General features: G+C 67.8%; 64 protein-coding genes (1 of these 64 cut by a window edge). 44 read left to right on the top strand and 20 right to left on the bottom strand.

What is annotated here, in order from left to right; genetic code table 11:
- Positions 1-880: the 3' portion of an ATP-dependent Clp protease ATP-binding subunit ClpA gene (gene clpA / locus FFS08_RS07310; protein ID WP_137861386.1), read on the top strand. 1,445 nt of this gene lie to the left of the window's left edge; the window shows 880 of its 2,325 coding nt (coding positions 1,446-2,325); its start codon lies off the left edge, out of view; it ends in the stop codon at positions 878-880.
- 132 nt (positions 881-1,012) lie between these two features.
- Here clpA and FFS08_RS07305 read toward each other — a convergent pair whose 3' ends face one another.
- Positions 1,013-1,318 (bottom strand): UrcA family protein, encoded by a 306-nt coding sequence (locus tag FFS08_RS07305; RefSeq protein WP_137861385.1) that lies wholly within the window; start codon positions 1,316-1,318, stop codon positions 1,013-1,015.
- Between the two features lie 276 nt (positions 1,319-1,594).
- Here FFS08_RS07305 and FFS08_RS07300 point away from each other — a divergent pair, with 276 nt between their 5' ends.
- From FFS08_RS07300 to FFS08_RS07280, 5 genes are all read left to right on the top strand, one after another.
- Positions 1,595-2,794: a hypothetical protein gene (locus tag FFS08_RS07300; protein ID WP_249340970.1), complete on the top strand. Its 1,200-nt coding sequence runs from the start codon at positions 1,595-1,597 to the stop codon at positions 2,792-2,794.
- Positions 2,795-2,894: 100 nt separating this feature from the next.
- Positions 2,895-4,580 (top strand): GGDEF domain-containing protein, encoded by a 1,686-nt coding sequence (locus tag FFS08_RS07295; RefSeq protein ID WP_137861384.1) that lies wholly within the window; start codon positions 2,895-2,897, stop codon positions 4,578-4,580.
- A 42-nt stretch (positions 4,581-4,622) separates the two neighbouring features.
- Positions 4,623-4,829 (top strand): hypothetical protein, encoded by a 207-nt coding sequence (locus tag FFS08_RS07290; RefSeq protein ID WP_137861383.1) that lies wholly within the window; start codon positions 4,623-4,625, stop codon positions 4,827-4,829.
- Positions 4,830-4,860: 31 nt separating this feature from the next.
- Positions 4,861-6,549: a long-chain-fatty-acid--CoA ligase gene (locus FFS08_RS07285; protein WP_137861382.1), complete on the top strand. Its 1,689-nt coding sequence runs from the start codon at positions 4,861-4,863 to the stop codon at positions 6,547-6,549.
- A complete protein-coding gene (locus FFS08_RS07280; protein WP_137861381.1) occupies positions 6,546-6,920 on the top strand; it encodes a plastocyanin/azurin family copper-binding protein in 375 nt (124 codons plus the stop codon). Before FFS08_RS07285 ends, FFS08_RS07280 begins: the two co-directional genes overlap by 4 nt.
- A 4-nt stretch (positions 6,921-6,924) precedes the next feature.
- On the opposite strand, the gene FFS08_RS07275 is transcribed toward FFS08_RS07280, so the two are convergent.
- Positions 6,925-8,307, bottom strand: coding sequence for an NAD-dependent succinate-semialdehyde dehydrogenase (locus FFS08_RS07275; RefSeq protein ID WP_137861380.1), 1,383 nt, complete (start codon positions 8,305-8,307; stop codon positions 6,925-6,927).
- 113 nt (positions 8,308-8,420) lie between these two features.
- On the opposite strand from FFS08_RS07275, the gene FFS08_RS07270 reads away from it, so the two are divergent.
- From FFS08_RS07270 to FFS08_RS07220, 11 genes are all read left to right on the top strand, one after another.
- A complete protein-coding gene (locus FFS08_RS07270; protein ID WP_137861379.1) occupies positions 8,421-8,666 on the top strand; it encodes an exodeoxyribonuclease VII small subunit in 246 nt (81 codons plus the stop codon).
- An 8-nt stretch (positions 8,667-8,674) separates the two neighbouring features.
- On the top strand, positions 8,675-9,574 hold the full coding sequence (locus tag FFS08_RS07265; RefSeq protein WP_137861378.1) for a polyprenyl synthetase family protein: 900 nt from the start codon (positions 8,675-8,677) through the stop codon (positions 9,572-9,574).
- 37 nt (positions 9,575-9,611) lie between these two features.
- Positions 9,612-10,121: a pantetheine-phosphate adenylyltransferase gene (gene coaD / locus FFS08_RS07260; protein WP_137861377.1), complete on the top strand. Its 510-nt coding sequence runs from the start codon at positions 9,612-9,614 to the stop codon at positions 10,119-10,121.
- A 57-nt stretch (positions 10,122-10,178) separates the two neighbouring features.
- Positions 10,179-10,919: a peptidylprolyl isomerase gene (locus tag FFS08_RS07255; RefSeq protein WP_137861376.1), complete on the top strand. Its 741-nt coding sequence runs from the start codon at positions 10,179-10,181 to the stop codon at positions 10,917-10,919.
- A gap of 27 nt (positions 10,920-10,946) precedes the next feature.
- Positions 10,947-12,002: a tRNA preQ1(34) S-adenosylmethionine ribosyltransferase-isomerase QueA gene (gene queA, locus FFS08_RS07250; RefSeq protein WP_137861375.1), complete on the top strand. Its 1,056-nt coding sequence runs from the start codon at positions 10,947-10,949 to the stop codon at positions 12,000-12,002.
- Positions 12,003-12,120: 118 nt separating this feature from the next.
- Complete coding sequence (locus FFS08_RS07245) at positions 12,121-12,648, top strand: EF-hand domain-containing protein (RefSeq protein WP_137861374.1); 528 nt, start codon at positions 12,121-12,123, stop codon at positions 12,646-12,648.
- Positions 12,649-12,690: 42 nt separating this feature from the next.
- On the top strand, positions 12,691-13,623 hold the full coding sequence (locus FFS08_RS07240) for a cation diffusion facilitator family transporter (RefSeq protein ID WP_137861373.1): 933 nt from the start codon (positions 12,691-12,693) through the stop codon (positions 13,621-13,623).
- Positions 13,616-14,263: an HAD hydrolase-like protein gene (locus FFS08_RS07235; RefSeq protein WP_137861372.1), complete on the top strand. Its 648-nt coding sequence runs from the start codon at positions 13,616-13,618 to the stop codon at positions 14,261-14,263. The genes FFS08_RS07240 and FFS08_RS07235 overlap by 8 nt, the downstream gene beginning before the upstream one ends.
- Before the next feature lie 37 nt (positions 14,264-14,300).
- Positions 14,301-14,717, top strand: coding sequence for a hypothetical protein (locus FFS08_RS07230; protein WP_137861371.1), 417 nt, complete (start codon positions 14,301-14,303; stop codon positions 14,715-14,717).
- Positions 14,718-14,764: 47 nt separating this feature from the next.
- Positions 14,765-15,835 carry a calcium:cation antiporter gene (locus FFS08_RS07225; protein WP_137861370.1) on the top strand — a complete coding sequence of 357 codons (1,071 nt, stop codon included), beginning with the start codon at positions 14,765-14,767 and terminating at the stop codon, positions 15,833-15,835.
- A 74-nt stretch (positions 15,836-15,909) separates the two neighbouring features.
- The gene (locus tag FFS08_RS07220; protein WP_137861369.1) at positions 15,910-16,842 is read left to right on the top strand and encodes a bifunctional helix-turn-helix transcriptional regulator/GNAT family N-acetyltransferase; all 933 of its coding nucleotides are present in this window, start codon (positions 15,910-15,912) and stop codon (positions 16,840-16,842) included.
- Here the strand turns inward: FFS08_RS07220 and FFS08_RS07215 are convergent.
- Entirely contained in the window at positions 16,811-17,131 is a 321-nt protein-coding gene (locus FFS08_RS07215) for a cupin domain-containing protein (RefSeq protein WP_212741967.1), read from the bottom strand. The two genes, FFS08_RS07220 and FFS08_RS07215, sit on opposite strands and share 32 nt — an antisense overlap.
- A gap of 45 nt (positions 17,132-17,176) precedes the next feature.
- Between FFS08_RS07215 and tgt the strand changes: the two genes are divergently transcribed.
- From tgt to FFS08_RS07200, 3 genes are all read left to right on the top strand, one after another.
- Complete coding sequence (gene tgt, locus FFS08_RS07210; protein ID WP_137861368.1) at positions 17,177-18,307, top strand: tRNA guanosine(34) transglycosylase Tgt; 1,131 nt, start codon at positions 17,177-17,179, stop codon at positions 18,305-18,307.
- A 28-nt stretch (positions 18,308-18,335) separates the two neighbouring features.
- The gene (locus FFS08_RS07205; RefSeq protein WP_137861367.1) at positions 18,336-18,662 is read left to right on the top strand and encodes a hypothetical protein; all 327 of its coding nucleotides are present in this window, start codon (positions 18,336-18,338) and stop codon (positions 18,660-18,662) included.
- A 343-nt stretch (positions 18,663-19,005) separates the two neighbouring features.
- A complete protein-coding gene (locus FFS08_RS07200; protein ID WP_249341324.1) occupies positions 19,006-20,049 on the top strand; it encodes a cell wall hydrolase in 1,044 nt (347 codons plus the stop codon).
- Positions 20,050-20,148: 99 nt separating this feature from the next.
- Here the strand turns inward: FFS08_RS07200 and FFS08_RS07195 are convergent, their stop codons facing one another.
- Positions 20,149-20,505 carry a hypothetical protein gene (locus FFS08_RS07195; protein ID WP_137862473.1) on the bottom strand — a complete coding sequence of 119 codons (357 nt, stop codon included), beginning with the start codon at positions 20,503-20,505 and terminating at the stop codon, positions 20,149-20,151.
- A 237-nt stretch (positions 20,506-20,742) separates the two neighbouring features.
- Here FFS08_RS07195 and FFS08_RS07190 point away from each other — a divergent pair, with 237 nt between their 5' ends.
- The 4 genes from FFS08_RS07190 (at position 20,743) to FFS08_RS07175 (ending at position 23,524) form a co-directional block, all read left to right on the top strand.
- The gene (locus FFS08_RS07190; RefSeq protein WP_137862472.1) at positions 20,743-21,024 is read left to right on the top strand and encodes a TM2 domain-containing protein; all 282 of its coding nucleotides are present in this window, start codon (positions 20,743-20,745) and stop codon (positions 21,022-21,024) included.
- A gap of 366 nt (positions 21,025-21,390) precedes the next feature.
- A complete protein-coding gene (locus FFS08_RS07185; protein ID WP_171012507.1) occupies positions 21,391-22,608 on the top strand; it encodes an acyltransferase family protein in 1,218 nt (405 codons plus the stop codon).
- Entirely contained in the window at positions 22,605-23,228 is a 624-nt protein-coding gene (locus FFS08_RS07180) for a hypothetical protein (RefSeq protein ID WP_137862470.1), read from the top strand. Before FFS08_RS07185 ends, FFS08_RS07180 begins: the two co-directional genes overlap by 4 nt.
- 2 nt (positions 23,229-23,230) lie before the next feature.
- Positions 23,231-23,524, top strand: coding sequence for a winged helix-turn-helix domain-containing protein (locus tag FFS08_RS07175; RefSeq protein ID WP_137862469.1), 294 nt, complete (start codon positions 23,231-23,233; stop codon positions 23,522-23,524).
- On the opposite strand, the gene recN is transcribed toward FFS08_RS07175, so the two are convergent.
- Entirely contained in the window at positions 23,521-25,182 is a 1,662-nt protein-coding gene (gene recN / locus FFS08_RS07170; protein ID WP_137862468.1) for a DNA repair protein RecN, read from the bottom strand. The genes FFS08_RS07175 and recN overlap by 4 nt on opposite strands.
- Before the next feature lie 48 nt (positions 25,183-25,230).
- The gene (locus FFS08_RS07165) at positions 25,231-26,052 is read right to left on the bottom strand and encodes an outer membrane protein assembly factor BamD (RefSeq protein ID WP_137862467.1); all 822 of its coding nucleotides are present in this window, start codon (positions 26,050-26,052) and stop codon (positions 25,231-25,233) included.
- A 119-nt stretch (positions 26,053-26,171) separates the two neighbouring features.
- Between FFS08_RS07165 and FFS08_RS07160 the strand changes: the two genes are divergently transcribed.
- Positions 26,172-26,996 (top strand): class I mannose-6-phosphate isomerase, encoded by an 825-nt coding sequence (locus FFS08_RS07160; protein ID WP_137862466.1) that lies wholly within the window; start codon positions 26,172-26,174, stop codon positions 26,994-26,996.
- 95 nt (positions 26,997-27,091) lie between these two features.
- Positions 27,092-27,613, top strand: coding sequence for a glycine zipper 2TM domain-containing protein (locus FFS08_RS07155; protein WP_171012506.1), 522 nt, complete (start codon positions 27,092-27,094; stop codon positions 27,611-27,613).
- Positions 27,614-27,685: 72 nt separating this feature from the next.
- Here FFS08_RS07155 and FFS08_RS07150 read toward each other — a convergent pair whose 3' ends face one another.
- Positions 27,686-27,907 carry a hypothetical protein gene (locus tag FFS08_RS07150; protein WP_137862465.1) on the bottom strand — a complete coding sequence of 74 codons (222 nt, stop codon included), beginning with the start codon at positions 27,905-27,907 and terminating at the stop codon, positions 27,686-27,688.
- A 45-nt stretch (positions 27,908-27,952) separates the two neighbouring features.
- Positions 27,953-28,546 carry an SOUL family heme-binding protein gene (locus tag FFS08_RS07145; RefSeq protein WP_137862464.1) on the bottom strand — a complete coding sequence of 198 codons (594 nt, stop codon included), beginning with the start codon at positions 28,544-28,546 and terminating at the stop codon, positions 27,953-27,955.
- 148 nt (positions 28,547-28,694) lie between these two features.
- Between FFS08_RS07145 and FFS08_RS07140 the strand changes: the two genes are divergently transcribed.
- From FFS08_RS07140 to FFS08_RS07105, 8 genes are all read left to right on the top strand, one after another.
- A complete protein-coding gene (locus tag FFS08_RS07140; RefSeq protein WP_137862463.1) occupies positions 28,695-29,429 on the top strand; it encodes a hypothetical protein in 735 nt (244 codons plus the stop codon).
- A 76-nt stretch (positions 29,430-29,505) separates the two neighbouring features.
- A complete protein-coding gene (gene crcB, locus FFS08_RS07135; RefSeq protein ID WP_137862462.1) occupies positions 29,506-29,883 on the top strand; it encodes a fluoride efflux transporter CrcB in 378 nt (125 codons plus the stop codon).
- Complete coding sequence (locus FFS08_RS07130) at positions 29,880-31,136, top strand: RluA family pseudouridine synthase (RefSeq protein ID WP_137862461.1); 1,257 nt, start codon at positions 29,880-29,882, stop codon at positions 31,134-31,136. Before crcB ends, FFS08_RS07130 begins: the two co-directional genes overlap by 4 nt.
- Positions 31,136-31,738 (top strand): FMN-binding negative transcriptional regulator, encoded by a 603-nt coding sequence (locus FFS08_RS07125; protein ID WP_137862460.1) that lies wholly within the window; start codon positions 31,136-31,138, stop codon positions 31,736-31,738. Before FFS08_RS07130 ends, FFS08_RS07125 begins: the two co-directional genes overlap by 1 nt.
- A complete protein-coding gene (locus tag FFS08_RS07120) occupies positions 31,735-32,394 on the top strand; it encodes an HAD-IA family hydrolase (protein WP_137862459.1) in 660 nt (219 codons plus the stop codon). The genes FFS08_RS07125 and FFS08_RS07120 overlap by 4 nt, the downstream gene beginning before the upstream one ends.
- Positions 32,391-32,624 (top strand): hypothetical protein, encoded by a 234-nt coding sequence (locus tag FFS08_RS07115; RefSeq protein WP_137862458.1) that lies wholly within the window; start codon positions 32,391-32,393, stop codon positions 32,622-32,624. The genes FFS08_RS07120 and FFS08_RS07115 overlap by 4 nt, the downstream gene beginning before the upstream one ends.
- Complete coding sequence (locus tag FFS08_RS07110) at positions 32,621-33,298, top strand: ATP12 family chaperone protein (RefSeq protein WP_137862457.1); 678 nt, start codon at positions 32,621-32,623, stop codon at positions 33,296-33,298. Before FFS08_RS07115 ends, FFS08_RS07110 begins: the two co-directional genes overlap by 4 nt.
- A 91-nt stretch (positions 33,299-33,389) precedes the next feature.
- On the top strand, positions 33,390-34,706 hold the full coding sequence (locus FFS08_RS07105) for a glycosyl hydrolase family 28-related protein (RefSeq protein ID WP_171012505.1): 1,317 nt from the start codon (positions 33,390-33,392) through the stop codon (positions 34,704-34,706).
- A gap of 98 nt (positions 34,707-34,804) precedes the next feature.
- On the opposite strand, the gene FFS08_RS07100 is transcribed toward FFS08_RS07105, so the two are convergent.
- The 4 genes from FFS08_RS07100 to fumC all read right to left on the bottom strand — a co-directional run bounded on the left by FFS08_RS07100 (position 34,805) and on the right by fumC (position 38,010).
- The gene (locus FFS08_RS07100; RefSeq protein ID WP_137862455.1) at positions 34,805-35,365 is read right to left on the bottom strand and encodes a hypothetical protein; all 561 of its coding nucleotides are present in this window, start codon (positions 35,363-35,365) and stop codon (positions 34,805-34,807) included.
- A gap of 22 nt (positions 35,366-35,387) precedes the next feature.
- Positions 35,388-36,038 (bottom strand): guanylate kinase, encoded by a 651-nt coding sequence (gene gmk / locus FFS08_RS07095; protein ID WP_137862454.1) that lies wholly within the window; start codon positions 36,036-36,038, stop codon positions 35,388-35,390.
- A 50-nt stretch (positions 36,039-36,088) separates the two neighbouring features.
- A complete protein-coding gene (locus FFS08_RS07090; RefSeq protein WP_137862453.1) occupies positions 36,089-36,283 on the bottom strand; it encodes a hypothetical protein in 195 nt (64 codons plus the stop codon).
- Between the two features lie 338 nt (positions 36,284-36,621).
- Positions 36,622-38,010: a class II fumarate hydratase gene (gene fumC, locus FFS08_RS07085; RefSeq protein WP_137862452.1), complete on the bottom strand. Its 1,389-nt coding sequence runs from the start codon at positions 38,008-38,010 to the stop codon at positions 36,622-36,624.
- A 122-nt stretch (positions 38,011-38,132) separates the two neighbouring features.
- Between fumC and FFS08_RS07080 the strand changes: the two genes are divergently transcribed.
- Entirely contained in the window at positions 38,133-38,789 is a 657-nt protein-coding gene (locus FFS08_RS07080) for a PilZ domain-containing protein (protein WP_137862451.1), read from the top strand.
- 40 nt (positions 38,790-38,829) lie between these two features.
- Here the strand turns inward: FFS08_RS07080 and FFS08_RS07075 are convergent, their stop codons facing one another.
- Complete coding sequence (locus FFS08_RS07075) at positions 38,830-39,318, bottom strand: SspB family protein (protein WP_086128528.1); 489 nt, start codon at positions 39,316-39,318, stop codon at positions 38,830-38,832.
- A 71-nt stretch (positions 39,319-39,389) separates the two neighbouring features.
- Between FFS08_RS07075 and hisB the strand changes: the two genes are divergently transcribed.
- From hisB to FFS08_RS07040, 7 genes are all read left to right on the top strand, one after another.
- Positions 39,390-39,977, top strand: a complete 588-nt coding sequence (hisB, locus tag FFS08_RS07070; protein ID WP_137862450.1) for an imidazoleglycerol-phosphate dehydratase HisB — start codon at positions 39,390-39,392, stop codon at positions 39,975-39,977.
- Positions 39,978-39,987: 10 nt separating this feature from the next.
- Entirely contained in the window at positions 39,988-40,590 is a 603-nt protein-coding gene (hisH, locus tag FFS08_RS07065) for an imidazole glycerol phosphate synthase subunit HisH (RefSeq protein ID WP_137862449.1), read from the top strand.
- Positions 40,578-41,312 (top strand): 1-(5-phosphoribosyl)-5-[(5-phosphoribosylamino)methylideneamino]imidazole-4-carboxamide isomerase, encoded by a 735-nt coding sequence (gene hisA, locus FFS08_RS07060; protein WP_249341064.1) that lies wholly within the window; start codon positions 40,578-40,580, stop codon positions 41,310-41,312. Before hisH ends, hisA begins: the two co-directional genes overlap by 13 nt.
- A gap of 184 nt (positions 41,313-41,496) precedes the next feature.
- Positions 41,497-42,267, top strand: coding sequence for an imidazole glycerol phosphate synthase subunit HisF (gene hisF / locus FFS08_RS07055; RefSeq protein WP_137862448.1), 771 nt, complete (start codon positions 41,497-41,499; stop codon positions 42,265-42,267).
- A 195-nt stretch (positions 42,268-42,462) separates the two neighbouring features.
- A complete protein-coding gene (locus tag FFS08_RS07050) occupies positions 42,463-42,747 on the top strand; it encodes a PEP-CTERM sorting domain-containing protein (protein WP_078103271.1) in 285 nt (94 codons plus the stop codon).
- 36 nt (positions 42,748-42,783) lie between these two features.
- A complete protein-coding gene (locus tag FFS08_RS07045; RefSeq protein ID WP_249341063.1) occupies positions 42,784-42,990 on the top strand; it encodes a hypothetical protein in 207 nt (68 codons plus the stop codon).
- A 45-nt stretch (positions 42,991-43,035) separates the two neighbouring features.
- A complete protein-coding gene (locus FFS08_RS07040; RefSeq protein ID WP_137862447.1) occupies positions 43,036-43,353 on the top strand; it encodes a phosphoribosyl-ATP diphosphatase in 318 nt (105 codons plus the stop codon).
- Between the two features lie 347 nt (positions 43,354-43,700).
- On the opposite strand, the gene msrB is transcribed toward FFS08_RS07040, so the two are convergent.
- The 4 genes from msrB to FFS08_RS07020 all read right to left on the bottom strand — a co-directional run bounded on the left by msrB (position 43,701) and on the right by FFS08_RS07020 (position 47,915).
- Positions 43,701-44,186, bottom strand: a complete 486-nt coding sequence (gene msrB, locus FFS08_RS07035) for a peptide-methionine (R)-S-oxide reductase MsrB (RefSeq protein ID WP_137862446.1) — start codon at positions 44,184-44,186, stop codon at positions 43,701-43,703.
- Between the two features lie 79 nt (positions 44,187-44,265).
- A complete protein-coding gene (locus FFS08_RS07030) occupies positions 44,266-45,507 on the bottom strand; it encodes a cytochrome P450 (RefSeq protein WP_137862445.1) in 1,242 nt (413 codons plus the stop codon).
- Between the two features lie 252 nt (positions 45,508-45,759).
- Complete coding sequence (locus FFS08_RS07025) at positions 45,760-46,992, bottom strand: ABC transporter permease (RefSeq protein WP_137862444.1); 1,233 nt, start codon at positions 46,990-46,992, stop codon at positions 45,760-45,762.
- Positions 46,989-47,915, bottom strand: coding sequence for an ABC transporter ATP-binding protein (locus FFS08_RS07020; RefSeq protein ID WP_137862443.1), 927 nt, complete (start codon positions 47,913-47,915; stop codon positions 46,989-46,991). Before FFS08_RS07020 ends, FFS08_RS07025 begins: the two co-directional genes overlap by 4 nt.
- 77 nt (positions 47,916-47,992) lie before the next feature.
- Between FFS08_RS07020 and queG the strand changes: the two genes are divergently transcribed.
- Positions 47,993-49,039, top strand: a complete 1,047-nt coding sequence (queG, locus tag FFS08_RS07015) for a tRNA epoxyqueuosine(34) reductase QueG (RefSeq protein ID WP_171012504.1) — start codon at positions 47,993-47,995, stop codon at positions 49,037-49,039.
- Between the two features lie 264 nt (positions 49,040-49,303).
- On the opposite strand, the gene FFS08_RS07010 is transcribed toward queG, so the two are convergent.
- Both FFS08_RS07010 and FFS08_RS07005 read right to left on the bottom strand, forming a co-directional pair.
- Positions 49,304-49,681 carry a hypothetical protein gene (locus FFS08_RS07010; protein ID WP_137862442.1) on the bottom strand — a complete coding sequence of 126 codons (378 nt, stop codon included), beginning with the start codon at positions 49,679-49,681 and terminating at the stop codon, positions 49,304-49,306.
- Complete coding sequence (locus FFS08_RS07005; protein WP_137862441.1) at positions 49,678-50,370, bottom strand: EI24 domain-containing protein; 693 nt, start codon at positions 50,368-50,370, stop codon at positions 49,678-49,680. Before FFS08_RS07005 ends, FFS08_RS07010 begins: the two co-directional genes overlap by 4 nt.
- A 57-nt stretch (positions 50,371-50,427) precedes the next feature.
- Between FFS08_RS07005 and FFS08_RS07000 the strand changes: the two genes are divergently transcribed.
- Positions 50,428-51,426: an adenosine kinase gene (locus tag FFS08_RS07000; protein ID WP_137862440.1), complete on the top strand. Its 999-nt coding sequence runs from the start codon at positions 50,428-50,430 to the stop codon at positions 51,424-51,426.
- Positions 51,427-51,513: 87 nt separating this feature from the next.
- Here the strand turns inward: FFS08_RS07000 and FFS08_RS06995 are convergent, their stop codons facing one another.
- Positions 51,514-53,055 (bottom strand): amino acid permease, encoded by a 1,542-nt coding sequence (locus tag FFS08_RS06995; protein ID WP_137862439.1) that lies wholly within the window; start codon positions 53,053-53,055, stop codon positions 51,514-51,516.
- Positions 53,056-53,647 lie beyond the last annotated feature (592 nt).

Here is a 53,647-nt window from a genome sequence, read left to right as displayed (position 1 = left end):
CGCGATCAAGCTGAGCCGCGCGGGCCTGCGCGATCCGGACAAGCCGATCGGCAACTATCTCTTCTCGGGCCCGACCGGCGTCGGCAAGACCGAAGTGGCGAAGCAGCTCGCCGAACTGCTCGGCATTCCGCTCCAGCGGTTCGACATGTCGGAATATATGGAGCGCCACTCGGTGAGCCGCCTGATCGGCGCGCCTCCGGGCTATGTGGGCTATGACCAGGGCGGCCTGCTCACCGACGCGGTCGACCAGCAGCCGCACTCGGTGCTCCTGCTCGACGAGATCGAGAAAGCGCATCCGGACCTGTTCAACATCCTCCTCCAGGTGATGGACAACGGCAAGCTGACCGACCACCACGGCAAGACGGTCGACTTCCGCAACGTGATCCTGATCATGACCACCAATGCCGGCGCATCGGACATGACCAGGGAGTCGATCGGCTTCGGCGAGATCAGTCGCGACGACGTGCAGGAAGAGGCGGTGAAGAAGCTCTTCACGCCGGAATTCCGCAATCGCCTGGATGCGATCGTGCCGTTCGATTACCTGCCCACCGCGGTGGTCAGCCGGGTGGTGGACAAGTTCATCCTCCAGCTCGAGCTGCAGCTGGCGGATCGCGGCGTCCACATCCAGCTCGACGAACCGGCCAAGGCATGGCTCACCGAGAAAGGCTATGACAAGCTGTACGGCGCCCGCCCGATGAGCCGTCTGATCCAGGAGAAGATCAAGCAGCCGCTGGCCGAGGAGTTGCTGTTCGGCAAGCTCGTCCATGGCGGCGAGGTGAACGTGAAGCTGAAGGACGGCGTGCTGAACTTCCAGATCACGCCGGCCGCGCCCAAGCCGAAGAAGGGCAAGAGGGCCGAAGCCGCCAAGGCGTCCAAATAGGCGCTTGGGCCCTTGAAGGACGATGCGGGCCGGGAGGCAACTCCCGGCCCGCTTTCTTTGCCAGGCCCTGCGGCGGACCCATTCTGGTGTCGCGGGCCTGTGTTCGCGCCCGATGACGCGGGCGCCGAAGGATCAGCGATTGCGGCTCGCGACTTCGGCGCCGCGATTGGCGAGCGCGATGGCGCGGTCGACCTGCGGGCGCGCGGCCTCGACCGCGATCTTGTGGCAGGCGCGGACGGCACGGCTGGGCAGTATCGAGCCGGGAACGCGATCGTCGCCACAGGCACGGGCGGCGGCGTGGTTCACGCGACGATGCAGCGCCGCCCGGCCGGTGGCAGTGGCGAGCTCGCCGGACCGGTATGAAACCTTCACGCTGTTCTGGGCAAACGCCGGCACGGCCGGAACCGCGAGCGCGGCGGCGATGAGAAGGATCTTCATGATATGCTCCTGCGCGAGATGGTGCTTCTACCCGCTCCTCGCAGCCGATCTATCGCCGGCCCGGGCGCGCCCTAGTTGCGCGATGCGTCAGCCGCATGATCGGACGATTACGTCGCGCAGTCTTTGATGTGACGATTGCGATGGGCCAGGCGCTTCGCCTTCGCCGATGGCACATGCGTTATACATAGACAACACACTCGTCGCGTCTTCGTGTCGACGCCGCGGGGAGCGCTTGCGTTTCGGGTCGCGGCCATGGGCTTTCCAGGGAGAATCCGAATGCAATCGATGAAATGGAGAATTGTGGGCGCCGGCACGGCGCTGACGGGTACGCTCGCCGCCGGCCTGGTTGCTGCGCAGACGGGCAACGATACCGCGCCCGAAGCGCGCTACGTGATGGATGTCGGCACCACCGCCGGCATGATGGGCCAGGGCGACAACCGCGAGATGACGCTGCGGCTCGGTTCGCGCCTGCCCGCCGCCGGCGGGGCGCCCAGGGCCGATCATTTCCTGCCGGAGGGCATGCGGATGGGCGCATCGGTGCCGCTCGTCTCGCCCGAACCCGCCAGGCCGGGCACGCGCGACGACGAAGACAAATATGCCTATGACAAGTTCGCGCGGCCCAAGGGGCGGCTGCTGATCTATTGGGGCTGCGGCGCGCATGCCGGGCCGGGCCAGCCGATGGTGATCGACTTCGCCAAGCTCGGCAAGGGCCAGACCCCGCCCGAACTGTTCAGCGCGCGCATCCCGGCCGAAGCGGTGCCGCGGCCGGGAACCAGCCGCACCTATGGCGACTGGCCGAACGGCAAGACCAACGCGAAGGTACGGAGCAACTCCTCGCTGATCGGCCAGCACCGGATCGCCGGCAACTACAGCCCCGAGATCGGCTTCGCGCTGACCCAGGACTTCATGGCTGCGCCACGCGTGAAGTCCGGCCAGGCCCCCGACGGATCGGTACCGCTCACCTGGGCGGCGGTGCCCGCCGCTACGGGCTATTATGCCTGGGCGATGGGCTCGGCCGGCGCGAGCACGGACGACATGGTCTGGTGGGCGTCTTCTGCCACCCGCCAGTTCGGCGGCGACCTGTGGGGCTGGCTCTCGCCGGCCACGGTGAGCCGGCTGGTCGGGCAGAAAGTGGTGATGCCGCCGAGCCAGGCGAGCTGCACCATTCCCGCCGAGGTGAAGAAGGCCACGGGCGAGGTGCTGATGGGCTTCCTCTACGCCTATGGCCCGGAAGCGAATTTCGCCTTCCCCGAAAGACCCGGCGACCCGAAGCGCGCCTGGCGCCCGAAATGGACCGCCAAGGTCCGCTACCGCGCGCTCGGCAATTTCATGGCCGGCATGCCAGACATGGGCGAGGCGATGCGCGGCCAGATGCCCGAACGCGGGGAAGGACGGCCCGAGCAGAAACCCAAGCCCTGCAAGCCCAAGATCAGCGGGCTGCTGAAGCGCGCCGCGGGCCTCGGCGACGGTTGCTGAGCCCCTGGCGGGCGATAAGTGGCTGAACGGCCTCATAAAGACGACCCGGTACGGATGTATCTTTACGGGTTGTTTGTCATGTCGGGCGTAGATGTGCGCCATGCTGGCGTTGCGTTTCCTGCGGCTGTCCGTCCTTGTCGGCGCGTTGATCGCGCTGCTGGGCATGGTTGCGCCCGCGCGGGCGCAGGCCAATGCGGGGCGCGGGCTCGACATCTGCGTGCTGCGCGACACCGGCGGGATGAACCCGGCCGAGCTGATCCGTCACCCCGAACGCTTCGATTGCAGGACACCGCAATACCGGCTCGGTCCGGGCGATTTCTGGGTGATCTCGCGGGACATCGACCAGCGCTCGCGCGCGCACAATCCGCTCTCGGTACGCTTCGCCAGCCTGTGGCAGCAGGGCCTGGCGCTGCACACGCTCTATTCCGATGGCCGGATGGCGACGCAGCGCACGGACGCCCGCGGCATCACGCGCTGGATCCAGCTCGGCGCGATCGCCGAGATTCCGCTCGAGCAGCGGGAGGCGGAGGTCGTCCGCCTGCTCTGGCACATCGAGGGATCGGCGAACATGCGCGGCGTCGTGCTGGGGCCGCGGCTGGTGACCGGCACGGAGAGCCAGCAGGCGAACATTTCGCTCACTGCGCTCTATGCCGGCTTTGGCGGGCTCTGCCTGGCGCTGCTCGTCTATAATCTCGCATTATGGGGCGCGCTGCGTCACCGGTTCCAGCTCTTCTACTGCGTGATGGCACTGGGGCTGCTCGGCTATGTCTTCTCCTCGTCGGGCGCGCTGGCCTGGGCCTTTCCCGACATCGCCAACAATGATCGACTGCGGCTCAACTATCTCCTGCTCGGCTTCACCGGGGCGAGCGCTCTGGTCTTCGCCCGCAGCTTCTTCGAGGAGCAGGTGTTCGCCGGCTGGCTCGGCCGCTTCGTCTATGTGGTGGCCGGGGCGCTGCTCGGCGTGGGGCTGCTCGTCTTCTGCTTCGCCCCGCTCAACGTCCAGCTCGTCGATGCAGCCTTCAGCACCGTGTTCCTGATGCTGGGTGCGGCGGTGGCGCCCACGCTGTGGCGCGCCTGGCGCGTGCGCTCCAACTATCTGTGGCTGTTCGCGATCGGCTGGGGCGCGCCCATCCTCACTTCGCTGATGCGGACGCTCGCCAATTTCCACGTCCTCCGCTGGAGCTTCTGGCTCGACAATTCGACCTTGCTCTCCATGGCGCTGGAGGCGCTGATGTCGAGCCTGGCCATCGCCTATCGCATCAAGCTGCTGCGCGACGAGCGCGACGACGCGATCGCCAGCGAAGTGATGGCGCGCCGCCTGGCCGACACCGATCCGCTCACCGGCCTGCTCAACCGCCGCGCCTTCCTCGCCCAGGCGATCGGCCGGCCGGGCGAGCAGCAGCTGCTCATCGCCGACATCGATCACTTCAAGCGCGTCAACGAGACGCTGGGGCATGACGGCGGCGACGAGGTGCTGCGCCTGCTCGCCCGCACGCTCCGCCACAGCGCGCCCCTCGGCGCCCTGGTCGCGCGTCTGGGCGGGGAGGAGTTCGCGATCCTGGCCCCCGCCGATGCAGGCGTGGAACCCGAACAGTTGCTCGCCAGGCTGCGAACCACACGCATGCCCTTCGACCTCAAGGTCACCGCCAGCATCGGCGCCTGCACCGGGCCACTGACCAGCGACATCGACTGGAAGACGCTCTATCGCGGCGCCGACATCGCACTGTTCGAGGCCAAGTCCGCCGGGCGCGACCGTGCCCGCTCGGCGCATCGCGAGGCGGCCTGATCCGCTTGCCGGGCCGCGCCGCGGGGCGTATGGCCCTTTACCATGTCGGGACGAGCCAGAAGGATAGCCTTCGGGGCGCTAGCTGCGCTTGCGCTGCTTGCCTTTGCATCGCCCCACCGGCGCGCCGACATCGCCATCCAGATGCAGCGCGTCGACGATCTCTCGCCGCAGCGTCTCGAAGCCGTGCTGGACATCGGCATCTTCGCCGTCTCGGTGCTCATCACCTGGAGCAAGCGGCTTACGACTTGACCCCCGGAGAGGCTTGCTTACACCTGTGTCAATGACCGACCCCGAACAGATCTGGCGCACCAGCTATCGTCACCCGGGCGCATGGGACACCCACTTCCCGCCCCAATCCATGGTCGATCTGTTCGAGGGCAGCGCCCGCGCGCATCCCGACGCGCCGCTGCTCGATTTCATGGGGCGGCGCTACAGCTATGGCGAGACGCTGGACGGCGCCAACCGCGTCGCCTGCGGCCTGCAGGCGCTGGGCTATGGCCCGGGCGATCGGATCGGGCTCTTCCTGCCCAACGTGCCGCATTATGTCGCGGCCTATTACGGCATTCTCAAGCTCGGCGCGACGGTGGTCAATTTCTCGCCGCTCTACACGGTCGAGGAACTGAGCCACCAGGTCGAGGATTCGGGCACCAAGGTGCTCTTCACCATCTCGGCCTCGGCGCTGCTGCCCACTGCGCTCAAGGTGCTCGAGCAGAGCGCGCTCGAGCGGCTGGTGGTCGGATCGGTGGCCGGGGCGCTGCCCGCAGCCAAATCCTTCTTCTATCGCCTGTTCAAGCGCGCGGAAGTGACCGAGCGGCCGCAGGACGAGCGCGTCCTCGCCTTTTCCCGGCTGATCGCGAACGACGGCATCTGCACCGTACCCAGGATCGATCCCGAAAAGGATCTGGCGCTGATCCAATATACCGGCGGCACCACCGGCACCCCCAAGGGCGCGATGCTGACCCACCAGAATCTGTCGGCCAATGCCCGCCAGGTCGCGCGGCTCGATCCCGAGATGGGCGTGGCCAAGGACACGGTGCTTGCCGTCCTCCCGTTCTTCCACGTCTTCGCCAATACCTGCGTGCTCAACCGCACCGTGGTGACCGGCGGCGAGATCGTGATGCTGCCGCGCTTCAACGCCAAGCAGGCGCTGGCCGAGCTGCGCCGCACCCAGCCGCGCGCACTGCCCGGCGTGCCGACCATGTACCAGGCGCTGCTCGACGCACCGGGCATGAAGCCCGAAGACTTCAAGTCGCTGCGCTTCTGCATCTCGGGCGGCGCCCCCCTGCCCGCCCAGCTCAAGGAGGAATGGGAGCGCGTGACCGGCGCGCGGGTGATCGAGGGCTATGGTCTGTCCGAAAGCTCCGGCGTGGTCTCGACCAATCCCTATCAGGGTCTCAACAAGCCCGGCACGATCGGCCAGCCGATCCAGGGCACCCGCGTCCGCCTGGTCGACAAGGAAGACCCGAGCCGCCCGCCGCCGGCGGGCGAACCCGGCGAGATCGTCGTCTCCGGCCCGCAGATCATGAAGGGCTATTGGAACCGCCCCGATGCCGATGCCGAGGTCTTCGTTGACGGGCATTGGCTGCGCACCGGCGATGTCGGCGTGATCGACGAAGACGGCTATGTCCGCATCGTCGACCGGCTGAAGGACATGATCGCGGTCGGCGGCTTCAAGGTGTTCCCGAGCCAGATCGAGGCGGTGCTCTATCAGCATCCGGCCGTGAAGGAAGCGTTGGTGATCGGCCTGCCCGACGCCTATCACGGCGAGATGCCGCATGCCTATGCGACGCTCAACGAGGACGCCCCGCCGGTGGACGGCGCCGCGCTCGCCCAGTGGCTCAACGCCCGCATCGGCAAGCACGAGCGCGTCGCAGAAGTGGTGGTGCGCGCCAGCCTGCCCAAGACGATGATCGGCAAGCTCAGCCGCAAGGACCTGATCAACGAGATCATGGCGGAGCGCCAGGGATGAGGACGCTGCTGCCCGTGCTGGCGCTCGCGCTCACGGCCGCAGCTCCTCCCTCAGCACCCGAGCAGCGGATCGACGTCGCCCTCTCCAACTTCAAGTTCACGCCGTCGACGATCCTGCTGGTCCATGGGCAAAGCTATGTGCTGCACCTGACCAGCAGCGGCGGGCACAGCTTCGCGGCGAAGGACTTCTTCGCGGCGGCGGCGATGCCCGCGGCGGACCGGGCGAAGATCCGGGACGGCAAGGTGGAGCTCGATAGCGACACGACCGTCGACCTCCACTTCACCGCGCCCGGGGCCGGCACTTATCCGATCAAGTGCACCCACCTGCTCCATGCGAGCTTCGGGATGACGGGGAAGTTCGTAGTGAACTAAGGGTTCAATCGCCGGCCTTCGCGTCCTTCCCGAACATCACCGCCTTCAGGTTCATGAACTCGTGCATGCCCCACGGCCCGAGCTCGCGGCCATGGCCCGAGAGCTTCACTCCGCCGAACGGCGCCTCGGGCGTGGATGCGAGCAGCGAGTTCACTGCGGTCATGCCCGACTGGATGTCGCGGGCGAAGCGCTCGATCTCGGCATCGTCCGCGGTCCACACCGAAGAGCCGAGGCCATAGGGCACGTCGTTGGCCAGCGCGATCGCCGCATCGATGTCGCCGACCTTGTAGACCGCCGCGACAGGCCCGAATATCTCTTCCTTGGCAACCTCGCTCTCGGGATCGAGATCGGTGAGCACGCCCGGCGTCATCCAGGCGCCTTCGCGCTCGATCTTCTCCGCGCCGAGACGCAGCGTCGCGCCCGCCGCCTTCGCGCGCTCCACCTGATCGAGCACCGTGTCGCGCTGAGCAATGCTGGAGAGCGGCCCCATGCCCGTGCCCTGCTCCATCGGATCGCCGATCTTCACTGCCTTCATGCCCGCCTCGAACCGGTCGAGGAACGCGTCGTACACATCGGCATGGACGATCATCCGCTTGGCGCAGATGCAGCTCTGCCCGGCATTCTGGATGCGCGCGGTCACCGCCGTTCTGGCCGCGAGATCGAGATCGGCCGAAGGCATCACGATCAGCGGATCCGATCCGCCCAGCTCGAGCACCACTTTCTTGAGCGCCCGTCCGGCGGCCTGCGCCACCTGCGCGCCCGCGCCTTCGCTGCCGGTGAGCGTCACCGCCCCTACCCGCCGGTCGGCGATGATCGCCGAGACCTTGTCGGACTTTACGGCCAGGTTCTGGAACAGCCCGTCCGGCGCGCCCGCCGCGCTCGCCATCTGCTGGATCAGCACCGCGCAGCCCTGCACGTTCGACGCGTGCTTCAGCAGCCCGACATTGCCCGCCATGATCGTCGGCGCGAGGAAGCGGACGACCTGCCAATAAGGGAAGTTCCACGGCATCACCGCCAGCACCGGCCCCATCGGCAGCCAGCGCGCGACGGCATGGCCGCTCGCCGTCTGCACCGTGACCGGCTCCAGATAGGCGGCGCCGTTCTTCGCATAATGGCGGAAGCCGCTGATGCATTTCTCCACTTCGGCCACCGCGCTGGCGAGCGTCTTGCCCATCTCCCGCGTCGCGGTCTCGGCGAGATGCTGCTTGTTCGCTTCCCACGCATCGGCGATCGCCAGGAGCAGGGCGGCACGCTTCTCCAGCGGCGAATCGCGCCAGGAGCGGAACGCCGCCTCGGCGCGGGCGAGCGCCGTCTCGACCCCGTCCGCATCGAGCTCTTGCCAAGTATCGATCGTCTCTCCGGTGGCGGGATTGATGCTGGTCAACATGCGCGTCTCCTAGGGCTGGGCCGGGATAACGCGGAGCTAGGTAGCAAGGTGCCCGGTTGCAATCGCGCCATGGCAGGTTGCCTTCGCACCCCGGCCCGGCGCATAGCGGATGCATGGCAGAAGAAGCGGACGTCGCTGCGCTCTCGTTCGAGGAAGCGCTGAAGGAACTGGAGCGCATCGTCGCGCGACTGGAGAGCGGCGAGGCGCAGCTCCAGGAGGCGATCGACCTGTACGAGCGCGGCGATCGGCTGCGCCGGCAATGCGCCGCGCGGCTCGATGCCGCCCAGGCGCGCATCGAGGCGATCCGCACCGACGCCGAGGGTCGCGCCGCCGGCACCACACCCTTCGCCGCCGGCTGAACCCGGCGATGGCGCACGCTTCTCTCGCGCTGCAGGCGGCGCTCAGGCAGGTCTCGGCGGAGATGGACCGCCAGTTCGACCTGTTGCTGGCAATCCCGTCCGATCCGCGCGAGGGGCTGTACCGGGCGATGCGCCATGCTGCGATCGGCGGCGGCAAGCGGCTGCGGCCGCTGCTGGTCTCCGCCACCGCGCAGCTTTTCGGCGTCGACCGCACCTGCATCGCCCGCACCGCGCTCGCGCTCGAATGCATTCATGTCTATTCGCTGATCCATGACGATCTGCCGGCGATGGACGACGACGACATGCGCCGCGGCAAGCCGACCGTGCACAAGGCGTTCGATGAGGCGACCGCGGTGCTGGCCGGCGACTGCCTGCACGCGCTCGCCTTCGAAGTGATCGCCGACGAGCGCACGCACGCGGATCCCTTCGTCCGCATCGAGCTTTCGGGCACGCTCGCCCTCGCCGCGGGACCTGCCGGCATGGCGGGTGGGCAGATGATGGACCTGGAGGCCGAGAAGGCGAGCTTCGACCTGGCCACCGTAACGCGCCTGCAGGCGATGAAGACCGGCGCGCTGATTGGCTGCGCGGTGGAGAGCGGCGCGATCCTGGGCCGAGTGCCGCACGAGGGCCGCACCGGCCTGCGCGGCTATGCCCGCGACGTCGGCCTCGCCTTCCAGATCGCCGACGACATCCTCGATGCCGAAGGCGACGAAGCGCTGGTCGGCAAGAAACTGCACAAGGACGGCGCGGCGGGCAAGGAGACGTTTCTCTCGCTGCTCGGCATGGACCGCGCGCGGGAACAGGCACGGATGCTCGTCGACCAGGCGATCGCCCATCTGAAACCCTATGGCCCCGAGGCCGATCTGCTGCGCGACATCGCGCGCTACACGCTGGAACGCGACCGGTGACTTATTCTTGCCGTCATCGCGACGGAGGAAAGGACCTATGACTACTCGCACCGGCGTCTATCCCGGCACCTTCGATCCGATCACGCTCGGCCATATGGACATCATCCGGCGCGGCGCGAAGCTGGTCGACCGGCTGGTGATCGGCGTGACCACCAATCCCTCCAAGAATCCCATGTTCACCGTCGAAGAGCGGATGGAGATGGTGAAGCGCGAGGTGGAGGGGATTGCGGGCGAGATCCATGTCGTCAGCTTCGATTCGCTGCTGATGGACTTTGCCGAGCGCGAAGGCGCCAGCATGATCGTGCGCGGCCTGCGCGCCGTCGCCGACTTCGAATATGAGTATCAGATGGCCGGCATGAACCAGCAGCTGAACGACCGGATCGAGACGGTCTTCCTGATGGCCGATGTCTCGCTCCAGCCGATCGCCAGCCGGCTGGTCAAGGAAATCGCGCTCTATGGCGGCGATATCCGCAAGTTCGTCTCGCCCGCGGTCGATGCCGAGATGACCGCGCGCGTCGCCGCGATCGGCCGCAAAGGGAGTGGTTGAGGCCGCGCGATTGGTCTAGACCGTCGATCGAGGGTGTATATCCGAGTGGGGAATTTGATGCGTTTGTTTGCCGCACTGGCCGCTTCGGCCTTGATGATGTTTGCCACGCCCGCGTTCGCCCAGGGCGGCGGCAAGGCCGCCAAGCCGGCCGCCGAGCCGCTCAAGGGCGTGAGCGCAGAAGATGTGAACAGCGTCCATCCGGCGGTGGTCCCCGCCGATCCGGCCGAGACCTGGGTTCTCGACCTGTCGACCGGCGGCCGCGTGCTGATCCGGCTGCGCCCCGACGCCGCGCCCAAGATGGTCGAGCGGATCAAGACGCTCACGCGCCGCCATTTCTATGACGGGCTGACTTTCCACCGCGTGGTCGACGATCCTTATTACATGGCGCAGGGCGGCGATCCCAAAGGCGATGGGACGGGCGATTCCGACCTGCCCAACGTGCCGGCCGAGTTCAACAACCTGCCGCATGTGCGCGGCACCGTCGCCGCCGCCCGCCGCGGCGCGCCCGAGCACGCCACGCCCGCGCAGAAGACCGATGCCGAGAACAGCGCGAACAGCCAGTTCTACATCATGATGGCGCCCAAGCTCGCCTTCGATCACGACTATACCGTGTTCGGCCGCGTCGTCGCCGGCATGGAGTGGGTCGACAAGATCGAGCGCGGCGAACCGCCGGCCAATCCGACCAAGATCGTCCACGCCTATATCCAGTCCGACAATCCGCCGCCCTATGCCAACCTGCCGGCCGATGCTCCCAAGGCATTGCCGCCGGGCGAGGTGAAGGCGACGCTGCCGAAATAACGAGCGCCGGTCCCGGCAAGTGCAGACGTGAACGTAGACCTTTTCGATTTCGAGCTTCCGAACGACCGGATCGCGCTGCGCCCCGCGGCACCGCGCGATTCGGCGCGCCTGCTGGTACTGGACGGCGCCGGGACCCGCGATCTCCGCATGACCGATCTGCCGGGCCAGCTGCGCGCCGGCGATTGCCTGGTGTTCAACGATACCCGCGTGATCCCCGCCCAGCTCGAGGGCATGCGGGGGGGCCGGGAGGACGACGTGCCGAGCGCGTCGGGGGCGAAGATCGGGGCCACGCTCCACAAGCGCGAAGGGCCGCGCCGCTGGCGCGCCTTCATCCGCAACGCCAAGCGGCTGCGCGATGGCGACACGATCGATTTCGGCCAGGGCGTCGCCGCAACCGCCGGCGACCGCGCCGCGGACGGCAGCTTCGCGCTCGACTTTGCCGGCGACGAGCCGGTCGAGCTGCTGCTGGCCCGCTGCGGCCGCATGCCGCTGCCACCGTACATCGCTTCCAAGCGCCCTACCGACGCCCGCGATGCCGACGACTATCAGACAATGTTCGCCAGCGAGCCCGGCGCGGTAGCGGCCCCGACGGCGGCGCTGCACTTCACACCGGGATTGCTGGCGGCGCTCGATGCGGCCGGCGTGGGCCATAGCATGCTGACGCTCCATGTCGGCGCCGGCACCTTCCTGCCGGTCAAGGCCGAGGATACGGCGGACCACCGGATGCACGCCGAATGGGGCCGCATCGACCAGGCCACCGCCGACCGCCTGAACGCGGTCCGCGCCGGCGGCGGTCGGGTGATCGCAGTGGGCACCACGAGCCTGCGCCTGATCGAGAGCGCCGCCGGCGACGACCGCGTGATCCGCCCCTTCGAGGGAGACACTGCGATCTTCATCACCCCGGGCTATCGCTTCCGGGGCGTGGACGGCCTGGTGACCAACTTCCACCTGCCGCGCTCGACGCTGTTCATGCTGGTGTCAGCGCTGATGGGGCTCGACCGGATGCAGGGCGCCTATGCCCATGCGATCGCGGAGAAGTATCGCTTCTATTCCTATGGGGACGCCAGCCTGTTGCTGCCTTGAACGGCACGGCCGTCGCGGGTGCCGGCCAGGGCGATGGCACAATGCCCCACCTTCGCCATAGATTGCAGCTTGGGTGCCGGCGCGGCACTGTTCCTCGTCGCGAATCGGAAGGATCCTCATGCGCCTGTTGCTCGTCCTCGCGGCCCTGATCGCGACTCCCGCCTTCGCGCAGGAACGGGTGCGCATTCCCTCGCCCGAGGGGAATGGCGGCGCCCCCATCGGCACGAGCACACCCCAGCAGCCGGCCTTCACCGTGATCGTCGAGCCGGTGGCGATGATGATCGCCGCGTTCGACGCAGACGGCGACGGCAAGGTGACTCGCGCCGAATTCGATGCAGGGCTCAAGCACAGCTTCGACGCAGTCGACACACGGCACCAGGGCTGGCTGGGCTATATCGCCTATTCGGACTGGCAAGAGCGCTGGATGGGCGATCGCAACACCGTGCCCAGCCCCTTCGAAGTGGATCGCGACGGCGACAACAAGGTGACCTTCGCCGAACTCGCGGAGCGCTTCGATCTGCTGTTCAAGCGCTTCGATGCGGACAAGAACGGCGTGCTCGAACGCAAGGAGCTCGTCACCATCCGCCCGCAGGCCACGCCGGGCCCCGACATGGGCCGAGGCAAGAAGCGCCGCGGCCGGAATTGATGTCCTAGCATCACATGCCGCGACCCGGCTAAGAGCGGAACGATGGCCGCGCATCACGACCATAACCACAGCCACCACGGCCATAGTCACGCGCCCGCGGACTTCGGGCGCGCCTTCGCCATCGGCACCGCACTCAACCTCGGCTTCGTCCTCATCGAAGGCGCGGCCGGCTTCCTCACCCATTCGATGGCCCTGCTGGCGGACGCCGGGCACAATCTTTCCGACGTCCTCGGGCTGCTGATCGCCTGGGGCGGCGCCGAGCTCGCCAAGCGGCCGGCTTCGCCGCGCTTCACCTATGGCCTGCGCGGCTCCTCGATTCTCGCCGCGCTCGCGAACGCAGTGCTGCTGTTCGTGGCGGTGGGCGCGATCCTGCTCGAGGCGATCCAGCGCCTTTCGGAGCCGCGCGACATCCCCGGCCTGACTGTGATGCTCGTCGCGGGCGCCGGCATCGTCGTCAACCTGTCCACCGCCCTGCTCTTCGCCCGCGGGCGCAAGGGCGACGTCAACATCCGGGGCGCCTATCTCCACATGGCCGCCGACGCGGCGGTCTCGGCGGGAGTCGTCGTCGGGGCCGCGCTGATGCTGTTCACCGGCGCGGAATGGATCGATCCGGTGGTCAGCCTGCTGATCGTCGTCGTGATCCTGTGGAGCACCTGGGGCCTGTTCACCGAATCGCTGACCATGGCGCTGCAGGCGGTGCCCAAGGGGATCGATTCGGCGGCGGTGGAGGCGGCGCTGGCGGACCTGCCCGGCGTCCGCCGCGTCCACGACCTCCACATCTGGCCGATGAGCACGACCGAGGCGGCCCTGACCGCGCATCTGGTGATGCCGGAGGGCCATCCGGGCGATGCATTCCTGATCGCGCTGCAACATCGGCTGGCGCACGACTTCAGGATCGATCATACGACCGTCCAGATCGAATTGGGGGACGGGGCGGAATGTCGGATGCATGGGAATGGACACGCGCATGACTGACGCGTCGCCCATCCGCCTGGTGATCTTCGATTTCGACGGCACGCTCTCCGACAGCGGCGACTGGTTCCTTTCCGTCGTCGACGAGCTGGCGCGCAGATTCCGCTTCCGCACCGTCCAGCCGGACGAAGTGGACATGCTGCGCAACAAGAGCTCGCGCGACGTGATCGAGTTCCTGGGCATCTCCAGGTGGAAGCTGCCGCTGATCGCACGCCATGTGCGCCGGCTGGTCGGCCGCAACGCGCACCAGATCGAGCTGTTTCCGGGCACGCCCGACCTGCTCGAGCAGATCGCCGCCAACGGCGTGAAGATCGCGCTGGTCACCTCCAACGCCGAGGCCAATGTCCGCAAGATCCTGGGCCCCGAACATGCCGCGCGAATCGACTTCTTCGCCTGCGGCTCCTCGCTGTTCGGCAAGGCGCCCAAATTCCGCCGGGTGCTCAAGAAGATGGGCGTGAAGCCGCATGAGGTGCTGGCGGTGGGCGACGAGACCCGCGACATCGATGCCGCGCGCGAAGTGGGCATGCGCGCCGGATCGGTGCTGTGGGGCTATGCCGCGGAAGAATTGCTGATCGCGATGCGGCCCGACGTGCTGTTCCGCACGCCGCAGGACATCATCGAGCACGTCGCCGCCCATCGCTGACGGGCGGCACCAGGTCGAGGCAAGGGAGGGGGAGAGCATGCGACCGCAATCGATCGTCCTTTTCGAGCGAATCACCTTCGCCGCCTTTTTCGCGGGCCTGCTCAACGGCGCGCTCAACTGGGGCGCGTTGCTCGATCGCACGGCGAACATAAGCGCGCACCCCGCGATTCTGCTCGTCCTGTCATTGGCCCTGGGCTTCTTGGTGACCGCCTCCCTTACGCTGTGGGTTTCGCGGCGGCGGAGCAAGGTGGCGATGTGGATCGGCATCGCCTTGTTCGCGTTCGGCCTGCCCCTCACGGTCATGCCCTTCCTCAACGGCACGGCGATCGGCTCGCCGGTGGTCCCGGCGCTGGCGGCCCTGGCCCAGATCTACGCCTATTGCTTGCTGTTCACGCCCAGCGCGGCTCGCTGGATGGGCCATGAGCCGGAAATCTCTCCCGAAATCTTCCGCTGATCCCCGTCGTCGTTGAACTCGCGGCTTCCGTCTGTAGAGTGACGGGCATGGAACGACTGCGTTGGACCTGGATCTGGCTTCCGCCCTTCGCGGGCGCAGCCAGCGTGCTTCTCGGCAACATGGTCGCCATCCCGCCGTTGCTGCTCGGCCTGGTGCTGATCATCACTGTGCTGGCCGCGGTCCATCATGCCGAGCTGATCGCGCACAAGGTGGGCGAGCCCTTCGGCACCTTCCTGCTCGCGCTCGCAGTCACGGTGATCGAAGTGGGCCTGATCCTCACGCTGATGCTGCAGGGCAAGTCGGGTGCAGAGACGCTGGCGCGCGACACGGTGTTCTCGGCGGTGATGATCATCCTGAACGGGCTGGTCGGCGCGTTCATACTGCTCGGCGCGCTGCGCCACCGCGAGCAGAGCTTCCAGCAGGTCGGCGTCAGCGCTTCGCTGGCGACGCTGTGCACGCTGACCGTGCTGACGCTCGTGCTGCCCAATTTCGCCGCGTCGGCCGGCCCCTTCTATGCGCCGTCGCAGCTCGCCTTCGTCGCGATCGTCTCGCTGCTGCTCTACCTCACCTTCGTCGCCGTGCAGACCGTGCGCCACCGCGACTATTTCCTGCCGCCCGACGAGGCCGCCGCGGACCTCGAGGCGCATGCCCCGCCGCCGAGCGGGCGCCAGACATTGCTGTCGGGCGTGCTGCTCGTCGCCTGCCTCGTCGAAGTGGTGCTGGTCGCCAAGGCGCTGGCCCCCGCGATCGAGGACGGCGTCGCCGCCGCCGGCGCCCCGCACGCAGTGGTGGGCGTGGTGATCGCGGCACTGGTGCTGCTGCCGGAGAGCGTGGCGGCGGTGCGCGCCGCGATGGCCAACCGGCTGCAGACCAGCCTCAACCTCGCGCTCGGCTCGGCGCTGGCGACCATCGGCCTCACCATCCCGGCGGTGGCCGTGCTGTCGCTGGCCCAGGGCCTGCCGCTGGCACTGGGGCTCGATGCGCGCGGCATCGTCCTGCTCTCGCTCACGCTGCTGGTGACCACTCAGTCGCTCGCCACCGCGCGGACGACGGTGCTGCAGGGCGTGGTGCACCTCGTCATCTTCGGCGTGTTCGTGTTCACCACTCTGGTCCCCTAAGCTCGCAAAAGTAGCGCGTTTCGCGCATGCGATAATAGTTGACTCAATCAACTATAAAGGCGCATCTCCAGTGCATGGAACAGCCGATCGAACAATTCCGCGCCTTCAACCGCGCCCATACCCGCTTCGCCGCCGTGCTCTCGCCGCGCTACATGGACAGCGACATGGGCGTCGCCGAAGCGCGCCTGCTCTATGAGATCGCCGGGCGCCAGCCGGTGCTCGCCACTGCGCTACAGGAAGTGCTGGGGCTCGACGCCGGCTATGTCAGCCGCGCGATCAAGCGGTTCGAGGATCGCGGCTGGATCGCGCGCGAGCGGGGCGAGCAGGATGGCCGCCAGCGGCCGATCGTGCTGCTTCCCGCCGGGCGCGCCGCCTTCGACGCGCTCGACGACGCGACACGCGCCCATAGCGGCCGCCAGCTCGAATCGCTGGGCCCCGGCGGCGGCGCCCTGCTCGGCCATCACCTCGCCGCCGCGCGCGCGCTGATCGAAGGCGGCACTGGCAGCTGGACGATCCGCACGCTCCGCACCGGCGACATGGGCGCGATCGCGAGCCGCCAGGCGATCTTCTATGCCGAGCATTATGGCTGGGAACGGCCGATGGAGCTGCTGCTGGGCGACGTCACCACCGGCTTCCTGCGCGATTTCCAACCGGGCCGCGAGCAATGCTGGGTCGCCGAGCGCGGCGGCGAGATGCTCGGATCGGTGATGCTCGCCGATGGCGGCAACGGCGTCGCCAAGCTGCGCCTGCTCTATGTCGAGGGCCATGCGCGCGGGCTGGGCATCGGCGATGCGCTGGTCCGCCGCTGCGTCGCGTTCGCGCGCGAGGCGGGCTATGCACGGCTCGATCTGTGGACGCACACCATCCTGGCGAGCGCGCGGCGCATCTATGCCGCACAGGGCTTCGAACTCGTCGACAGCGCGGCGCACACGCTGTTCGGCGAGCCGGTGATGGGCGAGACCTGGTCGCTCGATCTCAGCCGAGATGCATCGCCAGCCACACCGTAGCGCGGTCGGGCGCGGTCCAGGTCACCCAATGGCGCCGGCCCTTCCCGATCAGCACATGATCGCCCGGCGCGAGCGCGACCGCCGCCCCGTCCTCAATGCGCAGCCCCGCCGCGCCTTCGAGCAGCAGCACCCATTCGTCCCAGTCCTGCACCATCGGCGCATCCTCGGGCGTCGACTGGCCGGCGGAGACGATGCGCTCGATGCGGACGCCCGGACGGCGCAGCAGCTCGGTGAAGACTTCGGCCGCGCCCGCATCGGGCAGGTCGGCCAGCAGGTTGGTCATGGTCATGCCCTCCCGTTGCGCTCCCCCGGCAAAGGGGGCAAGGGCACATCCATGCCCCGTTTCGAGTTCACCATCCACGCCACCGACGGCAAGGCGCGCCTTGGCACCATCGCGATGCAGCGCGGCGAGATCCGCACGCCCGCCTTCATGCCGGTCGGCACCGCCGCCACCGTCAAGGCGATGAAGCCCGCCGATGTCCGCGCCGCGGGTGCCGACATCATCCTCGGCAACACCTATCACCTGATGTTGCGCCCCGGCGCCGAGCGCGTCGCTCGCCTTGGTGGGCTGCACAAGTTCATGGGCTGGGACCAGCCGATCCTGACCGATTCGGGCGGCTATCAGGTGATGAGCCTGGCCGACCTGACCACGCGCAGCGAGGACGGCGTCGCCTTCAAGTCGCACCTCGACGGCTCGCGCCACATGCTCAGCCCCGAGCGCTCGATCGAGATCCAGCGACTGCTCGGCAGCTCGATCACCATGGCGTTCGACGAACTCGTCCCCACCACGTCCACCCGCGAGGTGCAGGCCGCGGCGATGGAGCGATCGATGCGCTGGGCGAAGCGCAGCCGCGACGCCTTCTTCGCCGCCGAGGAGCATGCGGCACACAACGCGATCTTCGGCATCCAGCAGGGCGCGCTCGACGAGGGGCTGCGCAAGGCGAGCGCCGACGCGCTGCTCGACGTGGGGTTCGACGGCTATGCGGTGGGCGGCCTGGCAGTGGGCGAAGGCCAGGAAGCCATGTTCGGCGTGCTCGATTTCGCGCCGGGCCAGCTCGATCCCGCCAAGCCGCGCTACCTGATGGGCGTCGGCAAGCCCGACGACATCGTCGGCGCCGTCGAGCGCGGGATCGACATGTTCGATTGCGTGCTGCCCACCCGCTCCGGCCGCACCGGCCAGGCCTTCACCCGCACCGGCCCGATCAACATCCGCAACGCCAAGTTCGCCGAGGATCAGGGCCCGCTCGATCCCGCCTGCCCCTGCCCCGTCTGTGCCGGCTGGAGCCGCGCCTATCTCCACCATCTCGTCCGTGCAGGCGAGATCCTGGGCGCGATGCTGATGACCGAACACAACATCTGGTTCTACCAGGTGCTGATGCAGGACCTGCGCGCCGCGATCGGCGAGGGCCGGCTGACCGAATTCGCGAACGGCTTCCGCGCTTCCTATCATGGCGGGCGGGACTAGGATCGCGGCAGCGAAAGAGGGGGATCCAATGTTACTTGCACTTCGCCTGCTCTCGCTGCTCGTCGGCGGCTTCACGGCGTGGCGCGTGCTCGACGGGCAGATGACCAGCACCTTGTTCAAGGTGCCCGACCTTGCCGTGGGCGCGGTAATGGTACTCGCCGCGCTGATCCCGAACCGGGGCGCGGCGCCGGCGCTGGTCGCCGCCAATGCCTATGCGTTCGGCGTCTTCTCGGTCGCGCTCGCGGGCTATCTGGTGCCGAGCAAGCCGGTCGAACCACTGCTGATCGCCGGGATGGCAGTCAATCTGGTGGTGATCCTGCTGCTCCTGCCCCGCATGACGGGCGGCGGGCACTAGGTTGGGAACCCAAACAAGTACCTGATTTTCCGTCGCCGTCCCCGCGCAGGCGGGGATCCAGGGCCAGGCGCGGAGCCGGGGTGGCGGGGTCCTGTCCTCTCCGGACAGCGTTCGCGCGGTGGTGCCGATATCCCGCATTACCCTGGATCCCCGCCTGCGCGGGGATGACGATTGAGGGAAGGGGATGACGATTGAAGGAATATGAGGCCCCAACCTAGAGTAAAAATTACCTTCACCATCAAGTGTTTCGTCCTGGGACGCGGAGAAATCCGGGCGCGCGGGAGGCGCTGAAATCGGCTATTGCCGCGCACGGGCAAACGGCCCTGGCGGGATAGGCGCAACTTTGTTCTGGCAGCGTTTCTCAAAGATGCAGGCACGCGGGATCGCTGCGGCGATCGTCGCGTCGCTGATCGGCGCGGGCTTCTCCGCCCAGGCACTGGCGCCGGCAAGCAAGCCCAAGGCCGAGCCCAGACCGACCGTGACCGGCTATGAGGCCGAAGACCATTTCCCCGGCGCCGCGCTCTATTATGCCGTCGACGAGGATGCCGCGGTCGGCGCAGGCACGACGGGCACGACCAAGCTTCCCGACATGCCGATCCCGGCGGATGCCATGGATGCGCCCGTGGACGGATCGATCCAGCCGGCGCTGCCCTTCCACCTCACCGGCAGCGGCATGGACAAGGCGCGCGCGCTCCAGTGCCTGACCACGGCGATCTATTACGAAGCCGCCAACGAACCGACCGACGGGCAGCGCGCCGTCGCACAGGTGATCCTCAACCGCGTGCGCCATCCGGCCTTCCCCGCCACCGTGTGCGGCGTGGTGTTCCAGGGATCGGAGCGCCGCGGCTGCCAGTTCAGCTTCGCCTGTGACGGCGCGATGGACCGCGCGCCTTCCCGCTCGGCCTGGGACCGCGCCAGCCGCGTCGCGGCGGCCGCGCTCGCCGGCCAGGTGTTCGCACCGGTGGGGATGGCGACGCATTATCACACCTATGCCGTCACGCCCGCATGGAACCGCGGCCTGGTGATGACCGGCGTGTTCGGCGCCCATTTCTTCCATCGCTGGAAGGGCTGGTGGGGCACCGCCGCCGCCTTCCGCCAGGCCTATCGCGGCGGCGAGCCGCTGCCCGAGCCGCATGTGCGGACCGACCTGGCGGCGTTGCTCGCGCCGGTGGTGCCGATGCCGGTGCCTGTGCCGATGCCCATGATGCCCGGCAAGACCACCATGCCAGTCGCGACGCCGCGCGAGACCATCCAGCCGGCCTATGCCCAGAGCGGCACGCCGATCGGCGGCTATGCGCCCCGGCCCCAGCCCGCCGCCACGCCGGCGGACAATGGCGAATCGCAGATTCTCGACAAGTGGAAGGACAGCGGCAAGCCGCTGCGCTGAGCCGGCACGGCAACGGGCCCCGCCTTTCGGCGGAGCCCGTCCTGGTCAGGTCCCCCTGGGGGATCGGGGAAGGGGAGCCTGCTTGGAGTCTGCGTGCGCTTACCAGCGGTGCTGGCGATCATGCTTCTGGACGCGGATACGCGCCGAAAGCGCGTCGAAGCGGCGATCCAGGTCACGGCGCTCGGCGAGCGTCAGGCCCGGGCGCGAGCGGCGATACTGAGCTTCGAGCCGGACCAGGCTGTTGAACTCGGCGCGGAGACGGGCCGCCTCGCTACGGGTGAGTTGGCCCGAGCGCACGCCCTGGTTGATGCGGGCGTCGAGATTCGCCTGACGGCCATTGATCGACTGCCATGCCTGATAGGCGGGCGCCGGATATGACGCGGCCATCGCGGCAGTCATCGGAACGGCCGAAGCGGCGATGCCGAGGCCGGCAAGCATCAGGGTGAACTTCTTCATTTTACGCTCCTCTTTTGAAACCGGGCCGCCCCTGCGGCCTGAAACCGGGTATGCGCAGCGCCTGTCGCATGCTTGTCCCGATCCCTGCGTCTTTGTGTCGCAAGCTGTCGCGCGGCCCGCGGTTCCGTTCATCTTCGGGAGGGCGAGGCGCCGGTGCGACGACCCGAGCGCTGGCCGAATCGATTGACGCATGTCGCGGCGCCTCTAGATTCCCGGCCGGAAACCAAGAGGAAGCAGATGGCGCTCTCGATTGCCGAACTGACGCTCGTCGAGCAGCGCGTGACCAACGACGCGCCGAGCGTAGTCGTCGCCTATCTGCTGTGGCTGTTCCTCTGGTTCGTCAGTGCCCATCGCTTCTATCTGGGCAAGCCGGTTTCGGCGATACTGCAGATCCTGTCTTATTTCGTGCTGATCGGCTTCATCTGGGCGCTGATCGACGCGCTGCTGATCCCCGGCATGATCCGCACCCGACAGGACGATATTCGCCGCGACATGATGCGCGAACTCGCGCGCGCCTGAACCGCCGCCCGGACAGGCGGGCTCGGGGACTGGCGTCATTGAACGAGCCGCGGCCCCAGGTTGCGCGCCCAGGCAAATATCCGATTCCCCTTGTCACCCCGGCTTCGAGCCGGGGCCTGGCCGCTTCTTGCCAGGGGACGGCCAGCGGGACCCCGGCTCAAGGCCGGGGTGACGAAGGAAGAATGAGCCCTGGGCCCGGAGCCGACGCCCTTCGTGAACATGGGGGCACCTCGTCGGAGCGGCCCCATGTTCCCGGCGCACGGCCAGCGTCACGGCCCGCCCGGTCCAACAAGTTTGTTTTACAAACCTGTTGATGTATATCGCGATTCGCCGGCCTGGACGGACGGTGTGAGGAAAGGGCAAGTCATGGGTGCTGAAACTTCCACCGGGCGGCTGCACGCGCTCGATGCGGTACGCGCGGGGGCATTGCTGCTCGGCGTCGCCTTCCACGCGGCGCTACCCTATCTGCCGGGGCCACAGCTCTGGATGGTCCGCGACGCGCCGAACGAAGGGATCGGCATCTTCTTCTACGTCTCGCACCTGTTCCGCATGACGCTGTTCTTCGTGATCGCCGGCTTCTTCGGACGGATGCTGCTCCAGCGCCGCGGCACGCGCGGTTTCGTCGCGAACCGGACCAAGCGGATCATGTTGCCGCTGTTCGTCTTCTGGCCGATCGTGATCAGCGGGATCGTCGCCTGCATGATCTGGGGCGCGGCGGCGATGAACGGCGGCACGCTGCCCGCCAAGGCGCCGCCGCCACCCGCGATCACGCCGGACACCTTCCCGCTCACGCATCTGTGGTTCCTCTATCTGCTGATCCTCTTCTATGCAGCGGCACTGGCGCTGCACGGTCTGGCCATGCTGGTCGACCGGGACGAGCGGCTGCGGACGCGCATCGTCGATCCGGCAATGCGCCTGGTCACGGCCACGCCTGCATCGGCACCGCTGCTCGCCGCGCCGCTGGGGATCGCGCTGATCTGGGCGCCGAACTGGATGGGCTGGTTCGGCATCCCGACGCCCGACACCGGCCTCTTCCCCAATGCGGCCGCGCTCACCGGCTTCGGCACCGCCTTTGCCTTTGGCTGGTTGCTCGAGCGGCAGCGTCCGTTGCTCATGGCAGTCGCGCGCTGGTGGCCGGCGCATCTCGTGGTGGCGGTGGCGCTCACCATCGCCTGTCTCGCCCAGATCGGCACCACTCCGGTAGTGACGCCGATGGCCGCGGACGACGCGAGGAACGCCTATGCCCTTTGCTATGCGCTCGCCGTCTGGAGCTGGACGCTGGGCCTGATCGGCGCGGCACTGACCTTCCTCTCGGGCGAACGCCCGGCGATCCGCTACGTCGCCGACGCTTCCTACTGGATCTACCTGATCCACCTGCCCGTGGTGATGGCGCTGCAAGTCGCGATATTCGGCCTCGGCGTGCCGGCGCTGGTGAAATGGGGGATCGTCACTGGCGGCGCTTTCCTTATTCTCTTCGCCAGCTATCACCTGCTGGTGCGCCACAGCTGGATCGGCAAATGGCTCAACGGCCGCAAGCTGGCATGGGGCGCGGCGAAACCGGGGATGGAGATGCAGACGGCATGAGCGGGGAACTCGATACCGCACGCGACGACATCGTCTTCCTGAAAGCGCTGGTATCCGAGGGGGGACAGGCTCAGTCCTCCCTCGGGTTCCTGCTGTTCTGGGCAGGGCTGCTTTATGGCGTGCAGGCGCTGTTCTATTGGGGGCAGGAAGCGGGCTGGTTCGCCTGGCCGCAAAATCTGTTCGGGCTGCTGCTCACCCTGGCGCCGACGCTGATCTTCCTCGTGCTGATCGGCTATGTCGTATGGCATGACCGCCGACAGTCGCAGCACGGCGTGGCGACGCGCGCGCTCAACGCGGCATTCGGCGGGGCGGGCATCGCCTCGCTCACCACGGCGACGATCTTCGGTTATCTCGCGATCAGCCGGGGCGAGATCTTCCTGTGGATGTTCCATCCAATCACCATATTCGTGGTGCAGGGCACCGTCTGGTACATCGCCTTTGCGATCCGCCGCCGGATCTGGCTGGGGATCGTCTCCGCGGGCTGGCACCTGAGCGCCGTCGCCATGGCGGTGCTGCTGAACAAGGGGCTGGTCGCGCCGCTGCTGCTCCTGCTCGGCTTCGGGCTGCTGCTGCTCATGGCGCTGCCCGGCTGGGTGCTCTGGCGGTCCGCGCGCGGCTGAGCATGTCCGGCTTCGACATCGGCAAGATCGACGACGTGATCCACGGTCGCATGCGGCTGGGGATCATGGCCTGTCTCGTCGACGCCGAAGTCGCCGATTTCAACGAGCTGAAGGCGCTGCTGCAGGCGACCCAGGGCAATCTCTCGGTCCATCTGCGCAAGCTCGAAGAGGCCGGCTATATCCTGATCGAGAAGAGCTTCATGGGCCGCAAGCCGCTCACTCGCGCCCGGATCACGCCCAAGGGGCGCAAGGCCTTCGCCGCCTATCTCGAAGCCCTGGGCAAGCTGATCGGCTAGGCCGCGATCAGCCGCTCGGCCTGGGCCCGCGCCTCGTCGGTGATCTCCGCGCCGGAGAGCATGCGGGCGATCTCCTCGCGCCGCTCGGCCGCGTCGAGCGGCGTGACGCCGGTGCGCGTCACCGTGCCATCATGGCTCTTGGCGATGAGCAGGTGGCGGGCGCTGCGCGCCGCCACTTGCGGGCTGTGCGTCACCACCAGCACCTGCGCCGTGCCCGCCAGCCGGGCGAGCCGCTCGCCAATGGCGCTGGCCACCGCACCACCAACGCCGCGATCGATCTCGTCGAAGATCAGCGTCCGCGCCCCGCCTTCCTCCGCCAGCGCCACCTTCATCGCCAGGATGAAGCGCGAGAGTTCGCCGCCCGAGGCGATCTTGACCAGGGGAGCGAAAGGCGCGCCGGGGTTGGTCGACACTTCGAACTCCACCCGGTCCATGCCCAAGCTCGACCAACCCGTCTCCGCCTGCGGCTCCACCACCGTGCGAAAGCGCGCGGCGTCGAGCTTGAGCGGCTTCAATTCGGTCGCCACCGCCGCGTCGAGCCGGGCCGCCGCCATGGTGCGGTTGGCGGAAAGCGTCCTTGCGGCGTCGGCATAGGCACGATGCGTATCGGCCATGGCCGCTTCCAGCTTCGCGATCCCCGCCCCGCCGCTCTCAACTCGCTCCAGCCGGCCGGCCAGGTCCTCGAGCAGCGCCGGCAGATCATCGGGCTGGACCCGATGCTTGCGCGCGAGCCCGCGCAGTTCGAACAGCCGCGCCTCGTCCGCTTCCAGCGCGGCGGGATCAAAGGCCAGCGCCTCGGCGGCAGCGTCCACCCGGTCCTGCGCCTCGGCGGCCTCGGTGATCGCGCGATCGATCGCGGCCAGCGCCTCGGCAAGCGCTTCATGGTCCCCGGCGATCCGCTCCAGCACCCGTGCGGCCTGGCGGAGCTGGCTCAGCCCCCCTTCCGAGCCGTCGAGCAGTTCGGCGATGCCCTGCAATTCGCCCGCGATCTTCTCGCCGCGCTGCATCCCCGCGCGACGCTCGGCAAGCGTCTCCTCCTCACCCAGCTCGGGTGCGAGCGCCTTCAGCTCGGCGACGGCATGCTCCAGCCATTCGCGATCGCGCTCCGCCACGTCCTGCTCGGCCCGGGCCACCGCCAGCGCCGCCTCGGCGTCGCGCCAGGCCTTGTGTGCAATCGCCACCGGACCGGCATCGCAACGCCCGAAGGCGTCGAGCAGCGCCCGGTGCCCGCGGGAATTGAGCATGCCGCGATCGTCATGCTGGCCATGGATCTCGACCAGATGCGGCGCCAGCTCGCGCAGCAGGCCGGCCGAGGCCGGCTGATCGTTGAGAAAGGCGCGGCTGCCGCCATCGGCCTTGACGATGCGCCGGACGATCAGCGGCTCGCCCGGTTCCAGTTCCAGCCCGTTCTGGTGGAAGAGGTTGGCGACCTCGCCGTCCCGCGCCGGCACGTCGAAGGTCGCCGTCACCACGGCCTGCACCGCACCCTGGCGCACCAGCCCGGTCTCGCCGCGCGCGCCCAGCGCCAGCCCGAGCGCGTCGAGCAGGATCGACTTGCCGGCCCCGGTCTCGCCGGTGAGCACGCCGAGCCCGGCGCCGAACTCCAAGTCCAGCGCCTCGATCAGGACAACGTCGCGAATGGCCAGCGCAGTCAGCATGCGCCTCACCCTATCGCAGGAACTTAACAGGAACGAAAGCCCCGAGCATCAGCTCGCGGGCTTGACCACCGCCGCCGCCTCGGCCTGCTTCAGCTTGCCCTGGTTCTGCTGCATCAGCTTGTAGGCGTGATTGTACCAGTCAGTGCCCGGATAATTGGCGCCGAGCACGGCCGCGGCCTTTTCCGCCTCTTCGGGCACGCCGAGTGCGAGATAGGCTTCGGTCAGCCGCATCAGCGCCTCGGGCACGTGCGTGGTCGTCTGATACTGGTCGACCACGGTGCGGAAGCGCAGCGTCGCCGAAAGCCACTGGCCGCGCGTCTCGTAGAAGCGGCCGATCTCCATCTCCTTGCCCGCGAGGTGATCGCGGACGAGGTCGATCTTCAGGCGCGCATCGGCGGCGTATTTGGTGTTCGGATAGCGGCGCGTCAGCTCGCCCAGCGAATCGAGCGCCTGCTGCGTGATCTTCTGGTCGCGCGTCACGTCCTGGATCTGCTCGTAATAGGACAGGCCGATCAGATAATAGGCATAGGGCGCGTCGCGGTTGCCCGGATGGACGGCGAGGAAGCGCTGCGCCGACGAAATGGATTCGGTGTAGTCGCGGTTCAGATAATAGCTGAACGCACCCATCAGCTGCGCGCGGCGGGCCCAGACCGAATAGGGATGCTGGCGCTCGACTTCGTCGAACAGCGCGGCGGCCAGCTTGTACTGGTGCGCGTCGAGCTTCTGCTTGGCCGTCGAATAGAGCGTGCCGACATCGCGCGCGACATAGGGAAGATCCTTGCCGCCACCCTTCTTGGCGCAACCGGCCATCGAGAGCGCGAGAACCGGGAGAAGAGCGAGCGCGAGCGCGCGAGTGGTGGGAGTACGCATGGATGGGGGTCTTAGCCCGGTCCAGTGGCGTCAAACAATCCTTTTCGCGGCGGGATTGCGGCGGACCCGCGACAGGTGCCGCGCGTTGCGCTAGCGAGCCCTGATTCGGGAGGAAATTCGTGACTGCCACCTTGCTCGCCACCCACCGCGTCGACAAACCCTGGGGCCGCCACCGCCTGTGGCCGGGCTTCGCCGATCCGGCGGCGGACGCGGAGCCGGTGGGCGAGATCTGGTTCCAGACGCCGGGCGACAGCTCGCCCGACCTGCTGATCAAATATCTCTTCACCAGCGAGAAGCTGTCGGTCCAGGTCCATCCGGACGACGAGCAGGCGCATGCCGCCGGGCTGCCGCGCGGCAAGGACGAATGCTGGGTGATCCTGGATGCCGAACCCGATTCGACGATCGCGCTGGGCACCACGCAGCCCGTCGACCGCGAGACCCTGCGCGCCGCCGCGCTCGACGGCTCGATCGAGGAGCTGCTCGACTGGAAGCCGGTCAAGGCGGGCGATTTCTTCTATTCAGGCTCGGGCACGATCCATGCGATCGGCGCGGGGATCACGCTGGTCGAAGTGCAGCAGAACAGCGAAACCACCTATCGCCTCTACGATTATGGGCGCCCCCGCGAGCTCCATCTCGACCAGGGCATCGCCGTCTCCGATCCCGTCCCCTACACGCCGCATCCGATGCCGGGGCGCGTCGCGGACGGCCGCGAGATACTGGTCGAGGGGCCGAAATTCGTGCTCGAGCGCTGGGAAGGCGGCCCGCGCACGCTGAACCTGCCCGACGGCACCACCGGCTGGCTGATCCCGTTGCGGGGCGAAGGCGTGGTTGACGGCGTGGCTTTCCGCGCCGGCGAATGCGTGACGCTCCAGGGCAGCGCCAACCTCCATGCCGAGGCAGGCAGCGACCTGCTCTTCGCCTATCCGGGCGAGACACGTCTCTGAAGCATGGCCATGCGATGAACGGGGGGTAGTTTCCCGTTCACGCAACTCGCCTCCCTACGGTACGTTGGACGGCAGGAACCATAAGGAGAACTCCCATGCGTATCCTTCTTGCCGTTGCGATCGCCGGCGCCGGCGTTGCCGCCGCGCCCGCCACCGCAGCCCCCATCGCCAATGCGCCGCTCGCGATCGCGGCCGGGACCGCAGGCGCCCCGCAGGACTGGCGCGACCGCGATCGCAATCGCGACCGCTACGATCGCCGGGACCGTCGCGACGACCGCCAGTGGCGCAGCGATTGGCGCCGCTATCGCAACTATGACTATAACCGCCTGCCCCCGGGCGAGCGCTATTACAACCCGTCGGACTATTATCGCGACGGCCGCTATTATCGCGAGCGCCGCCTGACCCGGAACGACCGCATCTATCGCGGCAATGACGGCCGCTATTATTGCCGCCGTTCGGACGGCACGACCGGCCTGATCGTCGGCGGCGTCGCCGGCGGCCTGCTCGGCAACGCGCTGTCGGACGGCCGCAACGCCACGCTGGGCACGCTGCTTGGCGCGGCCGCGGGCGCGGCGCTGGGCTCGTCGGTCGATCGCGGCGAGGTTCGCTGCCGCTAAGGGCTTGCCACGCAGGCAGAGAGGGGTCCGACGGAAACGCCGGGCCCCTTTCTCATCCGCGAACGGCGCGGATCAGAAGATGAAGCCGCCCAGCCAGAGGCGGACGATGCCGACGATCGCGACGACGATGTTGAGGTTGCGCCCGGCATTGGAATCGGACAGCGCACCCAGCGCGATGCCGATCACCGCGACCGGGATCACCATGTAGTTGAGCCAGCCGAGCAGCGGGATCAGCGCGATCAGCATGAGCGGCAGGGCAATGATGCCGACGAGGATCGAGAGCAGGTTCAGCATGGCGCCGCTATATCCCACCGAAGGTGTATTAGCAATATACAACAGTCACGCCGCGAGCGGAATCATCACCTCGATGCGCCGCAGACGGGCGGGCGTGAAGGGCGAGTTGTAGAAGGCATGCTCGACCGGCCCGGCCGGACGGAAGCCGTTGTCGCCGATCCAGGCGCGCAGCTCCGCCTCGTGCGCATCGAGCTGGCCGTCGCTGTCCACGCCGGTGAAGCGCAGTGCGGCGATGCGCCGGGCGGGGAGCGCACGCAGCCGCACGCCGGCGGAAGGATCGGGCAAGGTCTCGATGCTTGCATCGGCCGGCATCACGAAGCGCGTGCGCCAGCCGCGCCCATCCTCGTCGCCGTCGGACAGCACCGGCACCGTCATCGGCAACCGTCCGCCCGCGCGCCCTCTGCCGAACACATAGTCGGCGAGCCGGGTGAAGCCGACGGAGAGCGCCGCCTGCCGAGTCCCCGGCACCACCGCTTCGGCGACCAGCAGCCGGGGATAGTCGCGCACGCTGAACGCGCCGTTGCGCGCGACGATGCTGAAGGCGGCTTCGTCCTCCGGTCTGAAGAGCAGTGCGTACCCGACACCGGCGGCAACCGCGGCGGCGACGCCGGCGCCGACCATCTTCGCATTGAGCGGCATGAAAACCCCATCTGATCGCTCGTGCAGATACGCATATGGGCGGCCGGAGTTCCGCTTGCCGTCGCCCCGCAGACCGGCCGGAATCCGCCTTGGCCAAGGCTTCCTTAACCTTCCTCGGGCATGAAAACGGCCCAAAGGAGCGTTCGAGATGGTCCGCCGACAATATTTCCTGATGCTTGCCCTGCCCCTCGCGCTGGCGGGGTGCGGCAGCCGCGGGAACCTGGGCGACGTCTCCGAGACCGAGAGCGGCAACGCCGCCGATCCGGCACTGGCCAGCGCGCTGCAGGATCAGATCATGGTCGATCCCCAGCTCGGCCGCCAGGCCAATGGCGATGCGATCCGTCCTCCCGGCCAGCCCTATTCGGGCGCCGTGCCGAACGACAATGTCGCGGCGAACGGCAGCAAGATCGACCATGGCCCGCTGCTCAAGACGCCCGCTCCGACCCAGGCGACCAAGGAATGCACCCAGTGCGCCGCGGCGCGCGATGCCGTCACTCTGGGCGGCCTCGCCGCGCGCCAGAAGGATCCGAAGTCCAGCCAGTGCGCCGCCTCGCTGCAATATGCCGCGGCCTGGGCCCAGCGCCTGCCCCGCGACCTGCCGCTCTATCCGCAGGCGCGCGTGACCGAGGCGGCGGGCAGCACCGCCGGCAAATGCCAGCTGCGCGTGGTGAGCTTCTCCTCGCCCCAGCCGATGCAGGCGATGCTCGACTGGTATTACACCAAGGCGATCCGCGGCGGCTACACCAGCGAGCATCAGGTCGACGGCCAGGAGCATATCCTGGGCGGCACGCGCGACAAGGACGGCGGCGCCTATGTGCTGTTCCTGACCAGGCGGCCGGACGGCGGCACCGATATCGACATGGTGGCGAACAACGGGATCTGATCCCCGGAACCCGTCGCCCGCGGGGGGAGGAATTACCAAGGTTCCCCTGATCGCCATTCCGCGCTAACCGCTCGGGATGCCTGCCCTTCTCCTCGTCATGCTCGGCGGCGCCTTCGGTTCCGGTGCGCGCTATCTCACCGGCAAGCTCACGCTCGGCTGGCTCGGGCCCAACTATCCCTGGGGCACGCTCGCCGTGAACCTGATCGGCGGGTTCCTGATGGGCACGTTCGTCGGCACGCTGGCGCGGATCGGCCATGGCGGCGAGCAATGGCGCCTGCTGATCGGCGTCGGCGTGCTGGGCGGCTTCACCACTTTCTCGGCCTTCACGCTCGACCTGATGAACATGGTCCAGCGCGGCGACTGGGGAATGGGCTTCGCCTATGCGCTGGTCTCGGTGATCGGTTCGATGTTCGCCCTGTTCGCCGGGCTCGTAGTTTTGAGGGTCCTGCCATGAGCGATGCCGTCCGCCAATTCCTGGTCAAGGCCGATGACGACGGCATCCGGCTCGATCGCTGGTTCAAGCGGCACATGCCGGACACCAGCTTCAACACCGTCTCGCGCTGGGCGCGCACCGGCCAGCTGCGCGTCGACGGCGCGCGCGCCAAGCCGGGCGACCATGTCAGCGAGGGCCAGGTGATCCGCGTGCCTCCGGCCGAGCCGGCCAAGGTCGAAAAGCCCGCCCGGCCGAAGCGCGAGCGCATCAAGCTCAGCGACGAGCAGATCGACTTCGCCCGCAGCCTGGTGATCCACCGCGACGACGCGGCGCTGGTGCTCAACAAGCCGCCGGGCCTCGCCACCCAGGGCGGCACCAAGACCACCGAGCATGTCGACGGCCTGCTCGACGCGCTCCAGTTCGAGGCGGAGGGCCGGCCCAAGCTCGTCCACCGGCTGGACAAGGACACGTCGGGCGCACTGCTCGTCGCCCGCACCGCCCGCGCCGCCGCGGCCTTCTCGAAGAACTTTTCCAGCCGCACCGCGCGCAAGGTCTATTGGGCGCTGGTCGTCGGCGTGCCCAGCATCGAGGACGGCATCATCGATCTGCCGATCGGCAAGCAGCCGGGCACCGGCGGCGAGAAGATGCAGGTCGACGAGAAGGAAGGCCAGGCCAGCCGCTCGCGCTACCGCTTGATCGGCCGCGCCGGCAACCGCGCCGCCTGGGTCGAGCTCCAGCCCTTCACCGGGCGCACCCATCAGCTGCGCGTCCACATGGCGGCGATCGGCTTCCCGATCGTCGGCGACGGCAAATATGGCGGGCCCGAGGCGTTCCTGACCGGCGGCATCAGCCGCAAGATGCACCTCCATGCGCGCCGCATCCGCGTCGACCATCCCGATGGCGACAAGATCGACGTGCGCGCGGCGCTGCCGCATCATTTCGCCGAATCGCTCGCCACGCTGGGCTTCGAGGAAGCGGAGGGCGACGCGCTGCAGCTTGACGACGGCCCCGCGCCCCTCACCAAGGAGCAGCAAAAGGCCAATGCCCGCGCCCATGCCAAGACGGTCCGCAAGGAGCGGCGGGGCGAGCGCGGCCGGCGCGGCGAGAACGGCGGCGACAAGCCCGCGCCCCGCGGCGGCGGCAAGCCGAGCACGCGCAAGCCGCCCGCCGCCAAGCCGGGCGGCAAGCCGGCGGCGCGCAAGCCTTCGCCGCGCGGCGCCCGGCCCGGCCCGCGCACGGGCGGCGACAAGCCCCGCGCGCCGCGGAGCCGCTGATGCATCCGCACCCGGCCTTTCGCTGGGAGGATCGCCCGGCGATCCGCGACCTGGTTCGCGACATCGGCTTCGGCGCGCTCTTCGCCGCGACGCCCGACGGGCCGCGCGTGGCGCATGTCCCCGTGGTCTGGCTCGACGACGACACGCTCGGCTTCCACCTTGCGCGCGGCAACGGCCTCGCCCGCCATCTGGACGGCGCCACTGCCCTGTTCAACCTGCAGGGGCTGGATGCCTATGTGAGCCCGGACTGGTACGGCGCCGGCCCGGATGAAGTGCCGACCTGGAACTATGTCGCAGTCGAGCTCGAAGGCCAGGTGACCCGCACCGACGAGGACGGGCTGGTCGCGATCCTCGACGCGATCAGCCGTGAGCAGGAGCGCCGCCTCGCGCCCAAGCCCGAATGGACGCTGGCCAAGGTCGACCCCGCCAGGACCGCCAGGCTGCTCACTGCGATCATCGGCTATCGGATGGAGATCCGGGCCTGGCGCGGCACCCGCAAGCTTGGCCAGAACAAGCCCGACGCCGCCCGCCTGGCCGCTGCCGACGCGCTGGCGGCGCAGGGCCGCGACGGGATCGCCGCGCTGATGCGGGGGGCGAAATGAACCGCCTCGCCGTGTTCGACTGCGACGGCACGCTGGTCGATTCCCAGGCCAATATCTGCCGCGCGATGGAGGCCACCTTCGCCGCGCACCGGCTCGACCCGCCCGATCGCGGCGCCATCCGCAGCATCGTCGGCCTCAGCCTCGTCCCCGCCATCGCCCGGCTGGTGCCCGAGGCGCAGGCCGATCAGCACGAAGCGATGGCGGCCGAGTACAAGCGCGCCTTCTTCGCGATGCGCGCGTCCAACGCGCTCGATCCCGAACCGCTCTATGACGGCATATTGGAGGCGATCGCGGCGCTCGACGATGCCGGCTGGCTGCTCGGCGTCGCCACCGGCAAGTCTGACCGCGGACTGGGCCTGATCCTCGAGCATCACGGCATCCGCCAGCGCTTCGTCACGCTGCAGACCGCCGATCGCCACCCCTCCAAGCCGCATCCCGCGATGCTCGAACTCGCCATCGCCGAGGCCGGCGCCGCGCCGGAGACCACGGCGATGATCGGCGACACCAGCTTCGACATGGCCATGGCGCGCGCCGCTGGCACGCACGCCGTTGGTGTGCTATGGGGATACCACACATCCGGGGAACTGCTCGGTGCCGGCGCGCACCATGTCGCCGATCATGCGAGCCAGCTCTTCGCGCATCTGGAGAGTCTATGACCGAGGCCGATCGCCTGGCGCGCAAGCGCTACTACATCATCGTCGCGGTCAACATGCTCGGCACCGCGGGCGCGGTGCTCGGCCTGCTGATCGCCGGGCGGGCCCAGCATTATGGCATGACAGTCTTTGGCGGTGCCGTCCTGCTCTCCTCGCTCTATTTCATGGCGGTGGTGCCGCGCAGCCTGGCGCGGCGCTGGAAGACCCCCGCGGAGGCGACGCCCGAGGCATGAAGCGTTTCTGGAAGGACGTGACCGTCGAGAACGGCCAGGTGGCGCTCGACGGCAAGCCGGTGCGCACCCCGGGCCGCGCGCCGCTGAAGCTCCCCACGCCAGCGCTGGCCGAAGCGGTCGCCGAGGAGTGGCGTGCGGTGGGCGAAACGCTCGATCCGCGCGCGATGAAGCTCACCGGGCTCGCCAATGCCGCGATCGACAAGATCTCGGCCGATCCCGCGCCCTTCGCCCAGGGCCTCGCCGCCTATGGCGAGAGCGACCTGCTCTATTACCGCGCCGACGGCCCCGAGCCGCTGGTCGCGCGCCAGGCCGAAGCCTGGGATCCGCTGCTCGATTGGGCACGCCGCCGCTACGACGTGCATTTCGAGACGGCGACCGGCGTGATCCACAAGCCACAGCCCGAAGCGACGGTGACCCGGCTGGCCGAGGTGGTGGATGCGCTCGACGCCTTCCACATCGCCGGCCTTTCGCCGGTGGTGACGGTGAGCGGCTCGCTGGTCGGCGGCCTTGCCCTGCTCGAAGGCGCGGTGGGCGCCGAGACGCTGTGGCAGGCCGCGCATGTCGACGAATTGTGGCAGGCCGAGCAATGGGGCGAGGACATGCTCGCGGTCCAGGCCCGCGATGCCCGCCGGGCGGATTTCGACGCGGGGGTGAGGTTTCTGGCGAACCTCTAGGCGTCGGCCAGTCCGCCCCCTCAACGGATCGGCGATTGCAATGTAGGATTTGATGTTCTTCATATGTTCCAATCGAACATGGAGAACATCAATGGCAAATATTCGATCTGATTTCGGAGCGGTTGGCGATGGACATCACGATGATACCGCCGCCTTCAAAAGGGCCATCGCAACTTTGCCCGGTGGCGCTACGCTATCGCTCGATCAAGGTAGCTTTCTGATTTCCGAAAGTCTCGTTTTCGAGAAGCCGATCCGTATTATCGGCACAACCCGGGAACAGAGCAAGATAATCTTCTCTCCGTCTGGGTCATATGTACAAAATGGACTGAACGAGAGAGTCGGATTCTGGTTCCTGCACGACAGTACGACTGTTCCGGAACATGGCGGCGATGCCCGGCGGAGCATTTTGTCGGGCCTGACACTCGTTGGCGCTGCAACACTATCCAACATGTCAGGGCTTCTGATTTCGGCACCGATATATTGCTACGAACTGAGTGTGGAGCAATTTGGCGGAGACGGAATTTCGATCCTGGCGGCGCAGACCGGCGATGCCGAAGCGCTGGCCGGCATGCCGGTTGGCAACGCGAACGGATCCTCCTTCATCAATTGCGAGGCCTTGCGCAACGGCCGCCACGGCTTTCACCTCCGCGGAAACAATGCGAACGCTTGCGTCTTGCTGGGATGTCGATCCCCGAGCAATGGCGCCTGGGGCTTCTGTGACGACAGCCTGCTGGGGAATAGCTATCTCGGCTGCGAAGCGGATAGCAATGACGAAGGGGGCTATTACTCCAATCCCGACAAGCCAATTCGCTCCACGTATCTGGGTTGCTACTCGGAAACCGAAACGCATTTCAGCATCGGCGCGTTGTGCACGATTGCCGGCTCCCAAGGCCTCTACAAGCCCGGTCGTGCCTCAGGGGGCATCGGCCTCTCGGGACTTCCGATTGGCGCCGCCTATTTGACGCAGCAACTCGTGATTGCCGCCAGCGACGATGTCGCCAATGCGCTTGGCCATGCTCCCTATGCAGGAAAGATGATCGCGGTCGGCGACGAAGGCATCGTGTATCGCGCCACTGCCGCATCACCCTATGTCAAATTGAATGGCGTTCTCTCGGCCAACTACACCGATTTTCTCAACGACGACCATCCGGTCATCCGTTTCCCCAACAGCGCCTTCACCGGAAACATTAGCCCCAAGCGACCGCATCTGCAGGAGGGGTTCACAACCGGCGGCAGCGGCAAATCGGGCATTGTCGGTGCCGGCTCCAACCCGCCAGGCTCAGGCACCTATGATCAGGGCGCAATCTGGTTGAACGATTCGCCGATCGCAGGCGGGAACATCGGCTGGGTGTGCGTGGTCGACGGGACGAACACCGCATGGAAGGCCTTCGGCGCGATCGAAGAATAGCCGATCCGTTCCTTCACCTGATCGCGGCGGCGTTCTTCCCCTTTCCGGCCGTCGCGGCCGGGTCCGAAACGTTACTCCCGCCGAGGCGGGAGCATCTTTCACTTTCCAACCGATACGGCTCGCGGCAAAGCCCAGGCGAGCACCGCGCCCGCCGCGATCCAGCTCGCCAGATCGCTTACCCAGAGATAGAAGAAATAGCCCCAGGGGGCATGGTTGAAGATCGGCTGGCCGAGATCGGAATAGGCAGTGACTGCCGCCGCCACGATCGCCACCAGCCTGAGCCGCCCCGCGAAATCATGTCCATGCGCCACCGCACGCAGCGCGAACCCGGCGAGCAGCGCGCAGACGATCGCCAGCACCAGCCCGCCGATCAGCGCGCCGCTGTCCGGCATCGCAAAGCCGCCGGTGTTGAACATCACCAGCGCCGTCGGCCCCTGGCCATAGAGCTGGGTGCCCTGCGGCGTGCCGGCCCAGGGGATCGGATAGGCGCCGCTGCCGAGCGGCCCCAGATGCTGGGCGAGCGCCGCCTGCACCGCAGCCGTCGTCGCCGCATCGGTCTGCGAAAGCGCGAGCAGGCTGAGGGGCGTGCCCCAGAAGACGAAGCCCACCAGCCACATGGCAAGCCCACCGAGCGCGCCGCCGAGTAACAGTCTAGCCATCAGTATCTCCCCTGTTGGGAGACTACTTCATCAACCCGCGGATGAATCCGATCAAGCCCGTCTGGCGCGAACGCTTCAGCCGCTCGGCATTCAGGATGGTGTGGACCGAGCGATAGCATTGGTCGGCATCGTCATTGACCAGCACATAGTCATAGCCGTCCCAATGGCTCACTTCGTTGGCGGCGCGCGCCATGCGGGCGTCGATCACTTCGGTCGTGTCGGTGGCGCGGTTGATCAGGCGCTGATGGAGTTCCTTGAACGACGGCGGCAGGATGAACACCCGCACCACGTCGCCGCCGGCGAGCTGGAACAGCTGCTGGGCGCCCTGCCAGTCGATGTCGAACAGCACGTCGCGGCCCGAATCGAGGATCGCCTCGACATGCGCGCGCGGGGTGCCGTAGCGATGGTCGAACACATGCGCCCATTCGAGGAACTCGTGGTTCGACACCATCTCGCGAAATTTCTCGAGATCGACGAAATTATAGTCGACGCCGTCCTGCTCCCCCGGGCGCATCGCGCGCGTGGTGTAGGAGACGGACATCTGGAGATGGTCGTCGGCGGCGAGCAGCTTGCGTGCGATCGTCGACTTGCCGGCGCCCGAGGGCGAGGAAAGCACGAACAACACGCCGCGGCGCTTGAATCCGTGCGGGTCGGTCTCGGTGCGATGGGGCATGGGCGCCTTTGGCTTGGGAGTCCCACCCGCGTCAAGTCATGCGAGTCGACTCAGGCGGGTGTGCGCATCCGCTGCGATATCCGGTGCGCGCCATAGGCGGCCGCGCCGAGCACGATCGCGGCGGGCACGATCTTCTTCGCCGCCTTCCAGGCCAGCACTCCGGCAACAGCGCCCAGCGCCCCGCCCTCACCGTCCCGGCGATCGATCCGGTTGCCGATCCAGCCTGCGATCACGTCGCCGATCATATACGCTCCCTTGGTGGTTACGCGGGAGCAAGCGATTGAAAGGGCCGGTTGTTCCGGAGGAATCAGCCGACCCCCGACCTCTGCGGTGCGATTGCCGGGTTCACCTGTCGTCCCATCCGTCATGCTGACTCCGGACTTGATCGGCGGTTGTCCCCTCGAGACAAGTACCCTCTTTCGTCATCCCCGCGCAGGCGGGGACCCAGGGTTTCTCCGCCGTGTCGCCCGTGACTCTGGATCCCCGCCTGCGCGGGGATGACGGCTATTGGACCATCCTTGTCCCAAGGGGATAAGCGCCAAACAAGTCCGGGGTGACAGGCGAAACAGATGGCGTGACGGACTCACCGCCCGATCATCGTCTCCGGGCGGACATATTTGTCGAACGTCGCTTCGTCGACCAGCCCCAGCGCCAGGCCGCTCTCCTTGAGCGTCAGCCCCTTCTCGTGCGCGTTCTTGGCGATCTTGGCGGCGTTGTCGTAACCGATCGCCGGCGCCAGCGCAGTCACCAGCATCAGCGAACGGTCGACCAGTTCCTTGATCCGCGCCTCGTTCGCCTTGGCGCCGTCCACCGCGCGCTCGGCGAAGCTCACCATGCCGACCGACATCAGCTCGATCGAGCGCAGCACGTTCGAGCCGATCAACGGCTTGAACACGTTGAGCTCGAAATGGCCCTGCATGCCGCCGACGGTGACGGCGATGTGGTTGCCGATCACCTGCGCCGCGACCATCGTCAGCGATTCGCTCTGGGTCGGATTGACCTTGCCCGGCATGATCGAACTGCCCGGCTCGTTCGCCGGCAGGTCGAGCTCGCCCAGGCCCGAGCGCGGGCCCGAGCCGAGCAGGCGGATGTCATTGGCGATCTTGGTGAGCGACACGGCCAGCGTGTTGCAGGTGCCCGACAGGTTGACCAGCTGGTCCTTGGTCGCCAGCGCCTCGAACTTGTTCGGCGCGGTCACGAACGGGAGCCCGGTGATCCTGGCGATCTCCGCCGCCACGTCCTCGGCATAGCCCGGGGGCGAGTTCAGGCCAGTGCCGACGGCGGTGCCGCCCAGCGCCAGCTTGAAGATGTCGAGCTCGAGCACGCTCTGGAAGCGCGCCTTCGCCGATTCGAGCATCGCGGCATAGCCCGAGAATTCCTGGCCGAGCGTCAGCGGCGTCGCGTCCTGCAAATGGGTGCGGCCGATCTTGACGATGTGGTCCCAGGCCTTGACCTTGGCTTCGAGCGACGCATGCAGCCGGTCGAGCGCCGGGTAGAGCTTCAGCGTCACCGCACGGGCCGCGGCGATGTGCAGTGCGGTGGGGAACGAATCGTTCGACGATTGCGCCATGTTGACGTGATCGTTCGGATGGATGGGCGACTTGCCGCCCTTCTTGCCGGTCAGGATCTCGTTGGCGCGGCCGGCGATCACTTCGTTGACGTTCATGTTGGTCTGGGTGCCCGAGCCGGTCTGCCAGATCACCAGCGGGAACTGGTCGTCGAGCTTGCCGTCGACGATCTCCTGGGCGACCTGGTCGATCACCTTGGCGATCTCGGGGTCGAGGCCGTGCTTCACGTTCACCCGCGCCGCGGCCTGCTTCACGATCGCCTGGGCATGGACGATGCCGAGCGGCATGCGCTCCATCTCGCCGAAGGGGAAGTTCTCGATCGAGCGCTGGGTCTGCGCGCCCCAATAGGCATCGGCGGGAACTTCGATCGCGCCGATCGAATCGGTTTCAGTACGGGTGGTCACGCTGGCTCTTCCTCTTGTCCGTTCCGCGCTCCCCTAGCCCCTGCGCCGCTGCGATTCCAGCGCTCCGGGATTCTGCGGCGGCGTTAACCGGGAGTGCGTTCTTCGCCGGCTAGAAGCGAATCATGTACGTTGATGCGTCCATTGCTGCCCGCGCGGCGAAAGAACGCCTGCCGCGCAAGAACCTGTTGCTCGCCGCCACGATCGAGGCGGACGGGCTCAGGGTGCCTGTGCGCATCCGCAATCTCTCCGAGGGCGGGGCGATGGTGGACGGATCGGTGCTTCCCCGCGCCGGAACCCTGCTGACTCTCACCCGCGCCGAGATCGAAGTCGGCGGCCGGGTCGTGTGGCAGACTCAGGGGCGTTGCGGCGTCGCCTTCGATACCAGCGCGATTACCGTCGACGAATGGGTCTCCGGCAATCGCGTCGCGAGTTTCCAGGGGCATCGCGGCCAGGCCCGGGTCGATGCGATCCAGCAGGCGGTGCGCAGCGGCGATGCGCTGCCAGCGGAACCGGCCGCGGCCACCGCTGCACCGGATCTCGCCAATCTCGGCACGCGCCTGGTCGAGGAAATCTACCATGTCCGCGAACTGCTCGACCGGCTGGGCGAGCAGCTGATCGACGATCCGCACGTGATCGCCACGCATATGGCGTCGCTGCAGAATCTCGATCGCGCCAGCCAGATCCTCGACCATCTGGGCGCGATCCTGGGCGCCGACGACCCGGCCGCCGCCGTGGACGCGGTGGCGATGCAGGAACTGCGCGCACGGCTGTTGCGCTGATACCGGCTGCGACACGCACCGGCCGGCGCTGCGCGCCCGCCTATTTCTTCCGCTTGAAGTCCACCGAGACGACGTTCGAGCCGTCCTCTACCGGCTTGGCCGGCGGCTCGTCATTCTCGGCCTCGTCGTGCTGCGGCTCGGGCTCGTCGCCGCCATCGGCGGCCTGGAAGCGCAGTTCGAAGTTCACCGCCGGATCGTGGAAGCCGGTGATCGCCGAGAACGGGATGTTGAGCATCGCCGGCACCTGATTGAAGCTCAGGCCCACCGAGAATTTGTTGTCGTCGACCTTCAGGTCCCAGAATCGATGCTGCAGGACGATGGTCATCTCGTCCGGGAAGCGATCGATCAGCCGCTGCGGGATGTCGACTCCCGGCGCGTGCGTCTTGAAGGTGATGTAGAAATGATGCCCGCCGGGCAGGTTTCCACCCGAATCGGCGACCGAGCCGAGCACACGGCCGACCACGGCGCGCAGGGCTTCCTGCACGATCTCATCATAGGGAATCAGGCTGTCAGGCACGTTGCCGGTCATCCCCCTTGGGTAGCGTACCGGACAGCATGGTCAAGATTGCATGCGCAGCAACCATCGCTATGTGGGACGCCATGCGCACCGCCACAGTGAGCCGCAAGACGAGCGAGACCGCCGTCGACGTCACCGTCAACCTCGACGGCACCGGCGCCTATGCCATTTCCACCGGGATCGGCTTCTTCGATCACATGCTCGAGCAGCTCAGCCGCCATTCGCTGATCGATCTCGACGTGAAGACGGTGGGCGACCTGCACATCGACCAGCACCACACGGTCGAGGATACCGGCCTGGCGATCGGCGAGGCGATCGCGAAGGCGCTGGGCGACAAGAAGGGCATCCGGCGCTATGCCGACGCGCTCTCGCCGATGGACGAGACGCTCGCCCGCGTCGCGGTGGACATTTCCGGGCGCCCCTATCTCGTCTGGAAGACCGAATTCAGCCAGAAGCGCCTGGGCGAGATGGACACCGAGATGTTCGAGCACTGGTTCCATTCCTTCGCCCAGACTGCCGGGCTGACGCTCCATATCGAGACACTTTACGGCACCAACAACCATCATATCGCCGAAGCCGCGTTCAAGGGCCTGGCCCGCGCGCTGCGCGAGGCAGTGGAGATCGACCCGCGCAAGGCGGGCGTGGTGCCGAGCACCAAGGGCGTGCTGTGACGGTGACGCGATGAGCATCGCCCTGATCGACTACGGCGCGGGCAATCTCCACTCGGTCCACAATGCGCTGAACGCCGCTGGCGCGACGGGCATCGCCGTCACCGCCGATCCCGATGCCGTCCGCAAGGCCGATCGCATCGTCCTGCCCGGCGTCGGCGCATTCGGCGCGTGCGCGGCGGGACTTCGCGTCATCCCCGGCATGGTCGAGGCGCTCGACACCCGCGTCCGTGGACAGGGCGCCCCGTTCCTGGGTGTCTGCGTCGGCATGCAGCTGATGGCCGATGCGGGCGAGGAGATGGGCACGCATCCAGGCCTTGGCTGGATCCCCGGCACCGTCCGCGCGATCGCGCCCGCCCCCGGCATCCGCGTGCCGCACATGGGCTGGAACGACGTCGCCCCCGCCGCCCCGCACCCGCTGATCGAAGCCGGCCAGGCCTATTTCCTCCACAGCTTCGCCTTTACCGGCGAGCATGTGCTTGCCACCACCGACCATGGCGGCCCGGTCACCGCGGCGATCGGCCGCGACAACATGATCGGCGTCCAGTTCCACCCCGAGAAAAGCCAGCGCTACGGCATCGCGCTGATGGAAAGGTTCCTCCAGTGGCGCCCCTGATCCTCTTCCCCGCCATCGACCTCAAGGGCGGCCAGGTCGTCCGCCTGGCCGAGGGCGACATGGCCCGCGCCACCGTCTATGGCGACGATCCCGCCGCCCAGGCCGAACTTTTCGCGAATGCCGGCGCGGAATGGCTGCACGTCGTCGATCTCGACGGCGCCTTCGCCGGCGAATCGGTCAACGGCGGCGCCGTCGCCGCGATCCTCGAGCGCTTCGGCGGGCACGTCCAGCTGGGCGGCGGCATCCGCAACCGGGATTCGATCGAGCGCTGGCTCGACCTCGGCGTCCGCCGCGTGGTGATCGGCACGGCCGCGCTGGAGAATCCCGACCTGGTCCGCGAAGCGGCGCGCGACAATCCCGGCCGCATCGTCGTCGCCGTCGATGCCCGCGACGGCATGGTCGCCACGCACGGCTGGGCGGACGTGTCGGACGTGGCGGTGGTCGACCTCGCCCGTCGCTTCGAGGATGCCGGCGTCGCCGCGCTCCTCTTCACCGATGTCGGCCGCGACGGGCTGCTGAAGGGCTGCAACGTCGAAGCGACTGTCGCCCTCGCCCGCGCCGTCGCGATCCCGGTCATCGCCAGCGGCGGCGTCACCGACATCGCCGACATCCATGCGCTGCGCCCGCACGTCGAAGACGGCGTCGAGGGCGTGATCACCGGCCGTGCGCTCTATGACGGCCGGCTCGACCTCAAATGGGCGATCGAGGTGGGCAAGGCATGACGTTCGCGCAGCAACGCGGCGACGCGGCGATTCGGTTCACGCGGAGACGCGGAGACGCGGAGACCAGGTTGGGCCGCACCAGCAGCCCCTTCTCGCGTCCGCACGCCGGGAACCTCGCGCCAGCCAGCGCGGCTGACGCCGCAAGACGGTCCGCATCCTCCGCGCCTTCGCGGGAGCGGATCGCATGACTGTCCGCGCCCGCGTCATCCCCTGTCTCGACGTCGCCAATGGCCGAGTCGTGAAGGGCGTCAACTTCGTCGATCTGGTCGATGCGGGCGATCCCGTGGAGCAGGCGCGCGCCTATGACGCCGCCGGCGCGGACGAGCTCTGCTTCCTCGACATCACCGCCAGCCACGAGGCGCGCGGCACCATCCTCGACGTGGTGCGCCGCACCGCCGAAGTCTGCTTCATGCCGCTCACCGTCGGCGGCGGCGTGCGCAGCGTCGAGGATGCCCGTGCGCTGCTTCTCGCCGGCGCGGACAAGGTCGCGGTCAACAGCGCCGCCGTCGCCCGCCCCGAAGTCGTCGCGGAGATCGCCGAGAAGATGGGCAGCCAGTGCGTCGTCGCCTCGGTCGATGCGCGCCGCACCGCCAATGGCTGGGAAGTCTTCACCCATGGCGGCCGCAAGCCCACCGGCATCGACGCAGTGACGCATGCGCTCGCGCTCGCCCATCTCGGCGCCGGTGAGCTGCTCGTCACCTCGATGGACCGCGACGGCACCCGCGACGGCTACGACCTGGAGCTGATCCGCACGATCGCCGACCGGGTGACCGTGCCCGTGGTCGCCTCGGGCGGCGTCGGCAACCTCCACCATCTGGTCGAGGGGATTCGCGACGGCCATGCCAGCGCGGTGCTGGCAGCCTCGATCTTCCATTTCGGCGAGGCCAGCATCGCCGATGCGCATGCCGCGCTGCGCGAGGCGGGCATTCCCGTGCGTTCGCCTGCCTATGCCTGATATTGCCGGCGCGCCGGCATGTGGAGCCAGGCACGGATTCCAGCGGATGCGATAGCGGCGACCGACGTCGGTTAGCTTTACATTCACTATTCGCCGCACCCGCTTCTTAACCATCGCAGATCGCGGAAAACCGCGCCATCGGCGAAGCGGCTGGTTTCTTGCTCTCTCTCGGTAATCACAAAAGAGGGAAAGACGATGATCCGCAACTTCGCCAATCTGGCCGCATTCGGCCTTGTCGTTACCCTGTCCGCCACGCCCGCCTTCGCCATGGACAAGCCGCCCACCGATCCGGGCAGCCCTTCGTCGAGCAGCAGCAGCGGTGGCACCAGCAGCAGCGGCGGCACCAGCAGCGGCGGTACCACCAGCAGCAGCGGCGGCTCGGGCGGCCCCACTTCGATCCCGGAACCGGGCATGCTCGGCCTGTTCGCCCTCGGCACGATCGGCGCGTTTGCCGCGCGCCGGGCCCGTCGCCGCAGTTAACGATTTGTCGGGGCGTTGCGGCTAAGCTCGCTTCCCATGCGCAACGCCCTGCTTCCCCTGCTGCTGCTACTCGCCGCGATGCCGGCGCTGGCCGCCGACGAGCCGCCGCACACCGGCCGGGCCGGCACCCGCTCGATGCCCGAGCTTTCGGACCTGGCGCTCGCCGCCTGCGCCGTAGGCGGCGTGTGGTTCGTCCGCAGCCGGCTGCGCGCGCGCTTCCGCAAGGCCGCGCCCCGCGATTGAGGCCCGAGGATTGACAGCCGCCCCCGCCTCCCCCAGCCGGGGACCATGGCCGACTCCCTAGACGCTCTCGAAGCGGTGATCCGCGCCCGCCGCACGGCGAGCCCCGACAGCTCCTATGTCGCAAAGCTCGCGCATCGCGGCCGCGCCAAGATCGCGCAGAAGCTGGGCGAGGAAGCAGTGGAGACCGTCATCGCCGCGATCCGGGACGATCGCGAGGAACTGACCAAGGAAGCCGCCGACCTCGTCTTCCATCTGCTCGTGCTGCTCGCCGATGCCGGCCTGGGCCTGGACGACGTCCGTGCCGAGCTCGCCCGCCGCGAGGGCGTGTCAGGGATCGACGAAAAGGCGGGACGTTCGGCCTAGGCTGGGGACTCATATTCCTTCAATCGTCATCCCCTTCCCTCAATCGTCATCCCCGCGCAGGCGGGGATCCAGGGTAATGCGGGATATCGGCACCACCGCGCGAACGCCGTCCGGAGAGGGCAGGACCCCGCCACCTCGGCTCCGCGCCTGGCCCTGGATCCCCGCCTGCGCGGGGATGACGACAGAAAATCAGATACTTGCTTGGGTTCTCAACCTAGGCCGGAAACTCGGTCGAGATCCGGTCCGCTTCGTCGTCCCCTGCCCGCACCGCCCCCTCTTTCTTCATCGTCCTCGCGGAGGCGAGGATCCAGGACAACGCGCGCAGTGGATACGGAAGTCGCGAGCGACTATCCCTTCGGCACGAACGCCAGCGCTACGCCGTTCATGCAATAGCGCTTGCCGGTGGGCCGGGGGCCGTCGTCGAAGACATGGCCGAGATGTCCGCCGCAGCGGCGACACAGCACTTCGGTGCGGCGCATCCCCAGCGAATTGTCGGCACGGGTGATCACCGCATTGGGCAGGGGTTGCCAGAAGCTCGGCCAGCCGGTGCCGCTGTCGAACTTCGTCGCCGCGCTGAACAGGGGCAGCGCGCAACCGGCACAGGCGAAGGTGCCGGCCCGGTGCTCCTGGTTGAGCGGGCTGGAAAAGGCGTATTCGGTCGCGCCCTGGCGGAGCACGCGATAGGCAGCGGGGCTCAGCCGCTTGCGCCACTCGGCATCGCTGAGCGTGAACTCGAACTTCTGCGCGGCCCGGGCAGGGGCGCCGCCGCCGCACGCGGCAGTGAAGACGCCGATGCCGGCAACGGTGAGAAAGGCGCGACGGTCGGTATGCATGACGAACCTCTCGTTATTGCAACGATATAGGTTCGCACGAAGGCAGGGAAAAGTTGCACCCCTCCCGCAATCCGCCGTTTCAATAGCGCGACAGCTCCACCGCCATCTTCTTGTAGCCATGGACGAAGCAGGCCGCGACGCGCTCGGGCTCGCGCAGCACGTTCACGCGCAGGCGGCGCTTGGCCATTTCCTCCATCAGCACCCCGATCTGCAGCTCGGCGAGCCGCGCGCCCACGCAACGATGGATGCCGTGCCCGAAGGCGAGGTGCCGCCGCGCATTCTCGCGGTCGACAATGATCCGGTCGGCATCGAGGAAGATGCTCTCGTCGCGATTGGCCGAGAGATACCAGAGGCCCAGCTTGTCGCCGGCGCGGATCTTGTGGCCGTCCAGCTCGGTATCCTGGGTCGCGGTGCGGCGCATATGGGCGAGCGGCGTCTGCCAGCGGATGATCTCCTGCGTGGCGTTGCCGATCAGGCCCGGATTCGCCTCGAGCTTGGCGCGCTCGTCGGGGAATTGCTCGAGCCCCCAGGCATAGGCGCTCATCGAATTGCGGGTGGTGTCGTTGCCGCCGACGATCAGCAGGATGAGGTTCCCGAGGAACTCCATCTGGTCCATGTGGCTCATCGCGTCGGAATGAATCATCATCGAGATCAGGTCCGGCGTGGGCTCCTTGCCGACCTTGCCCTGCCAGAGATTGCCGAAATAGGCGGCGCATTCGAACAGGATCTCCCGCCGCTCCTCCTTGCGCACCGGATCCTTGGCGATCTCGATATCGCCCGCCCAGTCCGACCAATAGGTCAGCTTGCGCCGGTCCTCCCACGGGAAGTCGAACAGGATGGCGAGCATCTGGGTGGTCAGCTCGATCGAGACCTGGTCGACCCAGTCGAACTCGGTGCCCACCGGCAGCGAATCGAGAATCTCGGCGGTGCGCGCGCGGATATTGTCGGTCATCCGCACCATCTCGCTCGGCGTGAAGGCGGGGGCGACGGTGCGGCGCTGGTCGGTGTGCTTGGGCCGGTCCATCGCGATGAACATCGGCATCTTGATGTCGCCTTCCTGCATATCGGCGATGGTGATGCCGCCGGCCTCGGACGAGAAGATGTCGGGCAGCGATTCGACCTGGACGATCGGCTTGTAGGTGGCGATCGACCAATAGGGGCCGAAGCCGCTGTTCTCGCACCGATAGATGCCGCCGCGGGCGCGCAGTTCGCGAAAGGGTGCGTGCCAGACATCGTCGCGGTACAGTTCGGGCCGGCTCACGTCGAGCGGATCGACGGCCTGGGTTCCGGGAGCTTCGGTTTGGGTCGCGAGCGTCGCCATGCTGCCTCTCCTGCCTTTTGCAGGGAGGAAACGCCTAATTGACAGAAGTGTCAATAGTGAGAAATGGTCGGGACAGGGGCATTGCGCAAATAGTCGTCATCCCCGCGAAGGCGGGGATCCAGGGCCAGGCGCGGAGCCGGTGTGGCAGACCCCGTCCTCTCCGGACGGCGTTCGCGCGGTGGCGCCGATATCCCGCACTACTCTGGATCCCCGCTTTCGCGGGGATGACGGGTTCGTTGAATAGTCCTGATCCTAGGCCGTTGCCTCGATCTTCGTGCGGCGCTTGGGGCTGCCCGATTTGAGCACGCCGCGGCGGAACACGCGGGCGCCCACCGTGATGATGATCGCGACCCACAGCGCCTGCCAGCCCAGCGCGACCAGATGCGGCCAGATCGTCGGCGAGCTGCCCGCCAGCCCGATCATCGTGAAGGGCGAGCTGAACGGGAAGATCTGCGCCGCCGTCTCGATCCAGCTGCCGGGCCGCGTCGCCGCGCCGAGCGCCAGGCCGAACATCATCATCTGGAAGATGGTGATCGGCAGCGACAGCATCTGCAACTCGCGCTGGGTGGAGGTCAGCGCGCCGATGCTGAGGAACATCGCGCCGAGCAGCATGTAGGACATGGTGAAATAGGCAATGAACAGCAGCGCATAGGTGGGCGCGCCGATCGCCGCGACCAGGCTGGGGAAGCTGCCCGCGATGTCGGGCGGGAGCAGCCGGGTCGCGTTGATGATGATCGTCGCCCAGAACAGCACGAACAGCACCGCGGCGCCGAACATGCCGATCAGCTTGCCGAAGAACACGCTCTCCAGCGGCACGGCCGCCGCCAGGATCTCGATCACCTTGTTCGAGCGCTCCTCGGCCATGGTGCCCACGGCCTGGCCCGAGAGGAAGAGCGTGAGGAAGAACATCGCGAACACGCCGATCGAGGCGGCCTGGCCGCGCCCGCTGGGCGAGCCCTGGCCGCGCTTCACCACGGTCTTGGTGACGGTGCTGGTGGGGGCGGCGCTGCCCAGCTTCTGCGCGCGCAGGCTCTGCTCGGCCAGCTGCGCGAGGAACCGTGCCTCGGTCGCTCCGCGGTGGACATAGAGCACGTCGGGCTTGTCGAGAGGGCCGTAGAGCACCGCCGCCGTATCGACCTTGTCGCTGTCGAAATAGGCGCGCGCCTGGGCGGCGGGATCGCCGGTCGGCGTCTCGATCGTGAGCGGGGGCGGCATCAGCTCGCTCTTCTTGGGGAAGAGCTTGCGGAGCTGCCGGTCGGTCTCGATCAGCGTCGGCGCCTGGGCGGGCGGCGCGATCACCACCATCCGCATCTGCGAATCGTCGCCGACGATCGACTGGGCCCCGATCCCCCCGACCGTGCCGAAGCCGATCATCAGCACCGGGGCGAGCAGGAAGAGCAGGAAGGTGGGCGTGAACACCGTGGCAGTGAAATCGCGGCGCGCGACGGTCAGCGCCTGGCGCAGCATGCGCGAAAACTTGCTCACGCCGCTTCCTCCTGATCCTTGAGGGCGTCCGCGCCGACGATCCTGACGAACGCGTCGTGCAGGCCGGGCCGCTCGATCGACAGGCCCGAGACGCCGTATCCGCCGTCGATCAGCTTCACGAGCAGCGATTCGACGCCGCCCCCGGGCAGAGTGAAGCGCCAGCCATCGCCTTCGCGCTCGGCATCGGCCGGGAGCAGTGCCCGGGCCCCTTCCACATTGTGGTGCGGCGTGTAGTGCGCCTTCATCGGCAGCAGCGCCCGGGCGTCGTTCACCGTGCCCTCGAAGCGCACCTTGCCGCCGGCGATGATCGACAGCCGGTCGCACAGCCGCTCGGCATGGGCCATGACATGGGTGGAGAAGAGGATCGTCGCGCCGCGATCGCGCTCGGCGCGGATCAGCTTTTCGAGCTTTTCCTGATTGACCGGATCGAGGCCCGAGAAAGGCTCGTCGAGCACGAGCAGCTCGGGTTCGTGGACCACCGAGCCGAGCAGCTGGACCAGCTGCGCCATGCCCTTGGAGAGCTTGCGGATCTTCTCGTCCTTGGCGTGGCCGAGGCCGGCATTTTCGAGCAGCGTGTCGGCGCGCTTGCGCCCCGTCGCCCAGGGCAGGCCGCGCAGCGCGCCCATGAACGCGATCGCCTCGCGACACTTCATGTTGGGATAGAGGCCGCGCTCCTCGGGCAGATAGCCGACCAGGTCGCTGGCGTCGCGCGGATGGGCGCGGCCGAGCATGTCGCGATCGCCCTCGTCCGGCTCGATGATGCCGAGCAGCATGCGCAGCGTCGTGGTCTTGCCGGCGCCATTGGGGCCGAGCACGCCGTAGACGAGCCCCTTGGGAACCGCGATGTCGACGCCGTCGACGACGCGCCGATCCCCGAAATATTTGACGAGCCCCCGGGCGCTCACGGCCAATTCGCCAGTCAAAAAAGAGTCCCTTCCTTCGTGCCTCGGCGGGGCCGAGGGCGGTGCCGCAAGCCGCGGAAACGTGGTAGCGGGTCGGCGTGGAACAGCACAAGCCACTGGAAGCACGAATAAAGGCCAAAGCGGCGGAAATCGGGTTCGCCGATTGCGGGATCGCGCGCGCCGATGCCGCGCCCAGAACCGCCGAGCGATTGCGCCAATGGCTCGAAGAGGGGCGCCACGGATCGATGATCTGGATGGAAGAGCGCGCGCATCACCGCGAGCGCCCCGCCGGCCTGTGGCCGGAAGTGCGGACGGTGATTTCGCTGGGCATGAGCTATGCGCCGCGCACCGATCCGCTCGCCCTGGCGGGGGAAAGCGGGATCGGCCGCATCTCCACCTATGCCCAGGGCGCCGACTATCACGACGTGATGAAGCGCCGGCTGAAGGAGCTGGGACGCTGGCTGGTCGCGGCCGCGCCCGGGGCGGAACTCAAGGTGTTCGTCGATACCGCGCCGGTGATGGAGAAGCCGCTGGCCGAGGCGGCGGGACTGGGCTGGCAGGGCAAGCACACCAATCTGGTGAGCCGCACCCATGGCAGCTGGCTGTTCCTCGGCGCGATCTACACCACGCTCGAACTGGCGCCCGACGCGCCGGTGCGCACCACTTGCGGCAGCTGCGACGCCTGCCAGACGGCGTGCCCGACCGATGCGTTCCCGGCGCCGTATCGGCTCGATGCGCGGCGCTGCATTTCGTACCTGACGATCGAACACAAGGGGCCGATCCCGGAGGAATTCCGCGCGGGCATCGGCAACCGCATCTATGGCTGCGACGATTGCCTGGCGGTGTGTCCGTGGAACAAGTTCGCGCAGGCCGCCCAGGCGAACCTGGCCTTCCTGCCCCGCGCCGAGCTGACCGCGCCGGCGCTGGCCGATCTGCTCGCGCTCGACGATGCAGGGTTCCGCGAAGTGTTCTCGGGCTCGCCGATCAAGCGGATCGGACGCGACCGGATGATGCGCAACTGCCTGATCGCGGCGGGCAACAGCGGCGACGCAGCACTGATGGAGCCGGTGCGGGCGTTGCTGGAGGACGCCGACGAGACGGTGCGCGAAGCGGCTGCCTGGGCGTTGGCGAGGCTGGCCGCCTGAATTCCTCCCCTCGGCGATTATTCCCTGGGGACAGGAAGCATCCGATAGCGATTATCCCAGCTCCACGCCGATCCGCCGCTCTTCCACCGCCATCCCCGCGCAGGCGGGGATCCAGAGCCAGGCGCGGAGCGGAGAGTGGCGAGCCCCGTCCTTTCCGGACGGCGTTCGCGCGGTGGTGCCGATATCCCGCATCACCCTGGATCCCCGCCTGCGCGGGGATGACGGGGTTCGCTGGATGAGTCTCTACCCTAGATCAGCGCCGGATCAGCGCCCGCCGCTGAGCGCGGAGACGCAGCTCGCCTCGTCGATCGGGCGGCCGTCGCGCTGGCGGGCGTCGATGTGCGTGACCACCGGCTCGCCGCGGCCCTGGGGATAGAGATAGGTGTCGAGCACGCAGACCGGGCCTGCGAACTGGAGCTTGCGGGCAGTGCCTTCGCTCATGTCGAGCTGCGGCTTGCCGAACTGGGCAATCAGCCGCGGAGCGGTGGCGCCCCGCAGCGCGGCCAGGCTGGGGGGCAGCGACGGGCTCGGCGCCGGCCGTGCGCTCGGCACCGGGACATAGCCGGCGCGCGGCGGCGGAATCACGCCGCCTTCGCCACAGGCGCCGAGCGCCAGCGTTCCGATCAGAATGAGTTTCTTCATGCCCGCCTCCCGCGGTGAAATGCATGGGTGGCCATCGCGGCTCCGAGCACCGGGGCGACCAGGTTCAAAATCGGGACGAGGAACAGCGCGGTGCCCGCTGCACCCAGCGCGAACCGGCTGATGCCCGTGCGCCGGCGCCAGCCGCGCAGTTCGTCGCGCGGCATGTGCCGCGCCGCGACCATGTCGCCCAGGTCGCGGCCGAGCAGCCAGCCATTGACCAGGAAGAAGGCCAGCGCCGTGCCCACCCCGGTGACCAGCAGGATCAGATAGAGCGGCGACAGCAGCAGGTTCACCCCGATCAGCCGCAGCGCCGAACCCAGGCCCATCGCCAGCGCGCGGCCCAAGGGCAGGTCGTGCGCCTGGGCATGGGCGCCGGGATAATATTTCTTCTCGACCGCGGCGACCACCTCATCGGCGAAGACGCCGATCACGGCGACGGCGATCGCGCGGAACATCAGCCAGTGGAAGAATATCACCAGCACGATCGTGCCGATGTCGGCAAAGGTGTCCGAACCGCTCCAGCCCCCCAGCCAGGCCGCGATTCCGTCCGCCAGCGCGTGCATGCCGAACCACAGGCCGATGCTCGCCGCGACGAACAGCACCAGGGTGAGCAGGACGGATTTGAGGAAGACGGCGAGTATCGGCCGGTCGAACAGCTGCCCCAGCGACAGGAAGAAGGCCTGGATCATTGCGCTATCCTTTGCCCGTCATTAGGGCGGCGACGCAATCTTTTTGGAGCACCAAGTTTGACCAGCCCGACTTATGACGTCGTCGCCATCGGCAACGCGATCGTCGACATCCTCGCCCAGGCGGAGGACAGCTTCATCGAGGAGATCGGCGTCGCCAAGGGCTCGATGCAGCTCATGTTCTCGCCGGAAGAGGCCGATGCGCTCTATGCGAAGATGGGCCCGGGCCGCGAGATCTCGGGCGGCTCGGCAGCGAACACGGTGGCGGGCATCGCCGCGCTGGGCGGCAGGACGGCGTTCATCGGCCAGGTGGCGGACGACCAGCTCGGCCAGGTGTTCGCCCACGACATCCGCGCCGCCGGCGTCGATTTCGACACCGCGGTGCGCCCCGGCCAGCCGACCACCGCGCGCTGCCTGATCTTCGTGACGCCGGACGGCCAGCGCACGATGAACACCTTCCTCGGCGCCTCGCAATTCCTGCCGGCCGCGGCGCTGGACGAGGCGCTGATCGCCAATGGCGCCATCCTGTATCTCGAAGGCTATCTGTGGGATCCGGAAGAACCGCGCGCCGCGATGCGCAAGGCGATCGAGATCGCCCGCGCCGCCGGCCGCAAGGTGGCCTTCACGCTGTCCGACGTCTTCTGCATCTCGCGCCATGGCGACGATTTCCGCAAGCTGATCGAGGACGGACTGATCGACATCCTGTTCGCCAACGAGAACGAGCTGCTGGCGCTGTGCCAGCACGAGGCGTTCGAGGCGGCGGTGCAGCACCTCCACGGCAAGGTGCCGGTGCTGGTCGTCACCCGCAGCGAGAAGGGCGCGATGGCACTGGTCGGTGCCGAGCGCGTCGAAGTGCCGGCCGAGCCGATCGCGCGGCTGGTCGATACCACCGGCGCGGGCGACATGTTCGCGGCCGGCTTCCTCCATGGCCAGGCACGGGGGCATTCGGTGAAGGACTCGCTGCGCCTGGGCGCACTCTGCGCGGCCGAGATCATCCAGCACTATGGCGCCCGCGCCGAAGTGGACCTGAAGGTGCTGGCGGAAGAGAAGCTGGGCTGAGCCTGCCGGCTCGATATCCGAAGCGGCAAAAGAAAGGGCCGGAGGATCGCTCCTCCGGCCCTTTTCTCTTGCCTCGAGATCGGCGCCTCAATGGGTGCCCGGCACCTCGGGCTTGATCTCGGTATAGGCCTCGTGCTCGGGCACGTCGATGATCCCGCGGCCGACATGGCTGCGCGAGCGGCTGTAGCCGAAATAGACCACCAGGCCGATCACTGCCCAGGACAGGAACAGGATGATGCTCTTGTGGTCCAGGCTGACGAACAGATAGAGGCAGCCCAGGATCGCGATCGGCGCGGTGACGAACACGAACGGCGTCTTGAACGGCCGCTTGCGGTCCGGATCGGTCTTGCGGATCACCATCACCGCGATCGACACGGCGGCAAAGGCGAAGAGCGTGCCCGAGTTCGAGATGTTGGCAAGCTGGCCGACCGGGAAGAAGGCGGCGAACAGCGCCACGGCGACGCCGGTGATGATCGTGATCACGTGCGGGGTGTTGAAGGTCGGGTGGATCTTCGAGAAGGCGGCGGGGAGCAGGCCGTCGCGGCTCATCACGAAGAAGATGCGGGTCTGGCCGAACATCATCATCAGGATGACCGAGGGCAGCGCCAGGCCGGCGGCGAGGCCGAGCAGGTTGCCGATCTGCGGCCAGCCGATCTCGCGCAGGGTGAAGGCCAGCGCCTCCTTCGAGCAGACCACGTCCTTGAAGCCTTCGGCGGCGCGGGTGGCGCACTGGGCGGCGAGCTCGCGGCTGCCCGGCTCGAGCGCATGGCCCGCGGCATCGAGCACCGGCTGGGTGCTGAGGCCCGGCGCGCCGATCACGCCGGCGGCGACGAGCAGGTAGAAGATGGTGCAGATGGCGAGGCTGCCGATCAGGCCGATCGGCATGTTGCGCTGCGGGTTCTTGGTCTCCTCGGCCGCGGTCGAAACCGCGTCGAAGCCGACATAGGCGAAGAAGATCGACGCCGCCGCCATCGAGATGCCGACAAAGCCGGTGGGCGCGAAGGGCGAGAATTGCGCGCCGTTCATCACCGGCACGGCCAGCACGATGAACGCAGTGAGCGCAGTGATCTTGATCGCGACGAGGATCGCGTTGACCGTGGCGCTCTCCTTGGTGCCGATCACCAGCAGCCAGGTGACCAGGCCCGCGATCAGCATCGCCGGCAGATTGATCAGGCCGCCGTCGAACGGACCGGTGACCAGCGAAGCGGGTATGTCGACGTGGAAACTGTGCTCGATCAGGCCGATCACATAGCCGGACCAGCCGACCGAGACCGCTCCCGCGGCCACGGCATATTCGAGGATCAGCGCCCAGCCGACCATCCAGGCGATCAGCTCGCCCATCACCGCATAGCTATAGGTATAGGCGGAGCCCGATACCGGCACCATCGACGCCATTTCGGCATAGCAGAGGGCCGCGAAGGCGCAGACCACGCCGGCGATGATGAAGCTGACCATCATGCCGGGCCCGGCGCGTTGCGCGGCTTCGGCGGTGAGAACGAAAATGCCGGTGCCGATCACCGCGCCGATGCCGAGCATGGTGAGCTGAAAGGCCCCCAGCGAGCGGTGGAGCGATTTTTTCTCGGCAGTGGCGAGGATGGCATCGAGTGGCTTTACGCGCCCGAAGATCATTGGATGGTCCCCTCGACGGCGGTTCATTCCGCCGCCCCTTTTAGATGAAAGCGCGGAGCCTAGCCGCAAAACCGGGGGAGGCAATGCTTTAGTGCCGGCAAGCGCCGCTTTGGCGCGCGAATGCGGCGAGTCGCCGCGCTGCGCCGGGGACGATGGGAACGAATCCCGGTCGAGGACGGATTGCCATTTGCAGTTAGGCACGACCGTTTCCGCAAATGGTTCGTCACCCCGGCCCCGTGCCGGGTTCACCCCGCCGCGGTGCCACGCCGCGAATCTCCCGCCCTATGCCTGGCGCGCAGTGGACCCCGGAACCAGTCGGCGATCATCCCCTTCAGACAGGGATGATCCAATAGCCGTCATCCCTGCGCAGGCGGGGATCCAGGGCCAAGCGCGGAACGGGTGTGGCGGGTCCTGTCCTCTCCGAAGAGCGTTCGTGCGGTGGCGCAGATATCCCGCGTTGCCCTGGATCCCCGCCTGCGCAGGGATGACGGGGTTTGCTGAACGAATCCCGCTCTAATGCGCGGCGGCGCGCGAGAAGAGGTTCATCACCAGCACGCCGGCGATGATCAGCGCCATGCCGAGCAGGGCGGGC

The sequence above is a fragment of the Sphingomonas sp. 1F27F7B genome (assembly GCF_005503355.1).
In the GTDB taxonomy this organism is placed as follows: domain Bacteria; phylum Pseudomonadota; class Alphaproteobacteria; order Sphingomonadales; family Sphingomonadaceae; genus Sphingomonas.
The sequence above is the reverse complement of the archived record's forward strand: the minus strand, read 5'-3'. Positions and strand labels throughout refer to the sequence as shown.

Coding starts and splice junctions, on each gene's coding strand:
- FFS08_RS07145 (WP_137862464.1), bottom strand. CDS start 28,546: ATGCCGCTCAATGCGAAGATGGTCGGCGCCGGCGTCGCCGCCGCGGTT.
- FFS08_RS07190 (WP_137862472.1), top strand. CDS start 20,743: ATGGCGCTCTCGATTGCCGAACTGACGCTCGTCGAGCAGCGCGTGACC.
- FFS08_RS07045 (WP_249341063.1), top strand. CDS start 42,784: ATGCGCAACGCCCTGCTTCCCCTGCTGCTGCTACTCGCCGCGATGCCG.
- FFS08_RS07270 (WP_137861379.1), top strand. CDS start 8,421: ATGGCAGAAGAAGCGGACGTCGCTGCGCTCTCGTTCGAGGAAGCGCTG.
- FFS08_RS07255 (WP_137861376.1), top strand. CDS start 10,179: ATGCGTTTGTTTGCCGCACTGGCCGCTTCGGCCTTGATGATGTTTGCC.
- FFS08_RS07005 (WP_137862441.1), bottom strand. CDS start 50,370: ATGATCCAGGCCTTCTTCCTGTCGCTGGGGCAGCTGTTCGACCGGCCG.
- FFS08_RS07290 (WP_137861383.1), top strand. CDS start 4,623: ATGTCGGGACGAGCCAGAAGGATAGCCTTCGGGGCGCTAGCTGCGCTT.
- FFS08_RS07080 (WP_137862451.1), top strand. CDS start 38,133: ATGTACGTTGATGCGTCCATTGCTGCCCGCGCGGCGAAAGAACGCCTG.
- FFS08_RS07155 (WP_171012506.1), top strand. CDS start 27,092: ATGCGTATCCTTCTTGCCGTTGCGATCGCCGGCGCCGGCGTTGCCGCC.
- hisB (WP_137862450.1), top strand. CDS start 39,390: ATGCGCACCGCCACAGTGAGCCGCAAGACGAGCGAGACCGCCGTCGAC.
- FFS08_RS07275 (WP_137861380.1), bottom strand. CDS start 8,307: ATGTTGACCAGCATCAATCCCGCCACCGGAGAGACGATCGATACTTGG.
- FFS08_RS07100 (WP_137862455.1), bottom strand. CDS start 35,365: ATGGCTAGACTGTTACTCGGCGGCGCGCTCGGTGGGCTTGCCATGTGG.
- msrB (WP_137862446.1), bottom strand. CDS start 44,186: ATGCATACCGACCGTCGCGCCTTTCTCACCGTTGCCGGCATCGGCGTC.
- FFS08_RS07185 (WP_171012507.1), top strand. CDS start 21,391: ATGGGTGCTGAAACTTCCACCGGGCGGCTGCACGCGCTCGATGCGGTA.
- FFS08_RS07030 (WP_137862445.1), bottom strand. CDS start 45,507: ATGGCGACGCTCGCGACCCAAACCGAAGCTCCCGGAACCCAGGCCGTC.
- FFS08_RS07240 (WP_137861373.1), top strand. CDS start 12,691: ATGGCCGCGCATCACGACCATAACCACAGCCACCACGGCCATAGTCAC.
- FFS08_RS07040 (WP_137862447.1), top strand. CDS start 43,036: ATGGCCGACTCCCTAGACGCTCTCGAAGCGGTGATCCGCGCCCGCCGC.
- FFS08_RS07140 (WP_137862463.1), top strand. CDS start 28,695: ATGGTCCGCCGACAATATTTCCTGATGCTTGCCCTGCCCCTCGCGCTG.
- FFS08_RS07120 (WP_137862459.1), top strand. CDS start 31,735: ATGAACCGCCTCGCCGTGTTCGACTGCGACGGCACGCTGGTCGATTCC.
- FFS08_RS07090 (WP_137862453.1), bottom strand. CDS start 36,283: ATGATCGGCGACGTGATCGCAGGCTGGATCGGCAACCGGATCGATCGC.
- FFS08_RS07125 (WP_137862460.1), top strand. CDS start 31,136: ATGCATCCGCACCCGGCCTTTCGCTGGGAGGATCGCCCGGCGATCCGC.
- FFS08_RS07225 (WP_137861370.1), top strand. CDS start 14,765: ATGGAACGACTGCGTTGGACCTGGATCTGGCTTCCGCCCTTCGCGGGC.
- FFS08_RS07265 (WP_137861378.1), top strand. CDS start 8,675: ATGGCGCACGCTTCTCTCGCGCTGCAGGCGGCGCTCAGGCAGGTCTCG.
- FFS08_RS07285 (WP_137861382.1), top strand. CDS start 4,861: ATGACCGACCCCGAACAGATCTGGCGCACCAGCTATCGTCACCCGGGC.
- FFS08_RS07105 (WP_171012505.1), top strand. CDS start 33,390: ATGGCAAATATTCGATCTGATTTCGGAGCGGTTGGCGATGGACATCAC.
- crcB (WP_137862462.1), top strand. CDS start 29,506: ATGCCTGCCCTTCTCCTCGTCATGCTCGGCGGCGCCTTCGGTTCCGGT.
- FFS08_RS07300 (WP_249340970.1), top strand. CDS start 1,595: ATGCAATCGATGAAATGGAGAATTGTGGGCGCCGGCACGGCGCTGACG.
- FFS08_RS07230 (WP_137861371.1), top strand. CDS start 14,301: ATGCGACCGCAATCGATCGTCCTTTTCGAGCGAATCACCTTCGCCGCC.
- FFS08_RS06995 (WP_137862439.1), bottom strand. CDS start 53,055: ATGATCTTCGGGCGCGTAAAGCCACTCGATGCCATCCTCGCCACTGCC.
- FFS08_RS07175 (WP_137862469.1), top strand. CDS start 23,231: ATGTCCGGCTTCGACATCGGCAAGATCGACGACGTGATCCACGGTCGC.
- FFS08_RS07050 (WP_078103271.1), top strand. CDS start 42,463: ATGATCCGCAACTTCGCCAATCTGGCCGCATTCGGCCTTGTCGTTACC.
- FFS08_RS07110 (WP_137862457.1), top strand. CDS start 32,621: ATGAAGCGTTTCTGGAAGGACGTGACCGTCGAGAACGGCCAGGTGGCG.
- FFS08_RS07150 (WP_137862465.1), bottom strand. CDS start 27,907: ATGCTGAACCTGCTCTCGATCCTCGTCGGCATCATTGCCCTGCCGCTC.
- FFS08_RS07205 (WP_137861367.1), top strand. CDS start 18,336: ATGTTACTTGCACTTCGCCTGCTCTCGCTGCTCGTCGGCGGCTTCACG.
- FFS08_RS07245 (WP_137861374.1), top strand. CDS start 12,121: ATGCGCCTGTTGCTCGTCCTCGCGGCCCTGATCGCGACTCCCGCCTTC.
- FFS08_RS07075 (WP_086128528.1), bottom strand. CDS start 39,318: ATGACCGGCAACGTGCCTGACAGCCTGATTCCCTATGATGAGATCGTG.
- FFS08_RS07130 (WP_137862461.1), top strand. CDS start 29,880: ATGAGCGATGCCGTCCGCCAATTCCTGGTCAAGGCCGATGACGACGGC.
- FFS08_RS07305 (WP_137861385.1), bottom strand. CDS start 1,318: ATGAAGATCCTTCTCATCGCCGCCGCGCTCGCGGTTCCGGCCGTGCCG.
- tgt (WP_137861368.1), top strand. CDS start 17,177: ATGCCCCGTTTCGAGTTCACCATCCACGCCACCGACGGCAAGGCGCGC.
- FFS08_RS07115 (WP_137862458.1), top strand. CDS start 32,391: ATGACCGAGGCCGATCGCCTGGCGCGCAAGCGCTACTACATCATCGTC.
- gmk (WP_137862454.1), bottom strand. CDS start 36,038: ATGCCCCATCGCACCGAGACCGACCCGCACGGATTCAAGCGCCGCGGC.
- FFS08_RS07010 (WP_137862442.1), bottom strand. CDS start 49,681: ATGAAGAAACTCATTCTGATCGGAACGCTGGCGCTCGGCGCCTGTGGC.
- hisF (WP_137862448.1), top strand. CDS start 41,497: ATGACTGTCCGCGCCCGCGTCATCCCCTGTCTCGACGTCGCCAATGGC.
- hisH (WP_137862449.1), top strand. CDS start 39,988: ATGAGCATCGCCCTGATCGACTACGGCGCGGGCAATCTCCACTCGGTC.
- FFS08_RS07180 (WP_137862470.1), top strand. CDS start 22,605: ATGAGCGGGGAACTCGATACCGCACGCGACGACATCGTCTTCCTGAAA.
- FFS08_RS07295 (WP_137861384.1), top strand. CDS start 2,895: ATGCTGGCGTTGCGTTTCCTGCGGCTGTCCGTCCTTGTCGGCGCGTTG.
- FFS08_RS07215 (WP_212741967.1), bottom strand. CDS start 17,131: ATGACCATGACCAACCTGCTGGCCGACCTGCCCGATGCGGGCGCGGCC.
- FFS08_RS07195 (WP_137862473.1), bottom strand. CDS start 20,505: ATGAAGAAGTTCACCCTGATGCTTGCCGGCCTCGGCATCGCCGCTTCG.
- recN (WP_137862468.1), bottom strand. CDS start 25,182: ATGCTGACTGCGCTGGCCATTCGCGACGTTGTCCTGATCGAGGCGCTG.
- FFS08_RS07165 (WP_137862467.1), bottom strand. CDS start 26,052: ATGCGTACTCCCACCACTCGCGCGCTCGCGCTCGCTCTTCTCCCGGTT.
- FFS08_RS07280 (WP_137861381.1), top strand. CDS start 6,546: ATGAGGACGCTGCTGCCCGTGCTGGCGCTCGCGCTCACGGCCGCAGCT.
- coaD (WP_137861377.1), top strand. CDS start 9,612: ATGACTACTCGCACCGGCGTCTATCCCGGCACCTTCGATCCGATCACG.
- FFS08_RS07220 (WP_137861369.1), top strand. CDS start 15,910: ATGGAACAGCCGATCGAACAATTCCGCGCCTTCAACCGCGCCCATACC.
- FFS08_RS07235 (WP_137861372.1), top strand. CDS start 13,616: ATGACTGACGCGTCGCCCATCCGCCTGGTGATCTTCGATTTCGACGGC.